Here is a 56,252-nt window from a genome sequence, read left to right on the forward strand (position 1 = left end):
TCCTCGCCGGTGACGGTCTTGATCACGTCGGGCCCGGTGACGAACATCTGGCTGGTCTTGTCGACCATGATCACGAAGTCGGTCAGGGCGGGTGAGTAGACCGCCCCTCCCGCGGCAGGGCCGCAGATGATCGAGATCTGGGGGATCACGCCGCTCGCCGCGGTGTTGCGGCGGAAGATCTCGCCGTACTTGCCGAGGGCGACCACGCCCTCCTGGATCCGTGCTCCGCCGGAGTCGAGGATGCCGATGATCGGGACGCCGGTCTTCAGGGCGAGGTCCATCACCTTGATGATCTTCTCGCCGGCCACCTCGCCGAGCGAGCCGCCGAAGATCGTGAAGTCCTGCGAGTACACGGCGACCTGGCGGCCGTGGATGGTGCCGGTCCCGGTGACGACGGCGTCGCCGTAGGGGCGCTTCTTCTCCATGCCGAAGGCGTGGGTGCGGTGGCGGACGAACTCGTCCAGCTCGACGAACGAACCCGGGTCGAGGAGGGTGTCGATCCGCTCCCGTGCGGTCATCTTGCCCTTGGCGTGCTGCTTCTCGATCGCCGCCTCGCCACTGGCCGTGACGGCCTCGTGGTAGCGGTTCCTGAGGTCCGCGATCTTCCCCGCGGTCGTGTACAGATCGGGCGCGGGACGTTCGGTGTTCGCGGTCACCCGCTCACCCTACCGGCGGGGCGGACGCCTCCTCTTGTCGTACTCGCACAGGGAGGGCCGCTCCCGACGGGAGGATCCGGACAAGGGCGGGCCGTCGCGCGCGGCGCTCGGAGCGGCCTCGCGGGAGCCGCCGCTACCGTGGCGGCATGCTCCTCCCGCTCTCCTTCGCCGTCTCCCCCCGCGTCCTCGCGCTCGAGTCGGCGGGGTCGACGAACGACGAGCTCCGCGAGCGGGCGGCCGCCGACCCCGCCGTGTGGCCGCACCTCTCCGTCGTCGCCACCGGCGACCAGCGCGCCGGGCGCGGCCGGCTGGGGCGCGTCTGGCAGGCGCCCGCGGGCCGCACGCTCGCGGCCTCGACTCTAGTCGACGCCTCCGCCCTCGGCGCCGAGGCCTCCGGCTGGCTGCCGCTCGTGGCCGGCGCCGCTCTCGCCCGGGCCCTCGCACCCCTCGTCGACGGGGACGTCGCCGTCAAGTGGCCCAACGACGTCCTGATCGACGGCCGGAAGGTCGCGGGGATCCTCGCCGAGCGTCTGCCGGACGGACGGGTCGTCGTCGGCACCGGTGTGAACCTGCTGCTGACGGAGGCGGAGCTGCCGGTCCCGACCGCCACCTCGCTCGCCCTCGCCGGAGCACGGACGACGAGCGCCGACGAGGTGCTCGCCGCGTTCCTGACCGAATTCCAGGGGCTGCTGGCTCCGCTGCTCGCCCAGGGCGACGCCGAGGCCTCCGGAGCGGCCGCCGCCGTCCGCGCCTCTTGCGGCACCCTCGGCACGCGCGTCCGTCTCGAACTGCCCGACGGCACGCAGGAGGAGGGGGCCGCCTCCGCACTCGCCCCGGACGGCTCGCTCCTGCTCGAGCAGGGCGGCGCGCTGCGCTCGTTCACGGCCGGCGACGTCACGCACCTGCGCTCCTGATGGCCAGGACCGACCCCGCCGACCGCGAGCTGGCGCGGCTGACCCCGCGCGCCCGCCGGGCGGTCGCACCGGTCGTCGGCCTCCTCCTGCTCACCTGGACGGGCTTCTACTTCGCCGCGCAGTTCGAGCTCGCCCTGCAGCGCTGGATCATCGGGCTCGGCACCGCACTTCTGGTGCTGCTCCTCTGCGCTCCCGGGATCGCGGGCTGGGCGAGCGTGCGCTACCGCGTCACCGCCTCCGGCCTCAGCGCGCGCCGGGGCGTGGCGTCGATCCGGCGGGCCGAGGTGGTCTTCGATCGGAGGATGGAGGTCGCGGTCGAGCGCTCCCTCGGCCAGCGCCTCGCCCGGTGCGGCGACGTCCGGATCCTGCAGGCGGGAGCCGAGGTGTTCGTGCTGCGGGACCTGCCGGATCCGGAGCTCACGGCCGACCTGCTGCGGGAGGCGATCGGCGCGGCTCCCGCTCTCGAGCCGGAGTGGCCGCCGCCCGCGTGAGCGCGTCGGGGCCTCGGTAGCATGGAGCCGCCCCGCGCCAGCGGGCGGAGACGGAGGAGCGCCATGCGCGTCGGCGTGATCGGGGGCGGCCAGCTCGCACGGATGATGATCCCCGCGGCGGTGGAGCTCGGCATCGAGATCGCCGTGCTCGCCGAGAGCGAGGGCGCCCCGGCGGGGCTCGCCGCGACACGGGTCGGCGACCACCGCGACGAGGCGACCGTGCTCGCCTTCGCCGAGACCGTGGACGTGGTGACGTTCGACCACGAGCACGTTCCCCAGCCGATCCTCCGCGAGCTCGTCGCCCGCGGCGTCGCCGTGCACCCCGGCCCCGACGCTCTGCTGTTCGCCCAGGACAAGCTGATGATGCGGCGCCGCCTGACCGAGCTCGGCGTGCCCGTGCCCGAGTGGGCCGAGGTCTCCTCCGCCGAGGAGCTGGGGGAGTTCCTGGCCGAGCACGGCGGCAGCGCCGTGGTGAAGACCGCGCGCGGCGGCTACGACGGCAAGGGCGTGCGCGTGGTGCGCGGCGCCCACGAGGCGGACGACTGGTTCACCGCCCTCGCCGAGGACGGCCGGGGCGGCTCGCTCCTGGTCGAGGAGCTGGTGGGCTTCCGCCGCGAGCTCGCGCAGCTCGTCGCCCGGCGTCCCTCCGGCGAGAGCATCCTCTGGCCGGTGGTGGAGTCGGTGCAGCGCGACGGCGTCTGCGCCGAGGTGATCGCTCCGGCCCCCGCGTCCGCCGGCCGGCTCGCATCAGCCGCGGCCGAGATCGCGCAGACGATCGCCGACAGCCTCGGGGTCACCGGCGTCCTGGCCGTCGAGCTGTTCGAGACGACGGACGACCGGATCCTGGTCAACGAGCTGGCCATGCGCCCGCACAACAGTGGCCACTGGACGATGGACGGATCGACCACGTCGCAGTTCGAGCAGCACCTGCGCGCGGTCCTCGACCTGCCGCTCGGCGCGACGGGCTGCCGCGATCCGTGGACCGTGATGGTCAACGTGCTCGGCGGCCCGGTGGGGGAGTCGCTGACCGACCGCTACCCGCGGGTGCTCGCCGATCACCCGGGCGTGAAGGTGCACAACTACGGCAAGGAGCCGCGACCGGGCCGCAAGGTCGGGCATGTGAACGCCACCGGCGACGACCTCGACCTCGTGGTCTACGAGGCTCGCGCGGCGGCGGCCGTTCTCACGGACTGACCCGTACGATGGTCGCCGTGACGAGCCTGCCGACCTCCCCGACCCCTGCCGGAGCCCTCTCGTGAGCGCGGACGCGCTCGTGAACGGGCCCGCGCCGCTCGTCGGCGTCGTGATGGGCTCGGACTCGGACTGGTCCGTCATGCAGGCGGCGTCCACCGTCCTCGCCGAGTTCGGCGTGGCGCACGAGGTCCGGGTCGTCTCCGCGCACCGCACCCCGGAGGCGATGATCGCGTACGGCCGCGAGGCCCGCGGCCGCGGCCTGAAGGTCGTCATCGCCGGAGCGGGCGGAGCCGCCCACCTCCCCGGCATGCTCGCCGCCGTGACCTCGCTCCCCGTCGTCGGAGTGCCGGTCCCGCTCGCCCGACTCGACGGGCTCGACTCCCTCCTCTCGATCGTGCAGATGCCGGCGGGCGTCCCCGTCGCCACCGTCTCCATCGGCGGAGCGCGGAACGCCGGACTGCTCGCGGTGAAGATCCTCGCGACGGCGGACGACGCCCTCTCCGCAGCGCTCGACGACTTCGCCGCCGACCTCGAGGTGCAGGTCGCCGCGAAGAACGACGCCCTGGTGGCGGGCCTGTGACGGCCGTCGCCCTGCCGCTGCGGCACCCGGACGTCGCCTCCCGCGCCTTCATGACGCGGCGGGCGTGGTGGCTGCTGATCGTCAACCTGCTGGTGCCCGGGTCCGCTCAGGTCCTCGCGGGCAACCGCCGGCTCGGGCGCCTGGGGCTCGGCTTCACCCTCGGGCTCTGGGTCGCCCTCCTGGTCGCGGTGCTCCTCTACTTCGTCTTCCCGACCGGCCTCTACACGCTCGCGACCTTCGACCTCTCGATGCTCGCGCTCCAGGCCGCGCTCGTCGTCTACGGGGTGGTCTGGGCCGTGCTGACGCTCGACACCCTCCGCCTGATCCGCGTCGTCCGGGTGCGCCCGCGGATGCGCGGAGTGCTCGCGTTCGCGACGATCGCGCTGATGGCGGTCTCGGTCGGCACCACCGCCTACGGCACCTACCTGCTCGGCGTGACCCGGGGGACGCTGTCGTCGATCTTCGGCGGTGGAGCGATCGAGCAGCCGATCGACGGCCGCTACAACGTGATGCTCCTCGGCGGCGACGCGGGAGAGGACCGCGACGGTCTGCGCCCCGACAGCATCTCGGTGGTCAGCATCGACGCGTCGAGCGGCAAGGCCTCGATCATCGGCGTCTCGCGCGAGTTCGTCGACTTCCCGTTCCCCGAGACCAGCCCGATGCACGAGCTCTACCCCGACGGCTACGACACCGACAACTGCGCCGTCGACGTCTGCAAGCTCAACTCGGTCTACACCGAGGTCGAGCTGAAGCACCCGGAGCTCTACCCCGACGCCGTCGACCACGGCAGCGAGCCCGGCATCGAGGCGATGCGCGACGCGGTCGAGGGCATCCTCGATCTGAGGATCCAGTACTACGCGCTGATCGACATGGAGGGCTTCGCCCAGCTGATCGATGCGCTCGGCGGCATCGACATCGACTACGTGGCCGACGAGCCGCTGCCCCTGGGCGGGCTGCCCGACTCCGACGGCGTGATGCAGGGCGTCAACCAGTGGATCGATCCCGGGCACTGGCACTTCAACGGCGAGCAGGCCCTCGCCTACGCCCGGTCTCGCTACACCACGAGCGACTACGACCGGATGGCGCGCCAGCGGCAGGTGCAGGAGGCGCTGCTCGCCCAGTTCGAGCCGGGCAACGTCCTCGCCAAGTTCCAGGACGTCGCGTCCGCCGGGTCCCAGGTCATCAAGACGGACGTCCCGCAGGGGATGCTCGGCTACTTCGTGCAGCTGGGGCTCAAGACGAAGTCGCAGCCGGTGGATCCGATCGAGCTGGTCCCGCCGGCCGTCGACCCGGAGGACCCGGACTACGACGTCGTGCACTCGCTGGTGAGCGCCGGACTGTCGGGCGACTCCGCGCCGTAGACGGCCGGGTGCCGCACGCCTCAGAGGTCGGCGTGCAGCGCCCAGACGCGCTCGGCGGAGTCGCGCCAGCTGAAGGCGCGGGAGCGGTCGCGGCCGGCCACCGACATCCGCTCGCGCAGCCCGGTGTCGGCGAGCACGCTGCTCATGGCGAGGGCGAGGCGGTCCGGGTAGTCCTTCGCGTCGCCGCGCTCGACGGCGACGCCGGCGTCCGCGGCGACCTCCATCAGCGCGGGGTCGTCGGAGTGCACCACCGGCACTCCGAAGTGCATCGCCTCGAGCACGGGCAGGCCGAAGCCCTCGGCGATGCTCGGGTAGACGAAGAGGGTGGCCCGGGAGAGGACGACGGCGAGGTCGGCGTCGCTGAGGACTCCCAGGGCGCGCACGCGCGTCTCGTCGAGGCCCTGCTCGTCGGCGACGGAGGCCACGTCGAGGTCGCCCCAGCCGGTCGGGCCGACCAGGAGCAGCGGGATCGCCGGCGCGGACGCTCCTCCGAAGGCCGCGATCAGCGAGACCAGGCCCTTGCGCGGCTCCAGCGTGCCGACGCTCAGCACGTACTCCGGGGGGAGGCCCAGCGCCGTGGCGCGCTCGTCGGCGTCCTCCGGGACGACCAGGCCGGAGCCGACGGCTCCGCCGATCACGCGCAGTCGATCGCCGAAGTCCATCAGCTGGGAGAGCTGGTGGGCGACCGCGTGAGTGGGGACGACGACGGCGTCCGCGTGCTTGCGGGCGCGCTTGGCCATCGCCCGGTGCCACTTCGCGCCGTGCGGGGTGAGGGTCTCGGGATGCGTCCACGGCACCGTGTCGTGGATCGTGACGGCGATCTGCTCGCCCTCGCTCCCGTCGTGGCTGCGCAGCGGGGCGAAGAGGCTCGGGGCGTGGATCATGCCGCCGCCGGCCGGGATGGCGATCCCGTACTGCCAGGCGCGCGAGAGCTCGCGGCGCCCGAGCGGCAGCCGGTGGATGCGCGCGAGGCCGGGCAGGCGCAGGCGCAGCTCCTCCTCCTTCTCGGGCGGGTGGGCGGAGACGACGGCCTCCACCTCGCAGTCGCGGGGAGCCGTCGCGATCAGCTCGCGGGTGAGCTCCTCGGTGTAGCGGCCGATGCCTCCGGGCACGCGGGCGAGCATCTGGTCGACGACGACGCGGAGAGTGGTGGTCACGGGGTCACCGCCTCGAGGGGTGCGGCGGCGAGCGCGTCCTGCCAGGAGCGCAGCGGCGGCAGGCCCGCCCGGCTCCAGCCGTCGTGTCCGAGGACCGAGTAGGCCGGACGCGGAGCGGGGCGGACGAACGAGCCGCTGTCGGTCGGGCGCAGGCGCTCGGGATCCAGGCCCGCCTTGGCGAAGACGGCACGGGCGAAGCCGAGCCAGGTCGTCTCGCCGGAGCTGGTGCCGTGGTAGACGCCGGCCGGGGCCTCCGCGTCGACCAGCTCGATCAGGCGCGCGGCGAGGTCGGCGGTCCAGGTGGGCTGGCCGTGCTGGTCGTTGACCACGGTCAGCGTCTCGTGCGCGCCCGCCAGTCGCACCATCGTCTTAGCGAAGTTGCCGCCGTGCTCGCCGTAGAGCCAGGCCGTGCGGACGACGTACCCGCGGTCCGGGTTGGCATCGAGCACCAGGCGCTCGCCCTCGGCCTTCGTGCGGCCGTAGGCCGAGATCGGGTTCCGGGGGTGGTCCTCGGAGTAGGGGGTCGTCGCGGAGCCGTCGAAGACGTAGTCGGTGGAGACCTGCACGAGTGCGGCTCCCGTCTCGGCGGTGGCGAGGGCGAGGTTGCGCGCTCCGACGGCGTTGACGCGGTGCGCCTCCTCCTCGTCGGTCTCGGCGTCGTCGACGCAGGTGTACGCGGCGCAGTTCACCACGGCGTCGTGTCCCGCGACGGCGGCGCGCACGGCGTCGAGGTCGGTCACGTCGAGGTCGGAGCGGCCGAGGGCGGTGCTGGGGCGGGAGCCGAGGGCCGCGCGCAGGTCGGTGCCGAGCATGCCGGAGGCGCCCGTGATGAGGAAGGTCACCTCCTCATCATGCCCGAGCGGTCCGTCGGCCGACGGTCGGCGCTCCGGCACGCCGCCGGGTGGCGCAGAGGGGCGTCGCGGGCCCGTGACACGCCGTCGTTAAACTGGCGACCGTGCAGATCCGAGAGCTCGACATCCCCGACGTCTACGAAGTGACTCCGCGCCAGTTCCCCGACGATCGCGGGGTCTTCTACGAGTTCTACCGCTTCGACCGCCTGGCCGAGAAGGTCGGGCACCCGCTCTCGCTGCGGCAGGGCAACACCTCCGTCTCGCGGCGCGGCACCGTCCGCGGCATCCACTTCGCGCAGATCCCGCCGTCGCAGGCCAAGTACGTCTCGTGCTTCTCCGGCGCGGTCCTCGACTACGTGATCGACGTGCGCGTCGGGTCGCCGACCTTCGGGCGCTGGGAGTCGATCCTGCTCGACGACGTCGACCGCCGCTCCGTCTACATCGCCGAGGGCGTCGCGCACGCCTTCGTGGCGCTGACCGAGGGCGCCGTGGTCTCGTACCTCGTGAACGCCACCTTCGACCCGGTGCGGGAGAAGGGGATCGACCCGCTCGACGAGCAGATCGGCCTGCGCTTCCCGGAGGAGGCCGGCGAGCTGCTCCTCTCACCGAAGGACACCGACGCACCGACGCTGACCGAGGCCGAGGCGCAGGGCCTGCTGCCGACCTGGGACGAGGCGCGGGCCTTCTACGCGGAGCTCGACTCCGCGTCCTGACCGCCGATCCGGCGGACGGGCCGCCCGGCGCCGGCCAGGCGGCACGCCCGACCGGACCGGATCAGCTCTTCGAGCGCAGGCGCATCAGCGCGACCCGGGCGCCCAGCCCGGCGCGCACCGCCGCACGGATCGGCGCCTGGTACCAGGCCCCGTACTTCTGCGCGAGGTAGAGGTAGGCGCTGCGGTGGTGGACCGCGAGCATCCGCGCCGAGGCCAGGCGGGTGGAGTGCCCGCCGAGGTGGGAGACGACCGCGTCGGCGAGGTAGACGTTGGTCCAGCCGCGCTGTCCGAGCGAGTCGCCCAGCTGGACGTCCTCGAAGTACATGAAGTAGCGGTCGTCGAACCCGCCGATCTCCTCGAAGGCCGTGCGGCGCACCATCACGCAGGCGCCGGAGAGCCAGCCCGCCTCCATCCGGCCGTGGCGGAGGGTCTCGACCGCGCGCGAGCGCCGGTAGGTCGCCGACCACGGGTTGCCGGGCCAGACGTGGGCGAAGACGGCGTGCCCGACGCCCGTGCCGAGCGAGGGCAGAGCGCGGGCGGAGGGGTAGATCGTGCCGTCGGAGTCGAGGATCCGGGGCCCGATCGAGCCGATCCGGTCGTCCGCCGTCGCGGCGGCGTAGAGGGCGTCGATCGAGCCGGGGAGGAAGACCGTGTCCGGGTTGGTCACCAGGATCCACTCCACTTCGGGCCCGAGGCGGTCGACCGCGTAGTTGACGGCCCGGCCGTAGCCGAGGTTCTGCCCGGTCTCGTGGAACTCGACGTGGGGCAGGCGCTCGACGACGCTGCGGACGGAGTCGTCCGTGGTCAGGTTGTCGACCACCACGATGCGCACGTCGTGCTCCGTCGCCTCCGGCACGGACTCGAGGCACGCGCGGAGGACCTCACCCGAGAAGTGGGTGACGACGACGACCGCGATGGGCAACGTCGAGCGGGCGATGGGAGCCTCCGGGTGGTGCGGCGTCGACGGGAGGAGTGCCCCGTCGGAAGAACTCGACGAGGCTAGCACGCGGCTCGAGCGGGGCCCGGGAGCCTGCGGCCCTCAGCGGACGATGTCGACGGGCTCGGTGCTGACGGCCACGGCGGCGGGGGAGACCGTCTCGATCGCGGGCAGCGCATCGTGCGCCGGACGGCGGAAGACGACGAACTTGTACATGCAGAAGTTCCACACCAGTCCCACGAGGACGGCGACGGCCTTGGCGATGTTGATCGCGAGGAAGGCGTTCTCGCCGGAGCTGGGGAGGAAGAGCAGCGAGTTGCCGAAGCGGGTGTCGAAGAAGACCTCGAAGCCGTAGATGATCGCCGACTGCAGGACCAGCGAGCTGAACCCGGTGACGAGGAAGAACTTCGCGAACGTGGCGACCGAGACCCTGCCCGGGTGGCGGAAGACGAAGAAGTGGTTCAGCGCGTACGAGATCGTGATGCCGACCAGGACGGAGAAGACGTTGGCGACGAGGGTCGGCAGACCGAGCAGGAGCACGAGCGTGTTGAGGATGAGGAAGTCGATCGCCGTGTTGGTGCAGCCCGCGATGAGGAAGCGGACCTTCTGCGATTCGAGGAGTCTCTTCATCTGCGGTGCTCTTTCCCGTCCCCCTCTGGCGTCGATGCCCGACCGTCGGGCTCCGACGGGCGTCCATCGGGGCAGGCGAACAAGGGGTGAACCGCCGTGCACTGTCGTCCATCGTAACCGTGGACCCCTGCCGGGCGGTCGAACAGCCGGTGCCATGTTCCTGAGAGAGTGCGCGGACGGGGCGGCGGGCCGCGGGGCGCGCTCGGAGGCTCGCGAGCACCGCCTCGTTATACTCGCAGGGCTCTCACCGGTCAGCCGGTGCACCGGAAGAACGGATCCTCCCCGCCTCATGCGCTCCCTCGCCGTCGTCGTCCCCACCTACAACGAAGTCGCGAACATCGCGACGGCGCTGCCGCGGGTCGCGCTCGCGGCGTCCCGCAACCCCGACTTCCACGTGACCGTCGCCGTCATCGACGACAGCTCCCCCGACGGCACCGCGGACCGCGCGCGCGAGCTCGCGGCCGAGCTCGGGTCCGACACCTTCGAGGTCCTCGTGCTCTCGCGCGAGAAGAAGGAGGGGCTCGGCGCGGCGTACATCTGGGCCTTCCAGCACCTCCTCGCGGCCGAGCGCCGCTACGACTACCTGCTGCAGATGGACGCCGACCTCTCGCACGACCCGGACTACATCGACGCCTTCCTCCGCGAGGTGCGCGCGGGCGCCGACTTCGTGGTCGCCTCCCGCTACATCGCCGGCGGGGGCACTCCCGACTGGACGCTCGACCGCAAGCTGCTGAGCGGTGGCGGCAACCTCTACACGCGCCTCTTCCTCGGCTCGAAGATCACCGACTGGACCGGCGGCTTCAACCTCTTCAGCGCGGACCTCCTGCGCACCCTCCACCTCGAGACGATCCGCGCAGCCGGCTACGGCTTCCAGATCGTGCTCAAGTACCGGGCGCTGCGCCGGGCCCGCGGAGTGAAGGAGATCCCGATCGTCTTCCTCGACCGCACGGTCGGCAACTCCAAGATCCCGAGCGACACCCTCCTGAAGAACCTCCTGCTCGTCCTGGCCATCCGGTTCGGCGGGAAGCACCGGTGACGGCGGGTCCGACGGGATCCCCTCGGACCCGGAGGGCCCTCCTCGAGCTCGCCGCCCTCGCCGTCGTCGTCAGCGGGACCCTGCTCGTGCTCGGATTCATGGTCGGCACGCCGTGGCGGCCGCTGCTCTTCCGCGACGGCGACTCGCTGGCGCTGCCGCTGATCCTGCAGTCCTTCGCCGAGGGCCGCCCCGCGGCGTGGGTGATGACGAGCCAGCTCTTCCTCTTCCCCGAGCTCCCCGTCTTCGGCGTCGCGTGGCTGCTGACCGGTGGCGATCCCGCGGCGGCGCTCGCGGTCAACGCCGTGCTCAACGTCGTCCTCCTCTACGGCGTGCTCCGGATGCTCGCGCGACGGCTCGTCGCGGACCGGCACCGCCGGCGGCGGCCCGCCGCCGCGCTCGCCGGCATCGCCGTGCTGCTGGTTCTCTGCCTGACGGAGGGCCGCGCGCTCAACAACGAGGGGGCCCTGGCGACCACCTTCCTCCTCACGACCTACTACTACGGCGCGGTGCTCACAGGCCTCGCCGGGCTCGCCGTCGCCCTGGGCGCGCTGCGCGAGCGCCGTCCGGCGGCGCGTCCGCTGCTCCTGGTCGGAGCGGCCGTCGCCGCGACGACCCTCTCCGATCCGCTCCTCCTCGTGCAGTTCGTCGGCCCCCTGCTGGTGGTCCTCGTCGTGCTGCTGGTGCTCGCTCTCGCTGCTCCCCGAGCGGTGCTGATCGTCGCGGGAACGGTCCTCGGGGCCGCCGCGCTCGGGGCCGCGCTGCGGATACCGCTCGGCTTCCTGATCGGGACCGACGCCGGCGGGTACCTCCGGCTGCCGCTCGCCGGGACGGCCCTGGACGACCTGATCGTGCAGTTCCTGGTGCTGAAGGCGCCGCTGATCGGCAAGCTCGAGGTGGCGCTGCTGGGTCTGCTGCTGCTGGCGGCCCTCGCCGTCGTCGTGGCCGGTGTCGCCCGACTGGCGCGGGGAGCCGCCCTCGACGAGGCGGCCCGTGCGCGCTTCGCGGTGTGCGCGTTCCTGCCGGCGCAGACGGCGGTGCTCCTGGTGGTGCAGGTCTTCACCGGCAGCTCGGTCAGCCGCTACCTGATGCCGATCCCGGTGACCGCGACCGTGGTCGTGATCGCCCTGATCGGCCCCGCGGCGGCGCACCGGCGTGCTGCGGGCGCGCGGCTGGCACCGGTCGTCCGCGTCGTCGCTCCGCTGGCCGCCGCAGGCCTCGTCGTCGCCGCCGTGCCGGCCACAACGGCGGTCGCCTCCGCGGCGGCCGAGGCGCGATCGGACCCGGACGCCGACTGCCTGGAGCGCTGGATCGACGGCCGCGAGCTCGCGGGCGTCGGCTCGTTCTGGTCCACGCGGCCGCTGGACCTCTACGGGCCGGCCTCGCTGCACGTCCAGCAGGTCAACTTCGACTTCACGGTGCAGCTGTGGATGAACAACCTGAGCGACTACCGCGACCGGCAGTACAGCTTCGTCCTGGCCGACCGCTCGCCCGACTGGGCGGGGCTCGCGCGCGGGACGCTCGGCGCTCCCTCCGATATCGTCGCCTGCGGGGGGTTCGACATCTACGACTACGCGGGCACCGACGGCGAGACCGAGCTGAACCGGATCGTCCAGACCAGCGTGGAGGAGCAGCGCCGTGAGCGCGGCTACTGACGTGCGCGGCCCGCGGACGGCGAGTCGGCGGCGCCGGACGCTCGTCGAGCTCGGATGGGCCCTCGTCGCCGCCCTCGTCTCGGTCGTCGCCGCCGTGCTCGCGCTCGGGATCGGGCCGCAGGACCTGACGGCCCGCTGGACCGTGGGCGGCGACGACCAGATCCTGCACTACACGCTCTTCACCAGCGCCACGCAGGCGTTCCCGTTCGACGGCAACGCAGCGCTCGGCTTCCCCGACGGGTTCAACGCCTTCTTCAGCGCGCAGTTCGACGTCGCCTCCGCCCTCGCCGTGTCGGTCCTGGCCCTCGTGGTGCGCGACGGGACGACGCTCCTGAACGTCTTCTACCTGGGCACGTTCGCGACGGTCGCCGTCACCGGCTACGTGTTCTTCCGCGCCCTCCGCACGCGGCCCTGGGTCGCGGCGTTCTCCGCGGTCCTGCTGTCGCTGCTGCCGTACCACTTCCTCCGGATCGGATTCGGCCACGCGTTCCTCGCCAACTACTGGGCGATCCCGCTCCTGGGCGTGATGGTGCTGATGGTCGCCGGACCGCGCACCGATCCTCTCCGAGCCTGGGCCGAGCGGGGCGCGACGCGGAGGAGCCGCGTACTGCGCTCCGTCGTCCCGGGAGTCGTGCTCGGGCTCCTGGTGGCGAGCACGGGCGGCTACTACTACGTCTTCGCGGTCCTGGTCCTCGGAGCGACCTGGGCGGTGAGCACGGCCGCCGGGCTCCTCTCCCGCGAGCGGCTGCGCGTGCTCGCGGTCTCGTCGGTGCCGATCCTCGCGCTCGGCGTGTTCGTCGGGCTCTCGCTGCTGCTGCTCTCGCTCGACTTCGGGGAGCGCTACAGCCCGTACTTCACGTCGCGGACCGTGGGGGAGTCGGAGGCCTACGCCGGCAAGCTCGTGCTGCTGGGCCTGCCCTGGTCGGGGACCGGGCTGCCGCAGGGGTACGGCCTGCTCAACACCTACGCGGGCCAGTCCGGCGTGGCGCCGACGACGGAGCCGCCCGGGTTCTCGATCCTCGCCAGCGTCGCGCTCCTGATCACGCTCGTGGCGCTCCCGATCACCGCGCTCGGCGGCGGACGGGCGCTCCGTGCGACCGCGGTCGGCCGGTTCTTCTCGGACGCCCGCGTGCGCGTCCTCGCCGTGGCGACACTGGCCGCGCTCCTCTTCTACACGGTGACGGGCCTGGGCGTCGTGGTCTCGCTGGTGGCGGGGCCGACGATCCGTGCGTGGGCGCGGATGTCGATCGTCATCGCGGTCCTCGTCCTCGGCGTGCTCGCACTCCTGCTCGATCGGATCACGGCCCGTGGCGGTGTCCGGATCCTCGTGGCGGCGCTGCTCGCCGCCGTCGCCGTGGTCGATCAGCTGGCCGGAGTATCGGCCGCGGTGCCGATCGCTCCGACCGACGACTCCGAGATGCGCTCGTTCGTGTCGGAGGCCGACGCGCAGCTGGACGACGGGTGCGGAGTGGTGGAGCTCCCCCTGAAGAGCTTCCCCGACAGCGGGCGGGTCGGAGCGCTCTCCGACTACGACGAGGCACTGCCCTACCTCGCGACCGAGGAGGGACGCCTCCGCTGGAGCTACGGGGCTGTGGAGGGCACCTACGGCTGGGACGTCTGGGGCGACGTCGACGCCCCCGCGGAGTTCGCCGACGCGGTGGCGGGCAGCGGCGCCTGCGCCGTCTACGTGGACACCGCCGGCTACACCGACGACCCCGACGGCTGGCGGGCCTACGTCGAGGCGGCGACGGGGGACGTCGAGCCCGAGGTCGCCTCCGCCTCCGGGCGCTGGCTGCTGTTCACGACCCGGCGCTGATCAGCGGTCGTCGAAGGCCAGCTCGAGCAGGCGCCGGGCGGTGCGGTCCCACCCCGGGATGGGCTCCGGTGCGAGTCGCCGGGGACGGCGCAGCGCCTCTCCGATCGCGGCCGACCACCCGGTGCGGTCCGCCGGGTCGATGAAGACGGCGGCGGACTCCCGCCCGGCGAGCGCGTCGCGGAGGCCGGGGATGTCTGCCGCGAGCACCGGAGTGCCGCAGGCGACGGCCTCGAGGGCGGGCAGGCCGAAGCCCTCGTGCCAGGAGGGCATGGCGACGGCGTCGGCGCCCGTGAGCAGGGCCGGCAGATCCTCGTCGGCGACGTAGGAGGAGGCGAAGCGCACGTCGGCTCCTGCGGCGACCGCGCGGGCGACGGCGGAGTGGACGTCCTCGTTGTCCCAGCCGTCCCCGCCGACCAGGAGCAGGGTGTGGTTCTCCGGCCGCTCGGCCTGCCGGTACGCGTCCACCAGGGTGACGAGGTTCTTGCGGCGCTCGATCGATCCGACGAAGAGCAGGTAGGACCCGAGCCCGTGCTCCGCGCGGACCCGGGCCACCTCCTCCTCGCCGCGGGCATGGAAGAGGTCGGCGTCGATCGTGGTCGGCAGCACGCGGACGCGCGCCGGATCGACGCCCAGAGCGCTCTCGACCTCGGCCGCGGAGGACGGGGTGCCGGTCAGGACCAGGTCGCTGCGCCGGATCCACCGGGGCACGGACCGCGACAGCAGCTCTCGGCGCTCGCGCGGAACGAGCTCGGGCATCACAGCGAAGCAGACGTCGTGCACGAAGGTGAGCGAGCGGGAGCGGGCGAGCGGCCAGCTCCGGAAGTTCGGGAAGAAGTAGGCGCCGCGGCCGAGCAGGAGGTCGATCCCCGGCGCGGGCACTCGGGTCAGTGCGCTCCACACCGGCCGGGGCAGCGGCACCGGTCGGACGCGCAGCGTACGGAAGCCGAAGCGCCCGAGCGAGCCCGCCTCGCTCGCCGGGACGACGAGGAGCACCTCGACCTCTGCGGCGGTCGCGTCGGTGTCCAGCGCGTGCAGCAGGCCGAGCAGGACGCGGCCGACCCCGGTCAGGCGCGGCGCCGCGAGGGCGGTCGCGTCGACCAGGAGGCGGCGGCGCCGCGCGGTCACGGCCTGCTGAGGCGGACGGTGGAGTCGATGTCGACGACGCCGTCGTGCACGGAGGCCCGCTCGACCGTGAAGGTCGCGGCGACCGGGATCCGCATGGTCTCGCCCTGCGAGAAGGTGGCCGAGGAGGCGTGCACGGCGTAGTTGCCGGCGCCGAGGTGCAGGTCGGGGAGGGTGAACGTGACCGTCATCTCTCCGTCGACCGCGCTCAGCGGCGTGCCGATGCGCTCGGTGTTCGTCCCGAAGACGCGCTGGCCGAGGGGGGTGTCGATGCCCATGCCGATGTTCCAGTCGTCGACCGGGCGGCTGGTGCGCACCGTGACGTCGAACTCGAGGGTCTCGCCGCTGCGGACGACCGTGCCGCCGTGCTCGATGGATCCGCCGCGCAGTCGGCAGCCCAGGATCTCGATGAGCTGGGGGGCGGGCTCGTCCGCGGCCTCGGCGGCCTCGGCCTCGCGCTCCTGGCGGGCGGCCCGACGGTCCTCGAAGCTCTCGCGGAGGACCTGGAGTCCCTCGGAGGTCTCGCCGTCGAAGACGACGGTGCCCTTCTCGAGGACGATGGTGCGGTCGCAGAGCTCGCCGACCTGCTCGAGCGAGTGGGTGACCAGCACGATGGTCTTCCCGGCGCGCTGGAAGGCGCGGATGCGGTCCATGCACTTGCGCTGGAACGGCTCGTCGCCGACGGCGAGCACCTCGTCGACCAGCAGCAGGTCGGGATCGGTGTGGATCGCGATAGCGAAGGCGAGCCGCACGTACATGCCCGACGAGTAGAACTTGACCTGGGTGTCGATGAACTCGGCGATCTCGGAGAAGTCGACGATCGAGTCGAACTTGCTGTCCAGCTCGCTGCGCGAGAGTCCGAGGATCGCGCCGTTGAGGTAGACGTTCTCGCGCCCGGTGAGGTCGGGGTGGAAGCCCGCTCCGAGCTCGAGGAGCGCGGCGAGGCGTCCGCGGCGCTCCACGGTGCCGGTCGTCGGCTGCACGATGCCGCCGATGAGCTTGAGGAGCGTGCTCTTGCCCGATCCGTTCGCGCCGATGAGGCCGACGGTCGAGCCCAGTGGGATCTCGAGGTCGACGTCACGGAGTGCCCAGAACTCGTCGCGGTGCTTGCGCCCGCGGCCGAAGTTGACGATCCGCTCCTTGAACGACTTGTCCTTGCGGATGACGAAGCGCTTGGAGGCGTTGCGCACCCGGACGACGGTCGGGGTGCCGGAGGAGGCGGGCACGGACTCCTGCTTGCTGGTGAGGGTCACGATCAGATCTCCTGGGCGAAGTTGCCCTCGAGGCGGCGGAAGATCCGGTGGCCGATCCACACGAACACCAGCCCGACGACGAGGACGATGAGAAGGCGCAGCTCCATGTCCGGCGGCCACACCTGGGGGGCGATCTCGTTGCCGTCGATGATGCTGACGCGCGAGCCGTCTCCCCAGATCGCGCGCTGGAAGGCGAGGATCGCGTTCGAGATCGGGTTGATCAGGTAGAGCTGCTCGGCCCAGCCGTGGCCCGCTCCGGTGGAGGCGGCGACGACGAAGTTCCACGCGTAGACGATGGGGGAGAGCCAGAAGAAGATCTGCAGCCCGACCTCGACGAGGAACTGGACGTCGCGGAGGTAGACGTTGAGGGCCGAGAGGGCCAGGGCCAGCGCGAGGCCGTACACGAGCACGATCGCCAGCGCGGGCACGATGTAGAGGAGCTGGACGCCGAAGATCAGCGAGCCCGTGAGGACGGCTCCCGCGATCAGGACGACGAACTGCACACCGAAGTTGAAGAGGGCCGAGCCGATGGCCGCCACCGGGAAGATCTCCCGCGGCAGGTACACCTTCTTGATCAGTCCGCCGTTGCCGAGGATCGACGTGGTGCCCGCGGTCACGATCTCGCTGAACAGGCCCCAGAGGGTGAGCCCCGAGAAGACGAAGATCGCGAAGTTCGGGACGCCGCGAGAGGCCCCGAGGATCTGGCCGATCGCCACGTAGTAGATGAGGAGCATGATCAGCGGCCGGACGAGGCTCCAGACGAAGCCCAGGCTGCTGTCCTTGTAGCGCGACTTCAGCTCGCGCCCCACGAGCAGGCGAAGCAGCTCGCGGTGCCGCAGGATCTCGGCGAGGGAGGCGACGAAGCCGCCCGAGCCGCCGCCGACGGCCGACGTGGTGCCGGCGATCTGGAACGGCTCGTCGGCGATCGCGCGCGCGCGATCCACAGCTTTGCTGGGCATGGAACTCCAAGCTCTCGGCCTCCGCCGGGCGACGGACCGCATCATTATACGTGCGGCCCACCCTGGAGCCCCCTGGCTGGCGTGCCGGTGCGCGGCGCATGGCGGGTAGTCTTGCTCCCGCTCGCCGACTGAACGACACGAACGAGGTGTTCGCCATGCCCACGCAGCCTTCCGACGTCCCCCTGGACCCGGCGCCGCAGAGCGCTGGGGACCCCGCCCCCGTCCTCGGCGGCACGGGCGAGGACGCTCCTCCCGCTCCCGACCCGAGCCTCGAGTCGGCCGTCGGCGACGCCGCTCCCGCAGCCGTCCCGGCCGAGCCCGCTCGCACATCCGGGGTTCCCGTGGAGCCCCGTCTCGCCGAGCCCGAGTCCCCGGACGAGGAGCTCGCCCGCCTGCGCGCGCAGGTCGACTCCCTCCTCAACGACCCCTTCGACGAGTGGGTCGAGCGGATCCAGGTGGGCGGAGTGACCGCCTCCGGCTTCGAGCGCACCCTCTCCTGGCGGGTGACGAAGCCGCTCCGCCTGGTGCGCACCTTCCAGATCCGCGTCGAGCAGCTCGGGCTGTCGGGCGCCGTCGGCCACAGCGCGCGCTTCGTGAAGCGCCGCCTGTCCGGTCGGGCGCGATGAGCGACCGGTCGCAGGTCTCGGCCGCCGGCGCGGCCGCCGCGCGCGCCCACCGCACGGAGGCGATGCTGCAGCGCCTGGAGCAGATCGGCGCGCTCCTCTTCGACGAGGAGCGCCGCGCCTCGCTGCGCACCCGCGGGCCCGGCCCGTACCTCGACGAGGTGGCCCGCGAGATCCGCTCGCGCCAGGACGACGAGCTGACCTGGGTCGCGCTGGTGTCGTTCACGGCCGCGTACCCGACGAGCGAGCTGTTCGACTGGTTCCGCCGCGCCCTCGAGCTCGCCCCCGAGGAGGCGGCGCTGCGCATCTTCCTCGAGGCGGGCTCCCGCACCGCGACCGGGTTCGCCGATCTGGACGCCCGCGTCGAGGTCGTCACCGGGGCCGTCCTGATCGACGTCGACTTCCCCGCCCGCCACGGGCACAACACCGGCGTCCAGCGGGTCGTGCGCCAGACCGTGTCCCGCTGGGACGCCGAGCACGAGATCGTCCCGGTCGCCTGGGTCCACGGATCGATGTCCTTCCGGCGCCTGAGCGCGATCGAGCACGAGCGCGTCGTCGACTGGTCCTCCGCCGGGCGGCGCGACTGGGAGCACGGCGATCCGGAGCGCATCGAGTTCGTCGTGCCCTACCGCAGCGTCGTCGTCATCCCCTCGGTGCCCGACTACAACCAGTGCGGGCCGCTCGCGGCCCTCGCCGAGTACTCCGGCAACGAGGTCGTCGTCCTCGGCCACGACGCGATCCCCGTCGTCAGCGCCGACACGGTGCCGCCGGAGGAGACGGTGCGCTTCGTCAACTTCCTCTCCGTGGTCAAGCACGCCGAGCGCGTCGCCACGGTGAGCGCCGCGGCCGCGCTGGAGTTCGAGGGCTTCGTGCGCGCGCTCCCCGCTCAGGGCCTCACCGGCCCGACCGTCGTCCCGGTCCCGCTGCCCGTGGAGCTCCCGGACGGCCTGCGCTCCGAGGGCCGGAGCGCGTCCGGCCTGCCGCTCGTGCTCTGCGTCGGCAGCCAGGAGCCCCGCAAGAACCATCTCGCGGTGCTGCACGCCGCCGAGGTCCTCTGGCGCGAGGGCCTGCGCTTCCGCGTCCGCTTCATCGGCGGGGCCAACCCCTGGGCGCACCAGGTCTTCGATCCCCGCGTGCGCGAGCTGGTCGCCGCCGGACGCCCGGTCGAGGTGCTCCGCGGAGCCGACGACGACGTCCTGATCGCGAGCTACCGGGAGGCGCTGTTCCTGGCGTTCCCGTCGCTGCACGAGGGGTACGGCCTGCCGGTCGCCGAGGCGCTGTCGATCGGGCTCCCCGTGCTGACCTCGCGCTACGGCAGCACGGCGCAGATCGCCGAGCACGGCGGATGCGTCCTGATCGACCCGGAGTCCGACGAGGAGATCACCGACGGCATGCGCCGCCTGCTGACGTCGCCGGAGCTCGTCGACGAGCTCCGCCTCGAGGCGGCAGAGCGGCCCGAGCGCACCTGGGACGACTACGCCCGGGAGCTGTGGGCCGCCCTGATCGGCCCCTCGGCCCTCATCGAGCACGAGGAGGCGCCCCGTGCGCTCTAAGCAGTACCTGGTCGACCGTCTCGCCACCCTGGTGCGCACCCTGGCCCCCACTGTGGAGCCGCTGGGCAGCGTCGACGCCCTCACCGGACAGCTGAGCGTTCTGCTGCCCGCCCCCACCGACCGCGAGGTCTGGCTGGTGCTCGCCGTCCTCCGCGGCACGCTCCCGCGCCGGGAGGACGTCGTCGACGGCCGTCGCCGGGCCCGGCTGGACGGCACCGCCGGTCTGCTCACCCACGCCGCGTCCACCATCGCCTCGAACCGGGTCTTCGCCCGCTTCCACCACCCCGAGGTCGAGGTGGTCGTCGGCGCGGTCGTCGTCGACGTGCACCACACCGCGCGCACGGGGCTGGCCACGGGCATTCAGCGCGTGGTGCGCCAGAGCCTCGTCCGCTGGACGCGCGACCACGAGATCCTGCTCGCCGGCTGGGACTCGACCCACGAGTCGCTCGTCATGCTCACCCCGGAGCAGAGCCGGAACGCCGTCTCGGGCGACGTGCCCGACGCCGCCGAGGACCGCTCCCGCGTGATCGTCCCGTGGCAGGGCACCTACCTCCTGCCCGAGCTCGCCGTGGAGGACGAGCGGACGTCGCGCGTCTCCGCCCTGGCCGAGTTCAGCGGCAACCGCACGGGCACCATCGGCTTCGACTGCGTGCCGGTCACCACCGCCGAGACGGCGAGCACCGGCATCAGCGCCGCCTTCTCGCGCACGCTCGTCGCCGTGTCGCACATGGACCGCATCGCGACCATCTCCGAGGCGGCCGCGACCGAGTACTCCGGCTGGCGCCACATGCTCGGCAGCGTCGGGATGCAGGGGCCGGACATCCGGCCGATCCTGCTGCCCTCGCAGCCGGAGAGGGTCTCGGACGAGGAGCTGGCCACCGCCGCGCGCTCGCTGGTGACCGGTGACCTCCCGCTCGTCGTCTGCGTCGGCAGCCACGAGCCGCGGAAGAACCACCTGGCGGTGCTCCAGGCCGCCGAGCTGCTCTGGCGCCGGGGCGTGCGCTTCAGCCTGGTCTTCATCGGCGGCAACGCCTGGAGCAGCGCCGAGTTCGAGTACCGACTCGAGGTCCTCGAGGGCCAGGGCCGTCCGGTCCGCTCGCTCTCCAAGATCACCGACGCGTTGCTCTGGAGCGCTTACCGCCTGGCCCGGTGCACCGTGTTCCCCTCGATCAACGAGGGCTACGGTCTCCCGATCGTGGAGTCGATCTCGGTCGGCACCCCGGTCGTGACCTCCGGATTCGGCAGCATGCACGAGGTCTCCGCCTCGGGCGGCGCACTGTTCGTCGATCCGCACGACGACCACGACATCGCCGCGGCCCTCGAGCGGCTGCTGACCGACGACGAGCTGCACGCGCGGCTCTCGGCGGAGGCGCTCGCGATCGACGGCGGCACCTGGGACGAGTACGCCGCCCGCGTCTGGTCGTACCTCGTCGAGGGCGAGGGCGTCGACGAGCGGGCCCGGGCCGAGCAGTCGGACGCGACCGCCTAGGCGTCCTCGATCCACCGCGTGCAGAAGGCCCCCGCTCCAGGAGCGGGGGCCTTCTACACGCGGTGCGCGCGGCTCAGCGGGAGCGGAGCGCCAGCTCGAGGTCGTTCTCGACCATGCGGGCGACGATCTCCTCGAAGCCGACGGTCGGCGCCCAGCCGAGCACTTCGCGGGCCCGGGAGGCGTCCCCGCGCATCTCGGGGGCGTCTACGGGGCGCGCGAACCGCGGGTCGATCGTGACCCGCTGCTCCCAGTCGTCGATGCCGGCCGCGGTGAAGGCGGCACGGACGAAGTCGCGGACCGAGTGCGCGACTCCGGTCGCCACGACGTAGTCGCCCGCCTCCTCGGCGCGCGAGGCGCGCACGAGGGCGTCCACGTAGTCGGGAGCCCAGCCCCAGTCGCGGCGCGCGTCGAGATTGCCGAGCGAGAGCTCCGACTCGGCGCCCGTCGCGATCGCCGCGACTCCGGCGGTGATCTTGCGGGTGACGAAGCCGAGCGGCCGACGCGGCGACTCGTGGTTGTAGAGGATGCCGGACGAGGCGTGGAGCCCTCGGCCGCGGTAGACCGCGACGAGGTGGTGCGCGAACGCCTTCGCGGCTCCGTAAGGGGAGACGGGGCGGATCGGGGTCCGCTCGGTCTGCGGGTTCTCGGTCGCGGCCCCGAAGATCTCGGAGGAGGAGGCCTGGACGAAGCGGACCTCCCGGCCCGCCGACTCCTGGAGCGCCAGCGAGGCCTCCAGGAGCGCGGCGACCGCGGTGCCGGTCACCTCGGCCGTGAGCACGGGCTCCTTCCACGAGAGCGCGACGGAGGAGAGGCCGGCGAGGTGGAAGACCGTGTCCGGCTGCGCCTCCGCGACGATACGGCCGAGGCCGGAGGCGTCGCGGAGATCGCCCTCGAAGGCGCGGACGGCGGCGGGAAGAGCGGCGTCGTCGGTCCCGCGCACGAGCGCGGAGACCTCCCAGCCGTCGGCGAGCAGGCGCTCGACGAGGTAGCCCCCGTCCTGACCGCTCGCTCCGGTGACGAGAGCGGCAGGCATGACTACTTGATCAGCGCGGACTGCTCGGCGAGGTCGTTCTCGACCATCATCGCCACGAGCTCGGGGAACGAGACCTTCGGCTCCCAGCCGAGGACGTCGCGCGCCTTCGCCGGGTCGCCGATCAGCAGGTCCACCTCGGCGGGACGCATGAACGCGGGGTTCTGGGTCACGTACGGGGTCCAGTCCTCGATGCCGACGTGGTTGAAGGCGATGTCGAGGTACTCGCGGATCTCGTGGGTCTCGCCGGTCGCGACCACGTAGTCGTCGCCCTCGGGCTGCTGCAGCATGCGCCACATCGCGTCGACGTAGTCGCCGGCGAAGCCCCAGTCGCGCTTCGCGTCGAGGTTGCCGAGCTCCAGCGTCTCCTGGAGGCCGAGCTTGATGCGGGCGACCGCGAGGCTGATCTTGCGGGTGACGAACTCCGGGCCGCGGCGGGGCGACTCGTGGTTGAAGAGGATGCCGGAGGAGGCGTGCATGCCGTACGACTCGCGGTAGTTGATGGTCATGTAGTGGCCGAAGACCTTGGCCACTCCGTAGGGCGAGCGCGGCCAGAGCAGCGTCTCCTCGCTCTGCGGGACCTGCTGGACCTTGCCGAACATCTCGGAGGAGGAGGCCTGGTAGAACTTCACGCGCGACATGTCGGAGCCGGCGTAGAGGCGGGTCGCCTCGAGGATGTTGAGCACGCCCTTGCCGGTCACATCGGTGGTGAGCGACGCGTTCTCCCACGAGTAGGCGACGAACGAGATCGCACCGAGGTTGTAGACCTCGTCGGGCTGGGCGGCGGCGAGCACGCGCACCAGGCTCGACACGTCGGTCAGGTCGCCGGTGAGCAGGGTCACCTCGGGCACGGTGCGGCGGACCAGCTCGTACTTGGGGTTGTTCTGCCCGCGGACGAGCCCGAAGACCTCGTAGCCCTTCGAGAGGAGGAGCTCGGCGAGGTAGAGGCCGTCCTGGCCGGTGATTCCGGTGATCAAAGCGCGGGGCACGTGGTGGTCCAATTCGTCGGGGTCGATGACAGCGGGACACATACTACCCACGGGCACGGCCGGGCGCCGGGAGCGATGCGGCCCGCCGGTATCCTGGCCGGGCTTCGGACCGATTGGACGCCATGCCGGAACTCCGCCCCGTCACGCTCGCCGTGCTCACCGTCGACCCGGGCGGGATGGGCGGCGGCGAGACCTACGCGCGCGCGCTCACGCGCCTCCTTGCGCCGCGGCCGGGGGAGGAGGGGCCCGCCGTGCAGGTGCTCGTCCCCGAGAACGCCCGCGGCTTCAGCGAGGGCGTGCCCGAGGTCGTGGCCGAGGGGGTCGTCAGCGGGGCGGGCCACCGCCGCCGGGCCGTGGGGATGCTCCAGGCGCTCCTGCGCACGCCGCGCCTGCGCCGGCGCCTCGGCCGGGACGCGGTGCTCTACTTCCCGTTCACGGTCCCGCTCCCGTGGCCGTCGCGGCGGCAGGGGCACGTGCAGATGCTGTTCGACCTGCAGCACCGCGACCTCCCGCACCTCTTCCCCCGCGTCGAGCGCGTCTTCCGCCGGCTCGCCTACGAGGCGACCGCTCGCCGCGCCGACGCGGTCATCACCATCAGCGCCTTCACCAAGGGGCGGATGGTCGAGCTGCTGGGCATCCCGGAGGAGCGGATCCACGTGTCGCATCTCGGCGTGGACACCCGGCGCTTCGTCGCGAATCTGGGCACACGCGAGGACTTCGTCTTCTACCCGGCGCGCGCCTGGCCGCACAAGAACCACGCCCGCCTGTTCGAGGCGGTGCGCCTCCTGCGGGAGCAGGGGCACGCCCTCCGGCTCGTGCTGACCGGAGGGGATCTGGACCGCCTCGGCCCGCTGCCGGACTTCGTCGAGTGGCGCGGCCACGTCACTCCGGAGGAGCTCGCCGACCTCTACCGCCGAGCCGCGGTGCTGGCGTTCCCGAGCCTCTACGAGGGCTTCGGCCTCCCTCCCATCGAGGCGATGGCGTCGGGATGCCCGGTCGCCGCGTCCGACGCGGGCTCGCTCCCGGAGATCTGCGGGGACGCCGCGGTCTACGTCGATCCGCTCGAGCCGCGCTCGATCGCGGACGGGATCCTCGAGGCGATCGAGCGGACAGGCGAGCTCGGCCCGCTCGGCGTCGAGCGCGCCCGGTCCTTCAGCTGGGAGCGCTGCCGGGAGGAGCACCTCGCCGTGCTCCGCCAGGTGGCGCGGCGGCGCGGGCGCTGAGGAGTCCGGTCAGTCCCGCCGGTGCAGGAGCCGGCGCCAGCTCAGTCCCTGAGCCGCGCGCATCGCGCAGAGCACCACGAGCAGCCAGCCGGCGTCGAGCAGGATCGAGCTCTCGGCCAGCGCGGTGACCATCAGCACGGTCAGCACCAGCACCGGCCAGACGTGCACGACCGCCTTGCGCTCGGAGGCGATCAGCCAGGAGCGCCAGAGCGCGAGGCCGATCAGCACGACGAAGAGGACCACCCCGACCGCGCCGACCTGCAGGGCCACGTCGAAGAGCGCGTTGAGGCTCGACGAGTGCGGGCGGCCCGAGAGGTAGTCGATGGCGGTGAAGGGGTAGAGGTCGGGCCGCCAGTAGCCCACCCAGCCCCAGCCGACGATCGGAGCGAGGTCCGTGAAGCGCCAGACCTGCTGCCAGAGCCGCAGCCGGAACTCGAACTCGCTGCCCGCGTTCAGCAGCTCGATCACCCGGTAGCGCAGGAGCCACACGGTGAGGGCGGCCGCTGCGGCGACGCCGAGCACCGCGACCTGCCGCCGCCGACGGTGGGTGCCGTCGCCGTGGCGCACCCAGCGCAGAGCGAGGGCGACGACGACGGCCACGGCGAGCACGCCCGCGCTCACGGCCGAGCGCGTGAAGAGGAGGGTGACCGCGGCGAGGGCGATCGAGGCGACGGCCGGCCCGCGGGCGACGGAGCGGGTCATCAGCTCCACCGAGAACGTCACGATCGCCAGCAGGCAGACCAGCCCGAGCTGGTTGCGCGTGCCGACCAGTCCCTGGATCGGCCCGCCGACCGCGAGCAGTCCCTCCACGCCGAGGAAGCGCAGCGGCTGGTCGATCAGCACCCCCGAGAGCACCTCCACGGCGAGCGAGGCGATCAGCACGACCCGCAGCACGTCGCCGACCGAGCGGATGATCTGGATGATGTCGCGCGTGAGGCCGATCGCGATCGCCAGGAACGCCAGGGCGAACTGGTAGACGACGCTCGAGACCGTGGCCCAGGTGTAGTCGCTCCACAGCACGCTGAGCGCGATCCAGCCGAGGAACACCAGGATGCTCGTGGGCAGCAGGCCCTCCCAGTCGAGCCGCCCGCGCCGCAGGACGAGCATGACCGCGGCGAGGGCGGTGAGCGTGGCGACGGCGGCGATGTAGCCGGGCCAGCCGATGAGCCCGCGGACCGCCGGGGCGCAGAGGACGGTGACGAGAGTGGTCTGCGCGAGGGCCGCCGCGAACTGCGGGGACGCCGTCGCGTCGGCGACGGAGGCGGGGAGCGAGGGGCGGCGGGGCCTCATCGCCTCGGGGAGGCGTCGGCGAGGGGGAGCGGGGTCGCGGCGAGGACCTCGGGCGTCTCGGTCGCCGGTCGCTTGGTCTGCACCGCGAAGAGGACGAGGAGCAGCCAGCCTCCCTCGATCAGGATCCGGCTCTCGAACAGCGACTGCGCCAGGAGGGCGACCACGATCAGCAGCGGAGCGAGGCTGACGGCCGTGTAGGGGAGGGTCGAGGTCGCGTCGCGCCGCGGGCGGTCGACCGCGCGGAACCAGGAGCGCCACAGCGTCGAGACGGCGAGCGCCGCGAAGAGGACGAGGCCGACCGCTCCCAGCTGGAGGGCGACGTCGAGCCAGGCGTCGTGGGCCTGCAGGTAGAGCACGCCCTTGCGCTCGGCGAGGGTGTCGAACGGGGCGGCCCAGGGAGCCCAGTAGCTGACCCAGCCCCAGCCGAGGACCGGACGCTGCAGCGTGAGCGCGATCACCGAGTCCCAGATGTCGAGGCGGCCCGTGGCGTCCTCGCTCTTGCCGAGCAGGCCGAGGAGGGCGCCCCAGCCCGCGGCGCCCGCGGCGACGGCCGCCACCGCCAGCCCCGCGGCGGTCAGGTAGACGGGACGCCGGCGGGACTCGCCCCTCCGGCGAGCCCAGAGCGCGAACGCGGCCGCGAGGACGACGGCGACGAGGCAGAGGAGAACGGTCGCCGAGCGGGTGAGCAGGAGGGTCGCGACGAACAGGGCGACCCAGACCGCTCCCCACCGGCGCCGGATCGAGTGGGCCGCCAGCTCGATCGCGATCACGATCAGGCCGAGCAGGGCGAGGAAGCCGAGGAGGTTGCGGTTGCCGACGATCCCCTGGACGGGCTCGCCGGTGAAGAGGGCTGCCTGCGACCAGTAGAAGGCGTCGGGCGTCGGTCCGTCGGCGGGAGGCTCGACGCCGAACGGCAGGACGGGCTGCCGCACGACGACCGCGATCACGAGCTCGAAGAGGAGCGACAGGCCGACGGAGAGGCGCAGGGCCCGTCCGAGAGCCGTGAGCAGCTCCCGGCTGCTCAGCGTGACGGCGAGGACGACGCCGCCGAGCGTCGTCGCGAGCTGCGCCGTGACTCCGATCGCGCTCGCTCCCGGATAGGCGGACCACAGCAGCGAGAGCACCGCGAGCCCGAGGAAGAGGACCAGCGACTTCGGCGTGCGGGCCCAGCGCGGGCGGGGGCGGGCGCGGACGAGCACGGCGATCGAGGCGCCCAGGAGCACCGCGACGACGACGCCCCAGCCCCACCATCCGGCGAGGTTCCGCAGCGACTGGCCGGCCAGCAGCACGGCCAGCACCGCCACCGCGAGCGCTCGGGGAGCGGCGGGGGCGGCGCGTCGGATCATGGCGACCAGTCTAGGGAGCGTGGGCGGCACGGCGGCGTGCCGGGCGCGCCGCCGCACCCTCCCCGGCCGGGGCGCCCCCTCGGGGAAGACGGCTTGGACGGGAGGCTCAGACGAACGCGGCGGTGCCGGTGATCGAGCGGCCGACGATCAGCGTGTTCATCTCGCGGGTGCCCTCGTAGGAGTAGAGGGCCTCCGCGTCGGCGAAGAAGCGGGCGACGCCGTAGTCGAGGACGATGCCGTTGCCGCCCATCACCTCGCGGCACCAGGCGACGGTCTCGCGCATCCGGGCCGTCGCGTAGGCCTTCGCGAGGGCGGAGTGCTCGTCGCGCTGCTCGCCGGCGTCGAGCATCTCGGACACGCGGGTCGCCAGGGCGATGCTGGCCGTGATGTTGCCGATGCTCTTGACCAGGAGGTCCTGCACCAGCTGGTGCCCGACGAGCGGCTTGCCGAACTGCACGCGCTCCTTCGCGTAGCGCAGCGCCGCGTCGTAGGCGCCGATCGCGACGCCGATGGCCTGCCAGGCGACCTCGGCGCGGGTGAGCCGGAGCACCTTCGCGGTGTCGCGGAACGAGTTCGCGCCCTGCAGGCGCAGCGACTCCGGGACGCGGACGCCCTCGAGCACGATGTCGGCGTTCTGCACCGTGCGCAGGCTCTGCTTGCGCGCGATGGCGGTGGCGCGGTAGCCCGGCGTCGAGGTGGGGACGAGGAAGCCCTTCACCTGGCAGTCCTCCGCGTCCTTCGCCCAGATCACGGTCACGTCGCTGAAGGTCGCGTTGCCGATCCAGCGCTTCTCGCCGTCGAGGATCCAGTCGTCGCCGTCCCGGCGGGCGGTGGTGCGCAGGCCCTGGGCGGAGTCGGAGCCGGAGTGCGGCTCGGTGAGCCCGAAGGCGCCGACGACCTCGCCCGAGGCGAGCTTCGGCAGCCACTCGGCGCGCTGCTCCTCGGAGCCGGCGACGCCGACCGTTCCCATCACCAGGCCGTTCTGCACGCCCACGTAGGTCGCGATGCCCGCGTCCACCCGGCCCAGCTCGAGCGCCACCCAGCCGCGGAACACGGCGGAGTTCTCGATCGCGCGGGTCTCGGGCCAGGAGAGGCCGATGACGCCGGTGGCGTGGATCGCGGGGATCAGCTGCCGCGGGAACTCCGCGCGCTCCCAGTACTCGTCGGCGATCGGCCGCACCTGCTCCTCGAGGAACGCGCGGACGCCGACCAGCAGCTCCTTCTCGGCGGGCGTGAGCGCCGCCTCGAACCCGTAGAAGTCGGCCCCCAGGGTCTCGAAGGTCGTGCTGTCCATGCTCTGTGCTCCCTCGCTCGTCGGATGCGGCACGGCGACCGCTCCGACGGCGACAGTGCTGCGAGTCCCAGCGTACGAAGCGCGCCTGCGAGTGCCGCGTCCTCTGGCGGAGAGCACCAACAGGCGGGCCCTCCTCCCGGGCCCGCGTTGTGGATCCTGCTAGCGTCGCAGCGGAGCGGCCCCGGCGCGTCCGGCTGAGCGGCTCGGACCCACCCCTCGGACGGAAGGCCAGCGCTCCCGTGTTCATCCCGATCGGCAACACCCCCCGCGACTACGCCTGGGGCTCGCTCACCGGCATCTCGGAGGCCCTCGGCACCGCGCCCTCCGGCGCCCCCGAGGCCGAGCTCTGGCTCGGCGCGCACCCGGGCTCGCCCGCGCGCATCCTCGACCCCGCCTCGGTCGGCGCCGGCACGCTCGCCGAGTGGATCGCCGAGCACCCCGAGGCGGCGCTCGCCGGAGTGGAGGGGTCGGTCGATCCGGTATCGGGCGCTCCCCGTCTGCCGTTCCTGCTCAAGATCCTCGCGGCGGGCGGGCCGCTGTCGCTCCAGGCCCACCCCTCGTCCGAGCGGGCCCGGCGCCGGTTCGTCGAGGAGGAGGAGGCCGGCATCCCGCGGGACGCCGCCGATCGCAACTACAAGGACCCGTTCCACAAGCCCGAGCTGATCTACGCGCTCAGCGAGACCTTCGACGCGCTCTGCGGCTTCCGTGAGCCGGCGGACGCCCGGGCGCTGCTCGCCGAGCTGGCCGGGCGCGCCCCGGCGGAGGAGGCGGCCGCGATCGCGCGGTTCGCCCGGACGCTCGAGGGCGAGCCCTCGGAGGTCCTCCGCGGCGCCGTGTCGTGGCTGCTCGCCGACGGCGACCGTGCCGAGGTCGCCGCGCTGGTGTCCGCGGTCGTCGCGGCGTCCGCGGGCGACGACCGCCTCGAGACGACCACGGTCCGGGACCTGGCCGAGAGCTACCCGGGCGACCCCGGAATCGTGCTCTCGCTCCTGCTCAACCGCGTCCGCCTCGCCCGCGGCGAGGTGCTCTACCTGCCCGCAGGCAACATCCACGCCTACCTCGCGGGCACGGGCGTGGAGCTGATGGCCGCCTCCGACAACGTGCTGCGCGGGGGCCTCACGCCCAAGCACATCGACGTGCCCGAGCTGGTGAGCGTGCTCGAGTTCTCGCCGCTGCCCGTGCCCTACCTCCCGGCCGAGCAGGCCGGACCGGGCGTGCGCGTCTACCGTCCGGACGTCCCCGACTTCGTGCTCGCCGTCGTGGAGCCGGAGTCGGAGACGCCGGCCCGCGTCGCCCTGCACGGACCCGCCATCGCGATCGCGACCGAGGGCTCGTTCTCGCTCGAGGGCGCCGAGGGCTCGGTCCGCGTCGAGCGCGGCGGCAGCGTGTTCGTGACCCCGTCGGAGGGCACTCTCGCCGTCACCGGACGGGGCACGCTCTTCGTCGCGACGGTCTGATCCCTCCAGCGATCCCGGTGCCGGCCGCTCAGGCGGCGAACGTGCGGCGGTAGGCCGCCGGCGTGGTCCGCAGGACGCGCGTGAAGTGGTGGCGCATCACCGCAGCCGTGCCGAAGCCGACCCGCGCGGCGACCGCCTCGAGGGTCAGCTCCGTCTCCTCCAGCAGCACCTGCGCCCGGAGGAGGCGCTGGCGGGTGAGCCAGGCGAGCGGAGTCGTGCCGAGGTCGGCCCGGAAGCGGCGCGCGAAGGTGCGGGGGGCCATCAGGGCGCGACGGGCCAGCGCCTCGATCGAGAGGTCCTCGTCGAGGTGCTCCAGCATCCACTCGGTGACCTCGGCCAGCGAGTCCGCGCGCGCCTCGGGAACGGGGGTCCGCAGGTACTGCGCCTGCCCGCCGTGGCGCTGCGGGGGTACGACCATCCGCCGGGCGACGACGCTCGCCGCCGTCGCGCCCAGCTCCTCGCGCACCACGTGCAGCGCCGCGTCGATGCCGGCCGCGGTGCCCGCGCTCGTCACGATGCGCCCCTCCTGCACGTAGAGGACCTCGGGGTCCACCGTGACGGAGGGGAAGCGCCGGGTGAGCTCCGCGGCGTGCATCCAGTGGGTGGTCGCGCGCCGGCCGTCGAGCAGGCCCGCCTGCGCCAGGGTGAAGGCCCCGCTGCAGACGCTGAGGATCCACGCGCCGCGCTCGTGAGCCTCGCGGAGGAGGTCGAGGACCCGCTCGTCGGCGGGCCCGCGGCCGTGGGCGGGGACGGCGATCAGGTCCGCGTCCCGGGCCGCGTGGAGACCATCGGCGATCGGCAGGTCGAATCCGAGGCTCGTGCGGACGGGGCCCGGATCGGGAGTGGCGATCCGGAAGTCGAGGGCGGGACCTCCGTCGGCGCCGCGGTCGATCCCGAACACCTCGCAGACGACCCCGAACTCGAACGGCGCGAGGCCGGGCAGGGCGAGGAGGGCGACGGAGCGGAGCGCGACGGCAGGATATCGCCACCCGTCGTCATCCGGCCGATCCGCGCCGTCGATCCCCGCCGCTAGGGTGTCTTCCGGCGCGCGGAGTCGCGGGCCCGCACCGAGGAGGATCCACATGGCATGGCTGGTCACCGGGGGAGCCGGGTACATCGGGGCGCACGTGGTGCGCGCGTTCTCGGAGCAGGGCATCGACCCCGTCGTCCTCGACGACCTCTCCTCGGGGCACGCGTCGTTCGTGCCCGAGGGCGTCCCGTTCCACCAGGGCTCGATCCTCGACGAGGCCCTGCTCGACCGCGTGCTCGCCGAGCACGACATCGAGGGCGTCGTCCACGTCGCCGGGTTCAAGTACGCCGGAGTCTCGGTGCAGCGCCCCCTGCACACGTACGAGCAGAACGTCACCGGCACCATGCGCGTGCTGGCGGCGATGGAGCGCGCCGGGGTCTCCTCGATCGTCTTCTCCTCGAGCGCTGCCGTCTACGGCGCGGTCGACGTCGAGATCGTCACCGAGGACACCCCCAAGAGCCCGGAGTCGCCCTACGGCGAGTCGAAGCTGATCGGCGAGTGGCTGCTCGCGGACGCGGGGCGGGCGCACGGCGTCCGGCACGCCTCCCTGCGCTACTTCAACGTCGTCGGGTCCGGCTACCCGGACGTCTACGACACCAGCCCCCACAACCTCTTCCCCCTCGTCTTCGAGGCTCTGCTGGACGGCCGCACGCCCCGGATCAACGGCGACGACTACCCGACGCCGGACGGCACCTGCGTCCGCGACTACATCCACGTCGCCGACCTGGCGCTCGCGCACGTCGCCGCGGCGCGCCGCCTGGCCGCCGGCGAGCCGATCGATCCGGTCTACAACCTGGGCAGCGGATCCGGGGCCTCCGTCGGGGAGATCATGCGCGCGATCGCCGACAGCACCGGCATCGCCTTCACGCCCGAGGTCGCCCCGCGGCGGCCGGGCGATCCGCCCCGCATCGTCGCCTCCGGCGAGACGGCGGCCCGCGACCTGGGCTGGGAGATGCGGCACACGGTCGCCGAGATGGTGGAGAGCGCCTGGCGCGCACGGAGCGCCGCGACCGCCTGATCGGATCTCACGTTCGCGACACGCCGGTGTGTCGTGAACCCTCCACGGCGGGTTGAGGGTTTATGGTCCGCGACTTGACCTGAGCGAATGACACCGCTGTAATTACCTAGGCAGCGGCTCCGGGAGGAGCGGCCGCCGATCATCGGTTCGCAGGCGGGGTAGGAGACGGCATGACGCTTCCGGAACAGCACTCCGGAGTCCCCGAGGACTGGTTCGTCGATCCGGTCCGTCTGGGCGTGCCCGGGGTCCGACCCGGTATCGACACCGCGACCGAGGCGCCGGGGGGCGCGCTCTCCTGGCAGGTCGACTCGCTGTGCGCGCAGACCGACCCCGAGGCCTTCTTCCCCGAGAAGGGCGGCTCGACCCGCGACGCCAAGAAGATCTGCACCTCGTGCGAGGTCCGGGCGCAGTGCCTCGAGTACGCGCTCGAGAACGACGAGCGCTTCGGCATCTGGGGCGGCCTCTCCGAGCGCGAGCGCCGGAAGCTGCGCCGCCGGGCCTAGTCCCCTCCTCACCGCGACCCGACCGACGGGGCGGCGAGCCGCAGGCGGGCGGCGCGGCGGCATCGCTTAGGGTGGTCCGCGATGTATCCACGAGTCACCGCCGTCCTCGTCGCGCGCAACGGCGCGGCCTATCTGGAACGAACCCTCGCGGCCCTGCGGGCGCAGACCCGTCAGCCCGACGCGACGGTGTTCGTCGACGGAGGCTCGAAGGACACGACCGACGAGCTCCTCGCGTCCTGGGGTCCGACGCAGCTCGTGCAGGTCGCCGAGCACCTCCCCTTCGGCCAGGCCGTGGCCCGCGCTGTCCGCGTGATGCAGCCGCCGGCCGGAGAGGACGAGTGGCTGTGGCTGCTCGCGCAGGACTCCGCCCCCGAGCCCGGCGCCCTCGCGGCGCTGCTGGGAGCCGTCGAGGTCGCCCCCTCCGTCGCGGTAGCCGGCCCCAAGATCATGGACTGGACGCGCTCCGGCTACATCCGCAGCTACGGCGAGTCGATCACCAAGCACGGCACGACCGTCCACCTCGTCGAGGACGAGCTCGACCAGGGCCAGCACGACTCCACGCCCGACGTCCTGGCCGTCGCCGCCGGCGGCATGCTCGTGCGCCACTCCCTCTGGGAGGAGCTCGGCGGATTCGACCCCGGCCTGCCGGTCGTCGACGACGCGCTCGACTTCTCGATCCGCACCCGGCTCGCCGGACACCGGGTCAGCCGCGTGCCGGACGCCCGCGTCACCACCGCCCGCATCGGGCTGCAGCGCCCCGACGGCCGCCGCATCGACAGCGGCGAGCGGCGCCGGGCGCGCCAGCACCGCACCGCGCAGCTGCACCGCCGGCTCGCCTACGCGCCCGTCGCGCTCCTCCTCCTGCACTGGCTCTCGCTCGTCCCGCTGGCGATCGGCCGCGCGGTCGTGCGCCTGCTGCGCAAGCAGCCCGGGCTGGTCGGAGGGGAGCTGCTGGCGGCCCTCGTCGTCGCCTTCGGGGGGACGAAGGTGCTGCGGGCCCGCACCGTTCTCCGCTCGTCGAAGAACGTGGGTTGGAAGGCGATCGCGCCGCTCCGCATCCCGCTGGACGTGGTGCGGCAGCTGCGCTCGGTGCGCCACGACGCCGTGCGCGTGCAGGCCGGGCGGGACCGCCATCCGCTGCACTTCTTCCAGGGCGGGGGAGTGTGGGTCGTCCTCGTCGCCGCGCTCGCCGGCCTGGTGATCTACACGCCGCTCCTCGCTGCTCCCGCGCTCAGCGGCGGCGGTCTGCTGACGCTCTCGCCGACCGTCGGCGAGCTGTGGCGCAACGCGGCCTACGGCTGGCGCGACCTCGGTTCGGGGTTCATCGGCGCGGCGGACCCGTTCGCCGCCGTCCTCGCCGTGCTCGGCTCGCTGACCTTCTGGTCGCCCAGCTACTCGATGGTGCTGCTCTACCTCGTCGCGCTCCCCGCTGCCGCCCTCGGCGCCTGGCTGATGATCGCCCGGCTCACCCCGCGCGCGACCGCCCGCGCCGCCGGAGCCCTCGTCTACATCCTCGCTCCCGCCTTCTTCGCCGCGCAGGCCGACGGGCGCCCCGCCCCGCTGCTGGTGCACGTGCTGCTTCCCTGGCTCTTCTTCGCCGGGTTCGGCGCGTACCGCTCCTGGTCCGCCTCCGCGAGCGCCTCGATCCTGGCTGCGGCCGTCGTCGCGTGCGCGCCGGTGCTGGCCGTGCCGCTCCTGGTGATCTGGCTCGTCGTCGTCGCCACCTCGGGGCGGCGGATCGGCCGCTTCCTCGGCCTGCCGATCCCCGCGGCCGTCCTGCTCTTCCCGCTGGTGGTCGCCCGCGCACCGCGGGGCGACTGGCTCGGCGGCCTCGCGGATCCGGGCGTCCCGCTGCCCTCCGCGCAGTCGGACCTCGTCGCGCTGCTCGCCGGCTTCCCGGCCGGTCTGCCCGACGGATGGCTCGCGTTCCTCGGCGGTCTGGGGATCGGCGCCTCCGCCGCCCCGCTGGTCACGGCCGTGCTCGTCGTGCCGCTGATCGTCGCGGCGCTGGCCGCCCTCCTCCTCCCGAACAACCTCTCGGCCCTCGGCGGAGTCGGCGTGGCGGCGGCGGGTCTCGTGACCGCCTCGCTCGCCCAGGGCGTGCAGGTCGCGACCACCGGCTCCGAGGCGGTCTCCGTCTGGAGCGGCACCGGTCTCAGCCTCTACTGGCTCGGCCTGGTGATCGGCGCGTCGCTCTCGCTCGCCGCCGTGCGCTCCGTGCGCGTGGTGCCGGCGCTCGTCGTCACGGCCGCGGCGGCAGCACTGGTCGGTCCGCTCGCGGTGGCCTTCCCGACCGGCGCCGGCACGTCGGTGTCGACCACGTCGGACCGCTCGCTCCCCGCCTACGTGGCGGCCGAGGCCCGGAACGACCCGCGGGTGGGCACGATCGTGCTCGTCCCGCAGGCGGACGGCGGCGTCCTCGCCCGGCTGGAGCGCGGAGCGGGCGCGACCCTCGACCAGCAGTCGACCCTCGCGAACACCGGCGCCGAGAGCACGGACGCGATCGACGAGCTGGCGGGCAACCTCGTCTCGCGGACGGGCTACGACGTCCCCTCCGCGCTCGAGAGCCTCGGCGTGCGCTTCGTCGTGCTGACCGAGCCGGCCGGCACCCAGGTCGGCGACGCGGCCGCCGCCGTGCGCGCGCGGGCGGCCGTCTCCCTCGACGGCAACGCGGCGTTCTCGGCCGTCGGCGACACCCGCTACGGGCTCCTCTGGACGGCCGTCGACACCGAGGGGACCCGCACCGAGGCCGCTCCGTCCGGCGTGGTCGGGCCCTTCGGGATCGCCTACACGATCGCCCTCCTCCTCGTCTTCGTCGTCGCCCTCCTGCTGGCGGTGCCCACCGGGCTCTCGCTCGAGCGGGGCCGCTCCAGCGGCGCGGTCGCCGGGATCGACGACGAGCCGGGCGAGGCCACCGGCCAGTTCGACGACGGGAACGACGATGTCTGACCCCGCCGACCAGGAGAAGCAGATGCCCGAGTCCTCCGCCCGCCGCTCCCGCGCGGAGCGCCGCGCCGATCGCGCCGCGGCCTCGACGCCCGATCGCGCACCCTCGGCCGCCCGTCGGCGCCGGACGGCCCTGCGCGGTGCGGTGGGCGCGGCCGGAGTCGTGATCGCCGCGGCCGCCGTGGTCGTGCCCCAGCTCCTCCCGTCCCCCCTGGTCTCGAGCGCCGCGGAGGGCGTCGTCGTGACGCCCGTCGCGGCCGACAGCTCGCTGGTCTGCGGCGGCGATCTGATCGACGCCGGAGAGCCGGAGCAGCTGCGTGCCCTCGACGGCGCGGCGACCGCGGTCCGGCCCGAGGGCTCCACCTCGGACCCCACGGTCCTCGACGAGGACGACGTCGCCGCACCGGGCACCGGCATCACCGGTCTGAGCGTGCCCGCGGGCTCCGACCCCGCTCCCGGCGGAGCCACCGTCCAGGGCATCGGCACGGACACCCTCTCCGGACTGTCGGCCCGCGCCTGCGCCGAGCCCTCGGCCGACAGCTGGCTCGTGGCCGGCTCGACCGACGTCGGGCGCACCTCCGTGCTGATCCTGGCGAACCCGAGCGAGGTCGCCTCCACCGTCGACCTCACGCTCTTCTCCGAGACCGGCACCGTCCAGGCCACCGGCGCCACGGGCATCGTCGTTCCGGCCGGAGCGGCCCGCGCGCTCCCGCTCGCGGGGCTCGCCCCCGGGGTCGTCCAGCCCGTCGTGCACGTGACCGCCCGGGGCGGCGAGGTCGCCGCGAGCATGCAGAGCAGCGCCATCTCCGGCCTCACCCCGGAGGGCGTCGAGACCACCGGCCCCTCCGCCGGCCCGGACACGCTCGCCGTGATCGCCGGCTTCACCGTCACGTCGCCTCCGGCCGAGACCGCGAGCGACGACGGCAGCGGCGGCGCGGGCAGCCCCGTGCTGCGCATCCTCACCCCCGGCGACGCCGACAGCACGGTCTCGGTCGAGGTCACCAACGAGGACCCGAGCGGGTCGGGCGCCTCCACCCAGGTCGTCGTCCCCGCCGGCCTCGTCGGCGAGGTCCCGCTCACGGGCCTGGCGGACGGCTCCTACCGCATCGTCCTGCGGGCCGATCAGCCGATCGTCGCGGCGGGGCGGACGACCTCGACCGGCTCGGCCGGCACGGACTTCGCCTGGTTCGCCTCCGGCACCGCGACCACGACGCCCTTCGGCGTCGCCGGCACGGGCGAGGGCGACGCGCGGCTGCACCTGGTCAACGGCAGCGACTCGACCGCCTCGGTCGAGATCGAGGCCCCGGGCGGCACCCGCACGCTCGAGCTCGGCCCGTTCGCGGCTCTCGCGACCCCGCTGGACGGCGACGGCGCTGTCGTCAGCAGCACCCAGCCCGTGCAGGCCTCGGTCTCGATCGCGCGCGACGGGCGGATCGCCTCGTACACGATCGTCCCGCCGGGACCGCTCTCCTCGCCGATCACGGTCTACTCGCACTGAGACGCGGGGCGGCGGCGCCTCGGCGGTGCCGGCGCCTCAGAGCTGCCGGCGCCTCAGGGGTGCCGGTAGCGGTCCGGGGAGATGTCCCACGGGTCGCGGCCGAGCAGCTCCGCGACGGCGCGGAACACGTAGCTCTCGATCAGCATGCGCTGGTGCCACTCGTCGCGGCGGTGCAGCTTCGCCAGGCGCTCGATCGGCACACGGTAGAGCGTGATGCGGCGCGCGGCGTGGTCGACGCGCCACCGCGCGATGCCCGTGCCCTGCAGCCGGTCGGGGTCGACGTCGGGAGTCGCCGCGACGTCGACGCGGATGCCGGCTAGCTCCTCCGGCCAGGTGCCGCGGAGGTAGTCGAAGGCCGAGCCGATCGTCGCCTCGAAGAAGTCGGAGCGGGTCTGCAGCAGGGGGAGGTGCGGACCGGTGATCGGCCCTCGTGCGCCGCGGCCGTGCCGGTCGCGGGAGCCTCCGCGCGACCCGCTCGTCGGGCGAGCGGCGGAACGACGAGCACGGGGCATGGCTCCAGCCTATTGCTACTGTGGGCGGCGATGACCGGACGGCACTGCTCGCGGACGGGCTGCCGTGCGCAGGCCGTCGTCACGCTGACCTACGACTACCGCGACTCGCTGGTGGCGGTCGGGCCGCTGAGTCCTGCGCCGGATCCGCACGGCTACGACCTCTGCGCCGAGCACGACCGGCGGCTCCTCGTCCCGCGCGGCTGGGAGACCGTCCGCTACGGTGCGGGGCCCGCCTAGGCCGCTGCCGCGCGCGTCAGGGCCGCTCGGGGAAGCCGCGCGGCGTGCTCGAGAGCACGGGGGCCAGCCGCTCGAGGCGCTGGTCGGACAGGAGCAGGGCGCGCTCCTCCCGCGCCCGGCGGAGTGCGGCCACGGCGAGGAGGAAGTCCTCCGCGGGCGCGGCGGGCAGCGGGGAGACGTGGACCGCGGTCTCGTCGGCCAGCGCGGCGGCGAGCTGCGAGCGCGACGGCTCCGTCATGCCGTGGCGCTGACGGAGGAACTGCGCCAGTCGGCGCGCCAGGGCGTCGGGGAGGCGCGCGGTGTCCGCCGTGACGGCCCAGCCCCGCAGCGGCTCCGGGATCTCGACGACCAGCGGCTCCGCGCGGGGAACGCGCTCGAGCTGGCTGTGCGTGCCCGCGAGGACGTCGCCGAGACGGCGCGATCGGCGCGAGAGGAGGCCGACGACCGCGGCGAGCCCGCCGAAGGTCATCAGGATCTCGAGGACGCCGGTGAGGCCGCGCACGAGGGCGTGCCGGAAGCCGATGGAACCGCCGTCGTCGCGGACGACGCGAGCGCCGACGGTGAGCTTCCCGAGCGAGCGGCCGCGACTGGCCGTCTCGACGGTGACCGGCACGATCACCACGGCGATGACGAGGGCCGCGATCGCCACGGCGGCCGAGGCGGCGGGGTCCAGGCCGCCGTCCCCGGAGAGGGAGGAGACCAGCAGGAATAGGCCCAGCGCGAGCAGGAGCTCCGCGATCAGGTCGATGATCGCGCCGACCGCGCGGAGCACGAAGGAGGTGACGGGCACCTCGAGCGCGATCGCCTCGCCGGTGATCAGGTCGGCGTCGTCGAACTCGGTGCGCTGCTCCTCCACGGTGCTCCTCCCGGATGCTCGGCCTCGGCGGCGTGCCTGGCTATCCTGTCAGGAGATGGACATCGACGCTCTCTCGGCCGCCCGCACTGCGCAGTGGACCCGCCTCGACGAGCTCTCGCGCAGGCGCCGCCTGACCGGAGCCGAGGCGGACGAGCTGATCGAGCGCTACCAGGCGGCATCCGCGGACCTCGCCACGATCTCCTCCACCGCCGGATCGACGGCCGTCGGCACGCGGCTCGCCGTCTCGCTCTCGCGGGCTCGGGGACGCCTGACCGGCACGCGAGACGAGCCGCTCGCCGCGGTCTCCCGCTTCGTCGTCCTCTCGCTCCCGGCCGCTCTGCACCGGCTGCGCTGGCTGACGCTCGCCGTCGCCCTCGCGACCGCGGTGGTGGCGACGCTCTACGCGCTCTGGATCCTCGGCGACCCGCGCCTGCTCGCCGCGCTGGGCGACGACGAGGAGCTGCGGCGCTTCGCCCGGGGCGACTTCATCGACTACTACTCCGAGAACCCCGCCGCCTCGTTCGCCGGGCAGGTCTGGACCAACAACGCCTGGATCGCGGCGCAGTGCGTGGCCTTCGGGATCGTCGGCGTCTACGTGCCGTACATCCTGCTGCAGAACGCGCAGAACCTCGGCACGTCGATCGCGGTGATGTTCCATGTGGGGGAGGGCGACACGTTCTTCCTCTACATCGCGCCGCACGGACAGCTCGAGCTGACGGCCGTGTTCGTCGCCGCGGCCGCGGGCCTGCGGATCTTCTGGGCCTGGATCGCTCCCGGCGCGCGCACCCGCGGCCAGGCGCTCGCCGAGGACGCGCGGAGCCTGTTCACGGTGGCGATCGGCCTGGTCTTCGTGCTGCTCGTCTCGGGCGTGATCGAGGGGTTCGTCACTCCGGCACCCTGGCCCTGGTGGCTCAAGATCGGGATCGGGGCGCTCGCCCTCGGCGCGTTCCTCTTCTACATGATCGTCGTCGGCGGGCGCGCGGTGCGGGCGGGGGAGACGGGCGACCTCGACCGGTTCGAGGCCGGGTCGCGGAGCATCGCGGCCGGCTGAGCCGAGCCGGACGAGCGCGGCCGTCGGAGCGGGGCCGACGATCAGCGCTCCCGGGACCGACGACGGCCCCTCTCGCAGGTCAGAGCCGTCCGGCCGCCTTGAGCGCGAGGTAGCGGTCCGCGAGCGCCGGCGGGAGCGCGGAGGGGCTGCCGAGCACGACGTCCCCGCCGAGACGGCGGACGGCGGCCGAGAGCCGGTCGACGTCCGCGAGCGAGCGCTCCGCGGCGGCGGCGGAGTAGACCGCGGCCCGGTCGCTCCGGTCCTCCGCCATCCGCTGCAGCTCGGGGTCGAGCGCGCAGGCGACCACGACCGTGTGCACGCGGGTGAGCTGCGGGAGCACCGCGAGGAGCCCCTCCGCCGAGCCGACCGAGTCGAGCGCGGTGAGGAGCACCACCAGCGAGCGCTGGGAGGCCAGGGTGCGCACCTGCGCGGGCACCGCCGCCCAGTCGGTCTCGATGAGCTGGGGCTGCACGGGGGCGAGGGCGTCCACGACGCGGGTCAGCACCTCCGTGCCGGTGGCGCCGTGCACGCGGGCTCGCCGGGTGCGGTCGAACGCGAGCACGTCGACCCGGTCGCCGGCCGAGGCCGCGAGGGCCGCCAGGAGGAGTGACGCCTCGATCGCCGTGTCCAGGCGCGGCTCGTCCTCGATCCGGGCGGCGGACGTGCGGCCCGTGTCGAGCACGACGATCACGCGCCGGTCGCGCTCCGGGCGCCAGGTGCGGACGACCGGCTCCCGGCGCCGCGCGGTCGCCCGCCAGTCGAGCGAGCGGACGTCGTCGCCGCGGACGTACTCGCGCAGGCTGTCGAACTCCGTTCCCTGCCCGCGGATCATCACGCTGGTCCGCCCCTCCAGCTCGCGCAGCCGCGCCAGGCGCGAGGGCAGGTGGCGACGGGAGCGGAAGGCGGGCAGCACCCGGACGACGGCCGGCGCGGCCCGCGTCGCCTGGCGGCCGGCCAGCCCGAGCGGCCCGCGGGAGCGGATGGTGACGTGGAGTGCCCGGCGCTCGCCGCGGCGGAGCGGCTCCAGGACCGTGGTCACCGCGCGGCGCTCGCCCGGCGGCAGACGCAGGGACGACCGGGTCTCGAGGGCGCCGGCCGAGGGCTCCCAGGCGTCGCGGAGGACCCCCGTGATCCTCCTGCGGCCGGTGCTCGTGACCAGGAGGGTCGCCTCGGCCCGCTCGCCGAGCCGCACCCGGTCCGGCACCCGCCGCTCGAGCACGACGGCCCGGGGCGAGCCCGCGACCGCGACGTCGATCCCGACGAGGACCGCCCAGGCCAGGAGCCAGAGGCCGAGCACGGCGAAGGCGACCTCGGGGCGGCCGCCCAGGAGGACGACCGGCACCAGGCCGACGAGGAGGACGAGGACGCTGCGTCCGGTGAGGTGCACGGCTCAGACCGGGACGCGGACCTGCTGCAGGATCCCGCCCAGGACGGCCTCGGTGCGGACGCCCTCGAGCTCCGCCTCCGGCTCCAGCTGGATGCGGTGGCGCAGCACGGGCAGGACCATCGCCTGCACATGGTCGGGGGTGATCGAGCCGTAGCCGTTGAGCCAGGCCCAGGCGCGGGACGCCGCGAGCAGGGCGGTCGAGCCGCGGGGGCTGGTGCCGAGCTTGACGCTCGGGCTCTCGCGGGTGGCGCGGGCGAGGTCGACGATGTAGCCGAGGACGTCGGGGCCGGCTCCGACGCGCCGGGCCGACGCCTGGGCGGCGCGCAGACGAGCGGCGTCGAGCACGGGGCGCACGCCCGCGGCGTCGAGATCGCGCGGGTCGAAGCCGGCGGCGTGGCGCGAGAGCACCTCCACCTCGACGTCGCGCGGCGGGATGTCGAGCACGAGCTTGAGCAGGAACCGGTCCAGCTGGGCCTCCGGGAGCACGTAGGTCCCCTCGTACTCCACCGGGTTCTGGGTGGCGGCGACGAGGAACGGGTCCGGCAGAGGCAGGGTGCGCCCGTCGACGCTGACCTGGCGCTCCTCCATCGCCTCGAGGAGCGCGGCCTGGGTCTTCGGCGGCGTGCGGTTGATCTCGTCCGCCAGCAGGAGGTTCGTGAAGACCGGGCCCTCGCGGAAGGCGAAGCCGGAGGTGGAGGCGTCGTAGACGAGGGAGCCGGTGATGTCGCCGGGCATCAGGTCCGGCGTGAACTGCACCCGGCGGGTGTCGAGGCCGAGCGAGACGGACAGAACGCGCACGAGCAGCGTCTTCGCGACTCCGGGGACGCCCTCGAGCAGGACGTGGCCGCCCGCGAGGAGGGCGATTAGGAGCCCGGAGACGGCGCCGTCCTGGCCGACGACCGCGCGGCCGACCTCGGAGCGGACCCGGTCGAGCTCGGCGCGCAGGTCGTCGTCGGAGACCGGCGCTCCGTCGCGGGCGGAGGGGGTGGTGTCGCTCATCGGGAGGGGCCTTCCGGTCGTCGGGCGGTCGTCGGGGAGAGGGCGGCGCGGAGCGCGCTCTCGAAGCGGAGGAGCTCGTCAGAGGCGGCGACGAGGGCGGCGTCGTCGCCCGGCAGGTCGTCGACGAGCAGATGGCGCAGCGCGGCCTGATCGCGGCCGAGGCGCTCGGCGGCGACGGCGACGATCTCGTCGACCCCGGTCGCCGGAGCGAGTCCCAGGAGCGCGGCCGTCCGCCGGAGGGTGCCGATGCGCAGTGCGTCGAGGGCGCGGGGCCGCAGGGCTCCGCGCGCGTAGAGCCGCGCGCGGCCGCGGGCTGTCTCGCTCGCATGCACGACGACCGGCAGCGGCTCGACCGCGAGCGGGCCGAGCCGGCGGCCGCGCCAGACGGCGGAGGCGACGAACACGGCCACCAGCAGCAGGAGAGCCGGGGTCACCCAGCCGGGCGCGAGGTCGGCGGGTGCAGGGGTGGTGCTCGCCGAGTCGGCAGCTCCGGCGCGGTACCAGACCAGCCGGTCCTCACCGCCGAGCAGTCCGAGCGCGAGAGCGGCGCGGCCGTCCTGGCCGATGGTGCCGTTGCGGAGGAGGTCGGCGTCGCCGATCGCGGTGACGTCGGCGCCCTGCGGGAACCCGGTGCTCACGAGCAGGAAGCCGTCGTCGCCCGAGGGGAAGCAGCCGACCGCGTCGCCGTCGTCGAGGATCCGGTACGTGCTCCCTCCGGCGGGGAGCGTCCCGGCGCGCTCGGCCGCCGGGAGCGGGCACTCGGCGCGGAAGGGGCCGTCGCCGGCCGGGGAGCCGGCGAAGCGGACGTCCGGCAGCAGTGCGTCGAGCGCGGCTCCTCCCGGGGTCACCAGGACGAGCGAGGCCGAGGCGCGGGCGAGCCGGCGGTACTGGGCCTCGTCGAGGGCCACGTCCGGGTCGTCGACGAGCAGTGTCGCGTCCGGGGAGGAGGCGGCGAGAGCGGAGTCCAGGTCGTCGGCGCGGACGACCTCGACGCCCTGATCGCGCAGCACCTGGGCGAGCGCGCGGGCGCCGTCCGGGGTCGCGCTGTCGACGTCGAGGTCCAGGGCGGCCACCCGGGTCCCGGTCGCGACGGTGAGCAGCAGAGTGCCGACCGCGACGATCACGAGCAGGAGCACCCACACCCGTCCGCGGCGCAGCAGCGCGCCGAGGGTCGGGCTGGAGACCGTGTCGGCGCTCACCGGGGCGCCGCCAGGGCGTCCAGGACCGGCGAGGCCGCGGCGAGCTCGCGGTCCAGAGCCGCGACCCGCTCGTACTCGGCCGGGCCGCAGGGCTGCCCGAGGTAGCGCACGCGGTCGAAGTCGTCGGCCGTGCGGCGCAGCGCGGCGGCGGAGGAGGGGAAGGCCGCAGAGGCGCGCGACGCCAGGCCGAGCGCGGTCGTGCCGGGCGAGACCCGCAGGACGGTCCGCTCGTCGAGGGAGCGCACCAGGGCGCGGAAGCGCTCGACGAGCGCCTCGTCCCAGTCCCCGCGGGCGGCCGCGGCCTCGGCGAGCGAGCGGAGGATCGCGGCCGAGCGGGTGTCGTCGTCGGCGAGCACCGCTCCCGTGACGGTGCTGCGGCGACCGGCGCGGGGCCGTCCCGCGATGACGAGCGCGGCGACCACGAGCGCCACCAGCACCAGCACGCCGATCACGGCGGCGATCGGCACCGGCGGGCCGTCGCCCTGCAGCGTGAGGGAGGCGAACCAGTCGCGCACCGCCTGCACCACCCGGTCGAAGAGGGTCGGCTCGGCCGCCCGGTAGCGCGGGTCGGCGAGCTCCTCGAGGAGGAGTCGGCGCGCCTGCTCCGCGTCGGGCTCGAGAGGGGCCGCGGCGAGGATCACGGGCGCTCCGGCACGGGGAAGGGATCGGGGGAGGGGCGGCCCGCCGCGCGCTCCTCGACGTGGCGCATCAGCACCAGGTCGAAGCCCTCGCGGCGCATCCGTCGGTCGAGGTAGACCAGGCCCGTCACGGCCGACTGGAGCACGGTGCCGACGGCGCCGATCACGAAGCCCACGGCGACGGAGGCGATCGTCACCACGAGCGAGGTGACGAGCTGCGCGTCCGGGTCGGTCGGGGCGATCAGGGCGCCGGCGATCGGGATGAGCAGGCTGAACGGCGTGGCCACGATCTGGCCGGCGACCTGGATGATCACGGTCATCAGCGCGAGCGCGCCGAAGGTGCGCCAGAAGCCGCCCGCCACCAGCCGCCAGGAGCGCGCCACCGCACGGCGCAGCGGCAGCCGCTCGACGACGATCAGGCTCGGAACCAGGGCGAGCTTCGTCGACAGCCAGACCCCCAGCGCGAGGGCGACCAGGCCGGAGCCGACGAGTACCAGGATCCCGCCGACGATCGCGCTCGACGTCCCGTCCATCGCTCCGATGACGAACAGCGGCACGGCGAGCGCCACGGCGAGGAGCACCAGGAGGAGGTAGCCGACGCCCTGCAGGACCGTCCAGCCGATCAGCGCCCAGAAGCGGCCCCGCAGCCGGGCGAGCAGCTGTCGGAAGGTCGCCCGCTCGCCGAGGACGCCGCGGGTGACCTCGAGCACGACCACGCCCTGCACGAGGGCACCGCTGGCGAGCGAGACGGCGAGGGGGATGAAGGCGGCCAGGACCACGACCGCGAGGGAGCCCGCGCCGACGGCGTCGCGGTCGGCGGACTCCGCCTGCGCGATGCGCCCGACGGCGAGCACCGCGATCAAGCCGTAGACCGCCAGGGCGAGCACCGACCCGAGGCCCTGCACCAGCAGGGCGACGCCCAGGGTCGTGCGGGGGCTGCGGCGGAGGACCTGGAACGGGGCGCCGAGCAGGGTGCCGAAGCCGAGCGGGCGCAGCGGCACGAGACCGGGCTTGGGCGGGGGAGTCCAGCCGGGCGCTGGGCGTCCGGGCGACCAGGGGCCGGCGCCGGCGGGCGACCAGGAGCCCCCGGCGGGACCGGGTGGTACGGGGCCTTCGCTCGGCGGCGCGGGCGACCAGGCCGGGGCGACGGGAGCGGGCAGCGGCCTGCGCCGGTCGCCGTCCTGCGCCGGGACGGCCGCGTCGTCCGGACGCCCTGCGGGCGGGGGCCACTGAGCTGCGTCGGTCATCCCCTCCATGCTGTCACAGGCGTGCGGGCGGGGTCCTCCCCCGAGCGGACCCCCTTAGCCCGCAGAGCCCGCTCCCCGCCCACGGAGAGGTGCGTCGGTTAGCCTGGGTCGGGTCACCGTGCGCGCCGTGGGCGGGCGCGACCCGAGACGAGGAAGAGCAGACCGATGAGCGCGCGCATTCTGGTGGTCGACGACGACGCCGCCCTGGCCGAGATGATCGGCATCGTCCTGCGCGCCGACGGGTACGACGTCTCCTTCTGCGCGGACGGCTCAGGCGCCCTCGAGGCCTTCCGGCGGGCCCGGCCGGACCTGGTCCTGCTCGACCTGATGCTGCCCGGGATCGACGGGATCGAGGTGTGCCGCGCGATCCGCGCCGAGTCCGGCGTCCCCGTCATCATGCTGACGGCCAAGTCCGACACCTCCGACGTCGTGCAGGGCCTCGAGTCCGGCGCCGACGACTACATGGTCAAGCCGTTCGACCCCAAGGAGCTCGTCGCGCGGATCAGGACGCGCCTGCGTCCCGCCACCGCCGCCGCGAACGCGGTGCTGCAGGTCGGGGACCTGAGCCTCGACGTCGCCGGCCACGAGGTCCGCCGCGGCGAGACGCGCATCGGCCTGACCCCGCTCGAGTTCGACCTCCTCCTCGCCCTCGCCTCCAAGCCCCAGCAGGTCTTCACCCGCGAGATGCTGCTCGAGCAGGTCTGGGGCTACCACTACAAGGCCGACACCCGCCTCGTGAACGTGCACGTCCAGCGCCTGCGCGCCAAGGTCGAGAAGGACCCGGACGACCCCCGCATCGTGATGACCGTGCGCGGCGTCGGCTACCGCGCCGGCGCCGTCCTCCCGGGCTGACCGTGCCCCGCCTCGCCGCTCCCGACGTGCGCCGGTGGCCCCGCCGCGTGCTCGGGGTGTGGCGCACGTCGCTGCAGTTCCGCGCGGTCGCAATCACGGTCCTGCTCAGCGGCATCGCCATCGGCTCGACCGGCGTCTACCTCTCGTACAGCATCAGCGACAACCTGTTCCAGTCACGGCTGACGCAGGTCACGGGCGACACGTCGCGCGCGACCCGGGCCGCGCAGGGATACCTCGACGCCGCCACCGTCTCCACCCGCCAGGACATGGAGGAGGTGATGAGCTCGGTGCGCACCGCCGTCCGGGACGCCTCCTCTTCCGCGCTGATCGCCGTCGTGCGCTCGCCCGACCAGGAGGCGTCCTCGCTGGCGCCTCAGGACATCTACAACCGCGAGCTGCAGAACGGCGTGATCAGCGACGCGCTGCGCGAGCGGGTGCAGGCGGGCTCCGACGGGCAGTACTGGCAGTCGGTGACGCTCGACGCCTCCGGTCAGCAGCAGCCAGGCATCCTCGTCGGCTCGACCCTCGAGCTGCCGAGCTCGGCCGGGCGCTACGAGCTGTACATCGGCTACTCCCTCGCGGACGCGGAGCGCACGCTCCAGTTCGTGCAGCAGGTGCTCAACGTGGCGGGGATCCTGCTCATCCTGCTGATCGGAGCGGTCAGCTGGGTCGTCGTGCGGATCGTCGTCGCCCCGGTCCGGGTCGCGGCCGAGACGAGCCAGCGCCTCGCCGCCGGCGACTTCGACGTGCGGATCCCCGAGCGGGGCCAGGACGTGATCGCGACCCTCGCCCGGTCCTTCAACGGCATGGCCGACAGCCTGCAGGACCGGATCAGCGAGCTCGCGACGCTCAGCCAGGTCCAGCAGCGCTTCGTCTCGGACGTCTCGCACGAGCTCCGGACGCCGCTGACGACGATGAAGCTGGCCGGGGACGTGCTGTACGACCAGCGCGAGGACTTCGCCCCGGTCGCCGAGCGCACGGTCGAGCTGCTGCACAGCCAGATCGACCGCTTCGAGAGCCTCCTCGCCGACCTGCTCGAGATCTCCCGCCACGACGCGGGATCGGCCGAGCTCGAGCTCGAGCCGGTCAACCTGGTGAAGCTGGCCGGCGACGAGATCGAGGCGATGCGCGGGATCGCGGAGGCGAACGGTTCCCGGCTCACTCTCTCCGCCCCGGGCGGCTACTTCGACGCCGACCTCGATCCGCGCCGCATCCGCCGGATCGTCCGCAACCTGCTGGGCAACGCGATCGAGCACGGCGACGGCCGCGAGGTCGTCGTCACCGTCGACAGCAACGCCAGCGCGGTCGCCCTCGCGGTGCGCGACTACGGGCACGGCATGAGCAGCGAGGAGGTGGTGCGCGTCTTCGACCGCTTCTGGCGCGCCGACCCGTCCCGCCGCCGCACGCTCGGCGGCACCGGCCTCGGCCTTTCCATCGCGCAGGAGGACACCGCCCTGCACCACGGCTGGCTGCAGGTCTGGTCCGTGCCCGATCGCGGCGCCTGCTTCCGCCTGACCGTGCCCCGGCACCGCGGCGAGCGGATCGAGGCCTCGCCGCTCCCGCTGCCCCCGGTCGACGCGGGCGAGCAGGCCTACAGCGGCCCGATCGTCCTCCCTCCGCTGCAGGCTCCTCCGGTCGGGGCCGCGGGGGTGCTCCCGTGAGGCGCGGCGTCCTCCGCGCCGTCGCGGCCGCCGCGCTGCTCGCGTTCGGGCTGGCCGGGTGCGCCGGCATCCCGCGGGACGGCGACGTCGGAGTCGGACGGCCCGACACCGCGCCGCAGGACCTCCAGTACGACTTCCTCCCGTCGGGACCCGCCGTCGGTGCGTCGCAGCGCGACATCCTGACCGGCTTCATCGACGCCGCGTCGAGCCCGCAGAACAACTACAAGATCGCCCGCGAGTTCCTCTCCACCGGAGCCGACTGGACGCCGGGCGAGCACGTGACGGTCGACGAGGGCCAGCGCTCCGCCTCGCCGCAGTCGGGATCCACGCTCTCGCTGACGATCACGCCCGTCGCCGAGGTCGACGCGACCGGCGTCTACACCGACGTCGCCACCACGGCCGGCCTGACCCTCGACTACGGCTTCGTCCAGGAGAACGGCGAGTGGCGCATCAGCGCGCCGCCGAGCGGCGTGGTGATCGACCGCACCACCTTCGAGCAGGTCTTCTCGACGCACGCGCTCTACTTCTTCGACCCCGGATACCAGTACCTCGTGCCGGACCTGCGCTGGTTCGCCTCGCGCGCCGACAGCTCCACCAGCACCACGATCGTCACCGAGCTGCTGCGCGGCCCCACGCCGTGGCTGCGGGACTCCGCCGCCGTCGTGTCGGCCTTCCCGACCGGGACGACGCTGGCGGCCGAGACCGTCCCGGTCGAGTCGCAGCGCGCCGTGGTCGACCTGAACCCGGCCGCTCTCGAGGCCGATCCGGCGCAGTGGCGGCTGATGGCCCTGCAGCTGAACCGGAGCCTCGCGAACGTCTCGAACGTCACCGGAGTCGCGCTCTCGGTCGAGCAGAACCCGATCGACGTCCCCTCCGAGGTCACCGGCCTGCCGACCTCGCCCCGCGTCGACACCCGGCCGCTCGTGCTGACCGACGACGCCTTCGGATTCCTCGGCTCCTCCGGGCTGGCCGGCCTCGGGATCTCGGATCGGATCGAGGCGCTGCAGCCGCGGGCCGCGGTCCTCGGCGAGCAGCGCGGGGCCGACTCGGACGCATCGGCCGCCGTGCTCACCGCCGCGGGCGTGAGCCTCGTGGAGCCCGACGGTGCCGACGTCCTCCTCGACGCGCGGTCGGGCCTCGTCGCGCCGTCCATCGATCCGCTCGGGTACGTCTGGTCGGTGCCGTCGGCCTCGCCCGGGCAGCTGGTGGCGTACTCCGCGGACGGCTCGCGCTCGATGCAGGTCGCGACGGCCTGGAGCGAGGTCGAGTCGCTCGCCTCGATCGCCGTGTCGCGCGACGGCACCCGGATGCTGGCGCTCGCCCAGGACGGGCAGCAGGCCACGGTGCTGGTGGCCGGCATCACCCGCTCACGGGACGGCGACCCGGTGGCGGTCGGCGAGCCGGTCGTCCTCCGCTCGACCCTGGGGACCGCGGTCGCCGCGGCCTGGACGGACGAGCTCGACGTGGTGTCGGTCGTGCGCGGCTCGACGGGGGAGGACGCCGTCACGATGAACCTGCTCGGCGGAGGCGCCACGGCGCTCGGCACGACGACAGGCACGGTCCAGATCGCCGCGGGCAACACCTCGACCCAGGTCCGCATCCTCGCCGAGGGCGGGGAGCTCCGGCAGCAACGGGGCTCGGCCTGGCAGACGACCGCGACGGACATCCGGCTGCTCGCGACGCAGACCGGCATGGGGTCCTGACGGGTCCTGTCGGCGACGACGAGCCCTGTCGACGACGGCGCTCCCCGGATGCTCCTCCCCAGGCGCGTCGGGCGGGCGGATCGTCCCGATCCGACGGATCCACCCACCGCGCCGCGGCCCGGACGGCGAACGTGGAGGCATGCTCTCCGATCACCTGCTCGACGCCCTCGCCGTCCTCCTCCCGCTGGAGTGCCCCGCCTGCGGAGAGCCGACGAGCCGGGCGCCCTGTCCGGACTGCTCGGCCGACGCGGCCGCCTCGGCCTGCCTGCTGACCCGCGTCGTCGGACCGCCGGACGATCCGCTCCTCGTCGTCACCGGTGCCCCGTACGAGGGCACGGTGCGCCGCCTCGTCGTCGCGCTGAAGGAGGAGGGCCGCACGGCCAGCCTCGCCCCGCTCGGCGCGCTGCTGCGTCCCGCTCTCGGCGCGGCGCTCGCCGGCAGCCCCGCGATCCTGGTCGTCCCGCCCGGCTCCTGGCTCGGCCGCGTGCGGCGGGGCGCCGATCCCGTCGCGCAGCTGGTCGCCGCGGCGGGAGGGCGGGCGGCGCGTCCTCTCCGGCGGTCGCGGATGGTCCGCGACCAGGTCGGGCTCGGCCGCGTCGAGCGGCGCGGCAACCTCGACGGGGCGTTCCGCGCCCGCCGTCCGCTCTCGTCGTGGCCGCCGGTGGTCCTCGTCGACGACGTGGTCACCTCCGGCGCGACCCTGCTCGAGCTCCGGCGCGCCGTGCGTGCGGCCGGCGGGACGGTCCGGGCCGCGGCGGCCCTGGCCGGCACCTCGCAACGAGGAGGGAACGTAGCAGCAGAATCCGGATGAACTCCCGGTGACGATCCGGTGGCCGGGGTCTACGGTGGGGGCACGGCGTGAACGGTCCGCCCCGGAGAAAGGCGGCACGCCGTACTCGACTGGGAGGTTGTCATGGACATCGACATCACAGGACGCAACATCGACATCACCGATCGCTTCCGCGCGTACGCGACGGAGAAGTCGGACAAGGTGGCGCACCTCGCCGATCGTGCTCTCGCACTCGAGATCAAGGCGAGCAGGCACGCCGAGGGCAAGGGCTCGGCCGGCGGCGACCGCGTGGAGCTGACGCTGATCGGCAAGGGGCCCGTGGTCCGGGCCGAGGCGAGCGGAGCCGACAAGTACGCGGCGTTCGACGTCGCCATCGGCCGGCTGCTCGAACGGGTGAGACGCGCCAAGGACCGGAAGAAGGTCCATCGGGGCCAGCATCGGCCGACCTCGCTCCGCGACGCGGCCGCCGACGACTTCAGCGTCGTCGCCATCCAGCCGGCCGACGCGGCGGTGCTGGAGCAGCTGAGCACGGGCGTCATCCCCGTGCAGGAGGCGCCGGAGCCGGTGGAGGACGAGGTCGAGGAGCCGTACTGCCCCGTCGTCATCCGCAAGAAGGTCTTCGCCTCCGTCTCGATGACCGTCGACGACGCCGTCGACTACATGGAGCTGGTCGGACACGACTTCTACCTCTTCATCGACTCCGACACGAACCGCCCGAGCGTGGTCTACCGCCGCAAGGGCTGGGACTACGGCGTCATCGGCCTCGGCGACGAGGCCGACGAGCTCGCCGAGCAGGCCGCCGGCTGAGATCCGACCCCGGGCCCCGGAGCATCCGCTCCGGGGCCCTCCCCGTGCCCAGGCAGGGAGTCCGCCCAGGGCGGACGCGTCGCCCCGACCGCTCGCCGCCCGCCCCGGCTAGGCTGGTCGCGGTCCGCGCTCCGGCGCGCGACTCCTGTCTTCTACTTTTTTGGAGTACCCCGTGGCCTCTGTCCTCGAAAAGGTCCTTCGCGTCGGGGAGGGGCGGGTCATCCGCCGCCTCGAGAACTACGCGAAGGCCGTCAACGCCCTCGAAGAGGACTTCACGCACCTCAGCGACGAGGAGCTGAAGAACGAGACCGTCGAGCTGCGCGAGCGCTACTCGAACGGCGAGTCCCTCGACGACCTGCTGCCGGAGGCGTTCGCCGCCGTCCGCGAGGCCTCGCGCCGGACGCTCGGCCTCCGCCACTTCGACGTGCAGCTCATGGGCGGCGCCGCCCTGCACCTGGGCAACATCGCCGAGATGAAGACCGGAGAGGGCAAGACGCTGGTCGCGACCCTCCCGGCCTACCTCAACGCGATCGCCAGCCGCGGCGTGCACATCGTCACGGTCAACGACTTCCTCGCGTCGTACCAGTCCGAGCTGATGGGGCGCGTGTTCCGCGCCCTCGGCATGACGACCGGAGTGATCCTCTCGGGCCAGACCCCGGAGCAGCGCCGCGAGCAGTACTCGGCCGACATCACCTACGGCACGAACAACGAGTTCGGCTTCGACTACCTCCGCGACAACATGGCGTGGCAGGCGCAGGACATGGTCCAGCGCGGCCACTTCTACGCCATCGTCGACGAGGTCGACTCGATCCTCATCGACGAGGCCCGCACCCCGCTGATCATCTCCGGACCGGCGTCGGGCGAGGCGAACCGCTGGTTCGCGGAGTTCGCCAACCTCGCCAAGCGCCTCGACGAGGGCGAGGACTTCGAGGTCGACGAGAAGAAGCGCACCGTCGGCGTCCTCGAGCCCGGCATCGAGAAGGTCGAGGACTACCTCGGCATCGACAACCTCTACGAGTCGGCGAACACCCCGCTGATCTCGTTCCTCAACAACGCCATCAAGGCGCGCGCGCTGTTCAAGAAGGACAAGGACTACGTCGTGCTGAACGGCGAGGTCCTGATCGTCGACGAGCACACCGGCCGCATCCTGGCCGGACGCCGCTACAACGAGGGCATCCACCAGGCCATCGAGGCGAAGGAGGGCGTGCAGGTCAAGGCCGAGAACCAGACACTGGCCACCGTCACGCTCCAGAACTACTTCCGCCTCTACGCGAAGCTCTCCGGCATGACCGGAACGGCCGAGACCGAGGCCGCCGAGTTCATGTCGACCTACAAGCTCGGCGTCGTCCCGATCCCGACGAACCGCAAGATGCAGCGGATCGACAACGCCGACCTCGTCTACAAGAACGAGCAGGTCAAGTTCGCCCAGGTCGTCGAGGACATCGCGGAGCGCCACGCGGCCGGGCAGCCGGTCCTCGTCGGCACGACCAGCGTCGAGAAGAGCGAGTACCTCTCGCGCCTGCTCGCCAAGAAGGGCGTGCGCCACGAGGTCCTGAACGCCAAGAACCACGCGCGGGAGGCGGCCATCGTCGCCCAGGCCGGCCGCCTCGGCGCCGTGACCGTCGCGACCAACATGGCCGGTCGAGGCACCGACATCATGCTCGGCGGCAACGCCGAGTTCCTCGCGGTCTCCGAGATGACGGCCAAGGGCCTGAACCCCTCCGAGACCCCGGAGGAGTACGAGGCCGCGTGGGACGAGGTCTTCGCCGCCGTCAAGGAGAAGGTGGGCGAGGAGGCCGAGAAGGTCCAGGCCGCCGGCGGCCTCTACGTGCTCGGCACCGAGCGCCACGAGTCGCGCCGCATCGACAACCAGCTCCGCGGACGCTCGGGCCGCCAGGGCGACCCGGGGGAGAGCCGCTTCTACCTCTCGCTCACCGACGACCTCATGCGCCTGTTCAACTCCGGCGCCGCCGAGGCGCTCATGGGCCGCGGCAACGTCCCGGACGACATCGCCATCGAGTCGAAGGTCGTCTCGCGCGCCATCCGCAGCGCCCAGTCGCAGGTCGAGGCCCGCAACGCCGAGATCCGCAAGAACGTCCTCAAGTACGACGACGTCCTCAACCGCCAGCGCGAGGCGATCTACTCGGACCGCCGCCACATCCTCGAGGGCGACGACCTGCACGAGCGCACCCAGAAGTTCCTCGTCGACGTGATCGACGAGATCCTCGAGGTGCACACCGGCGACGGCAACGGCGACGACTGGGACTTCGACGCCCTCTGGACCGAGCTGAAGACGCTGTACCCGATCAGCCTCACCATCGACGAGGTGGTGCAGGAGGCGGGCAGCCGCGGCCGCATCAACAAGGAGTTCATGCGCCGCGAGATCCTCTCGGACGCGCAGCTCGCCTACCAGCGCCGCGAGGAGCAGCTGGGCTCTCCCGCCATGCGCGAGCTCGAGCGCCGTGTCGTGCTCTCGGTGATCGACCGCCGCTGGCGCGACCACCTCTACGAGATGGACTACCTCAAGGACGGCATCGGCCTGCGCGCGATGGCCCAGCGCGATCCGTTGGTCGAGTACCAGCGCGAGGGCTTCGCCCTGTTCCAGCAGATGATGGGGCAGATCCGCGAGGAGACCGTCGGCTTCCTCTTCAACCTCGAGGTCGAGGTGACCCAGAAGCAGGGCGAGGTCGCCGGAGTCGCGGCCAAGGGCCTCGCTCAGCCGGTCGCTCCGGCCGAGAAGCTCAGCTACTCGGCCCCGAGCGACACCGGCGGCGTCGAGGTCCGCGACCAGCGCGGAAAGGTGCAGCAGGCGGCCACCGCGAAGGCCCGCGCCGAGGAGGCCCGCAAGGCGCTTCCCGAGGGCGAGGCGGAGGAGACTCCGACGACCGGCGCCTTCGGCCAGAAGCCGGGCGGCTCGGACGCCCCCGCCAACCGCGAGGAGCGGCGCGCGCAGTCCAAGCGCCGCTGAGTCCTCCCCGGACGACGCCGACGGCCCCGGTCCCGCAGCAGCGGGTGTCCGGGGCCGTCGGCGTTCCTGCGGAGGCTCGGAGCCCGCCTCGCCCGCCGTCAGGACTCGCCGCGCGCGAGGGCCGAGACGAAGCCGCCGGCGAAGGTGTCGCCGAGGCCGATCGTCGTCGGCCGGTCCGTCTCGAGGACGAGCCCGGGGACGCAGCAGGCCTCGAGCGCCGACTCCACCGCTGCGCACACCGCTTGCGAGCCGGGCTGGGGAGGGAGTCCGCCGATGTGGTCGTAGTCGGCGGCGGTGAAGCCGTCCCTGAGGAGGTCGCGGAGCTCGATCGCGCGGATCATCTCGTCACCGCCGCCCCCGGAGCTCGAGGAGGCCCTGCGCGACAGGGGAGTGGAGATCGTGCTCCCGGCCGGTGCGGCCGTCCGGGAGCGCTGACCCGCTCCTCACAGCACGTTGATCGCGGTGGCACGCCAGCGCGCGTCCGTGCCCTCGAGCCGGATCGCGACGGCCCGGCTCCGTGCGCGGTGATGCACCAGCACGACTCCCTCGACGACACCGTCCCGCGGCTCCGTGACGATCACCCGTCCGACCGTGAACGGGACGCGCTGCGCCGTCCGCTTCCGCAGGCTGCGGGCGCGGGCCGCGAGCACGACCCGCTTCTGCAGGTGGTGGTAGACCTCGTCGCTCAGCCACCGCGCGATCTGGTCGATCTCGCGCGAGCCCTCCAGGATCTCGATCACGAGGTGCGTGAGCCGGGCGAGCAGGGGCTCCGGTTCGGGCAGCTCCGCGCGGGTCGCAGGCTGCGGGGCGAAGAACTCCGCGAGGGTGAGCCGCTCCACGGCCGCCTCGGGATCGAGGGGGAGGGTGCGGTAGTCGAAGGCGTGGAGGGGAAGGCTCATGCGGCGATCTCCTGGGGCAGGACGAGCTGTTCACGGGTCCGGGTCACCTCTCTGCTCGACGGGCGGGGCGCGCTGGGTCGGCACGCGAGGACGACCTCATCGAAGCAGTCGAGGGATGCTCATGGAAGGCAGGGGCGCAGACTGTGGATAATCGTCGGCCGTCCCGAGCTGTGGACAGCGAGCCCGGCGTGCGCCGCCCGGCCGCGCCCTAGGCTTGTCGGGTGTCGACCCTCAGTGACCTCGTCCTCTCCCACGGCCGATCCGACGAAGCGGACGTCGAATGGCTGCACCTGCTCGTCGGCGACCTGCAGCTGCTCGCCGACCTGGCCTTCGCCGACATCGTGCTCTGGGTGCCCACGGCCGACGACAGCTTCGTCGCCGTCGCCCACGCGCGCCCCAGCAGCGCGGCGACGCTCTTCTACCGCGACTTCGTCGGGCAGAGGATCAAGTCGGAGTGGCGCGCCCAGGTCGTCGAGGCGTTCGAGACCGCGCGGATCGTCGACACCTCCGCCCCGGACTGGTTCGAGGAGACGCCCACCCGCGTGCGCGCGGTGCCCGTCCTGCGCCGCCTGGGGGCCTCCGACGGCGGGACGACGGACCGCCCCATCGCGGTCGTCACGCGCCACACCAACCTCAGCGAGACGCGCACGCCGAGCCGGCAGGAGCTGACGTTCAACGACTGCGCGAACGACCTCTTCTCGATGATCGCCTCGGGCGACTTCCCGGACCTGGGCGCGCCGACCGGTCCTCGTCGCGGGGCGCCGCGCGCGTCCGACGGACTGATCCGCTTGGACGTCGACGGCGTCACCACGTTCGCGAGCCCCAACGCCCTCTCGGCGTTCAACCGCATCGGCTTCGCCGACGAGCTCGAGGGGGAGTCGCTCGCCGAGGTCACCACGAAGCTGATCGCGGGGAAGGTCGTCATCGACGAGTCGCTCCCGCTGGTCGTGACCGGCCGGGCGCCGTGGCGCACCGACATCGAGGCCCGCGGAGTGACGGTGTCGCTGCGCGCGATCCCGATCCGCGACCGCGGCGAGCGGGTCGGCGCCGTCGTCCTGTGCCGCGACGTGACGGAGCTGCGCCACCAGGAGCGGGAGCTCATCACCAAGGACGCGACGATCCGCGAGATCCACCACCGCGTGAAGAACAACCTGCAGACCGTGGCCTCGCTGCTGCGGATCCAGGCCAGGCGCACCCACTCCGACCTCGCCCGGGAGGCGCTCACGCAGGCGATGCGCCGCGTCGCCGCCATCGCGGTCGTGCACGACACGCTCTCGGAGGGGCTGAACCAGAACGTCGACTTCGACGCGGTCTTCGACCGGGTGCTGCTGCTGATCGCCGAGGTCGCCTCGACCCACAACACCACGGTGCACCCGAAGCTGACGGGGAGCTTCGGCAATCTGCCCAGCGAGTACGCGACTCCGCTCGCCCTCGCCCTGACCGAGCTGGTCACCAACGCCGTCGAGCACGGCCTGGCCGGACGGGAGGGCGACGTGGAGATCGTCGCCTCGCGCAGCGATGACGAGCTCACGGTGAAGGTGCGCGACACGGGCGTCGGGCTGCCGGAGGGCAAGGTCGGATCGGGCCTGGGCACGCAGATCGTGCGCACGCTCATCCAGGGCGAGCTCGGCGGCACCATCGACTGGCACACGCTGGTCGGGCGCGGCACCGAGGTCACCATCGAGGTGCCGCTGCGATGGCTGGAGCGCGCCCGCTCCTGAAGCCGGAGACGACGCGACCCCCGCTGCCGAGAGGCGACGGGGGTCGGGGTCGTTCGTGCCGCCGAGCGGCTCGTGCGCCTAGGAGGCGCGGCGTGCGCGGGCGGCGCGGCGCTT

The 56,252-nt window shown here is 73.4% G+C and carries 51 protein-coding genes (2 of these 51 only partly in view); 27 read left to right on the plus strand and 24 right to left on the minus strand.

The genetic code is table 11. The features are described 5' to 3' along the window. Positions 1 to 656: the beginning of an acyl-CoA carboxylase subunit beta gene (locus C5C74_RS00565; RefSeq protein ID WP_104262424.1), read on the minus strand. 949 nt of this gene lie to the left of the window's left edge; only the first 656 of its 1,605 coding nucleotides appear in the window; its start codon is at positions 654 to 656; the stop codon falls past the left edge of the window. A gap of 146 nt (positions 657 to 802) precedes the next feature. On the opposite strand from C5C74_RS00565, the gene C5C74_RS00570 reads away from it, so the two are divergent. The 5 genes from C5C74_RS00570 to C5C74_RS00590 all read left to right on the plus strand — a co-directional run bounded on the left by C5C74_RS00570 (position 803) and on the right by C5C74_RS00590 (position 5,196). Further along, entirely contained in the window at positions 803 to 1,570 is a 768-nt protein-coding gene (locus C5C74_RS00570) for a biotin--[acetyl-CoA-carboxylase] ligase (RefSeq protein WP_104350782.1), read from the plus strand. Then, positions 1,570 to 2,061 carry a PH domain-containing protein gene (locus C5C74_RS00575; protein WP_104272571.1) on the plus strand — a complete coding sequence of 164 codons (492 nt, stop codon included), beginning with the start codon at positions 1,570 to 1,572 and terminating at the stop codon, positions 2,059 to 2,061. The genes C5C74_RS00570 and C5C74_RS00575 overlap by 1 nt, the downstream gene beginning before the upstream one ends. 63 nt (positions 2,062 to 2,124) lie before the next feature. Continuing rightward, positions 2,125 to 3,255: a 5-(carboxyamino)imidazole ribonucleotide synthase gene (locus C5C74_RS00580; protein WP_104246679.1), complete on the plus strand. Its 1,131-nt coding sequence runs from the start codon at positions 2,125 to 2,127 to the stop codon at positions 3,253 to 3,255. A 112-nt stretch (positions 3,256 to 3,367) separates the two neighbouring features. Next, complete coding sequence (gene purE / locus C5C74_RS00585; RefSeq protein WP_104246749.1) at positions 3,368 to 3,835, plus strand: 5-(carboxyamino)imidazole ribonucleotide mutase; 468 nt, start codon at positions 3,368 to 3,370, stop codon at positions 3,833 to 3,835. Then, positions 3,832 to 5,196, plus strand: a complete 1,365-nt coding sequence (locus C5C74_RS00590) for an LCP family protein (RefSeq protein WP_258062765.1) — start codon at positions 3,832 to 3,834, stop codon at positions 5,194 to 5,196. Before purE ends, C5C74_RS00590 begins: the two co-directional genes overlap by 4 nt. 20 nt (positions 5,197 to 5,216) lie before the next feature. Here the strand turns inward: C5C74_RS00590 and C5C74_RS00595 are convergent, their stop codons facing one another. Both C5C74_RS00595 and rfbD read right to left on the minus strand, forming a co-directional pair. After that, on the minus strand, positions 5,217 to 6,353 hold the full coding sequence (locus C5C74_RS00595) for a glycosyltransferase family 1 protein (RefSeq protein ID WP_244229467.1): 1,137 nt from the start codon (positions 6,351 to 6,353) through the stop codon (positions 5,217 to 5,219). After that, positions 6,350 to 7,195: a dTDP-4-dehydrorhamnose reductase gene (gene rfbD / locus C5C74_RS00600; RefSeq protein ID WP_104350783.1), complete on the minus strand. Its 846-nt coding sequence runs from the start codon at positions 7,193 to 7,195 to the stop codon at positions 6,350 to 6,352. Before rfbD ends, C5C74_RS00595 begins: the two co-directional genes overlap by 4 nt. A 113-nt stretch (positions 7,196 to 7,308) precedes the next feature. Between rfbD and C5C74_RS00605 the strand changes: the two genes are divergently transcribed. Then, positions 7,309 to 7,917, plus strand: coding sequence for a dTDP-4-dehydrorhamnose 3,5-epimerase family protein (locus C5C74_RS00605; protein WP_104350784.1), 609 nt, complete (start codon positions 7,309 to 7,311; stop codon positions 7,915 to 7,917). A 61-nt stretch (positions 7,918 to 7,978) separates the two neighbouring features. Here C5C74_RS00605 and C5C74_RS00610 read toward each other — a convergent pair whose 3' ends face one another. Beyond that, the gene (locus C5C74_RS00610; protein ID WP_258061235.1) at positions 7,979 to 8,839 is read right to left on the minus strand and encodes a glycosyltransferase family 2 protein; all 861 of its coding nucleotides are present in this window, start codon (positions 8,837 to 8,839) and stop codon (positions 7,979 to 7,981) included. Positions 8,840 to 8,956: 117 nt separating this feature from the next. Further along, positions 8,957 to 9,484 (minus strand): GtrA family protein, encoded by a 528-nt coding sequence (locus tag C5C74_RS00615; RefSeq protein ID WP_104223158.1) that lies wholly within the window; start codon positions 9,482 to 9,484, stop codon positions 8,957 to 8,959. Between the two features lie 289 nt (positions 9,485 to 9,773). Here C5C74_RS00615 and C5C74_RS00620 point away from each other — a divergent pair, with 289 nt between their 5' ends. From C5C74_RS00620 to C5C74_RS00630, 3 genes are read left to right on the plus strand one after another with little or no spacing between them, the layout of a single operon-like run. Continuing rightward, on the plus strand, positions 9,774 to 10,520 hold the full coding sequence (locus tag C5C74_RS00620; RefSeq protein WP_104223157.1) for a polyprenol monophosphomannose synthase: 747 nt from the start codon (positions 9,774 to 9,776) through the stop codon (positions 10,518 to 10,520). Then, positions 10,517 to 12,172 (plus strand): hypothetical protein, encoded by a 1,656-nt coding sequence (locus C5C74_RS00625; protein ID WP_104350785.1) that lies wholly within the window; start codon positions 10,517 to 10,519, stop codon positions 12,170 to 12,172. The genes C5C74_RS00620 and C5C74_RS00625 overlap by 4 nt, the downstream gene beginning before the upstream one ends. After that, positions 12,156 to 13,988, plus strand: a complete 1,833-nt coding sequence (locus C5C74_RS00630; protein WP_146082992.1) for a hypothetical protein — start codon at positions 12,156 to 12,158, stop codon at positions 13,986 to 13,988. Before C5C74_RS00625 ends, C5C74_RS00630 begins: the two co-directional genes overlap by 17 nt. Here the strand turns inward: C5C74_RS00630 and C5C74_RS00635 are convergent, their stop codons facing one another. From C5C74_RS00635 to C5C74_RS00645, 3 genes are read right to left on the minus strand one after another with little or no spacing between them, the layout of a single operon-like run. Beyond that, entirely contained in the window at positions 13,989 to 15,113 is a 1,125-nt protein-coding gene (locus C5C74_RS00635; RefSeq protein WP_104238037.1) for a glycosyltransferase family 1 protein, read from the minus strand. It abuts the gene before it with no gap. Next, positions 15,110 to 16,363, minus strand: coding sequence for an ABC transporter ATP-binding protein (locus C5C74_RS00640; protein WP_244229465.1), 1,254 nt, complete (start codon positions 16,361 to 16,363; stop codon positions 15,110 to 15,112). Before C5C74_RS00640 ends, C5C74_RS00635 begins: the two co-directional genes overlap by 4 nt. A 2-nt stretch (positions 16,364 to 16,365) precedes the next feature. Beyond that, positions 16,366 to 17,322 (minus strand): ABC transporter permease, encoded by a 957-nt coding sequence (locus tag C5C74_RS00645; protein WP_104223153.1) that lies wholly within the window; start codon positions 17,320 to 17,322, stop codon positions 16,366 to 16,368. 155 nt (positions 17,323 to 17,477) lie between these two features. Between C5C74_RS00645 and C5C74_RS00650 the strand changes: the two genes are divergently transcribed. From C5C74_RS00650 to C5C74_RS00660, 3 genes are read left to right on the plus strand one after another with little or no spacing between them, the layout of a single operon-like run. Beyond that, the gene (locus C5C74_RS00650; RefSeq protein ID WP_104283350.1) at positions 17,478 to 17,948 is read left to right on the plus strand and encodes a hypothetical protein; all 471 of its coding nucleotides are present in this window, start codon (positions 17,478 to 17,480) and stop codon (positions 17,946 to 17,948) included. After that, on the plus strand, positions 17,945 to 19,498 hold the full coding sequence (locus C5C74_RS00655) for a glycosyltransferase (RefSeq protein ID WP_104232816.1): 1,554 nt from the start codon (positions 17,945 to 17,947) through the stop codon (positions 19,496 to 19,498). Before C5C74_RS00650 ends, C5C74_RS00655 begins: the two co-directional genes overlap by 4 nt. After that, on the plus strand, positions 19,488 to 20,987 hold the full coding sequence (locus tag C5C74_RS00660) for a glycosyltransferase family 1 protein (RefSeq protein WP_104335165.1): 1,500 nt from the start codon (positions 19,488 to 19,490) through the stop codon (positions 20,985 to 20,987). Before C5C74_RS00655 ends, C5C74_RS00660 begins: the two co-directional genes overlap by 11 nt. A 73-nt stretch (positions 20,988 to 21,060) precedes the next feature. Here the strand turns inward: C5C74_RS00660 and C5C74_RS00665 are convergent, their stop codons facing one another. Beyond that, a complete protein-coding gene (locus tag C5C74_RS00665; RefSeq protein WP_104350787.1) occupies positions 21,061 to 22,020 on the minus strand; it encodes a GDP-mannose 4,6-dehydratase in 960 nt (319 codons plus the stop codon). A 2-nt stretch (positions 22,021 to 22,022) separates the two neighbouring features. Then, positions 22,023 to 23,006, minus strand: a complete 984-nt coding sequence (locus C5C74_RS00670; RefSeq protein WP_104275317.1) for a GDP-mannose 4,6-dehydratase — start codon at positions 23,004 to 23,006, stop codon at positions 22,023 to 22,025. A 122-nt stretch (positions 23,007 to 23,128) separates the two neighbouring features. Here C5C74_RS00670 and C5C74_RS00675 point away from each other — a divergent pair, with 122 nt between their 5' ends. Then, positions 23,129 to 24,229, plus strand: a complete 1,101-nt coding sequence (locus C5C74_RS00675) for a glycosyltransferase family 1 protein (RefSeq protein WP_104350788.1) — start codon at positions 23,129 to 23,131, stop codon at positions 24,227 to 24,229. A 9-nt stretch (positions 24,230 to 24,238) separates the two neighbouring features. Here C5C74_RS00675 and C5C74_RS00680 read toward each other — a convergent pair whose 3' ends face one another. The 3 genes from C5C74_RS00680 to C5C74_RS00690 form a co-directional block, all read right to left on the minus strand. Continuing rightward, complete coding sequence (locus C5C74_RS00680; RefSeq protein WP_104350789.1) at positions 24,239 to 25,519, minus strand: O-antigen ligase; 1,281 nt, start codon at positions 25,517 to 25,519, stop codon at positions 24,239 to 24,241. Beyond that, positions 25,516 to 26,865, minus strand: coding sequence for an O-antigen ligase (locus tag C5C74_RS00685; protein ID WP_104350790.1), 1,350 nt, complete (start codon positions 26,863 to 26,865; stop codon positions 25,516 to 25,518). The genes C5C74_RS00680 and C5C74_RS00685 overlap by 4 nt, the downstream gene beginning before the upstream one ends. A gap of 106 nt (positions 26,866 to 26,971) precedes the next feature. Continuing rightward, a complete protein-coding gene (locus C5C74_RS00690; RefSeq protein ID WP_104350791.1) occupies positions 26,972 to 28,159 on the minus strand; it encodes an acyl-CoA dehydrogenase family protein in 1,188 nt (395 codons plus the stop codon). 239 nt (positions 28,160 to 28,398) lie between these two features. Between C5C74_RS00690 and manA the strand changes: the two genes are divergently transcribed. Further along, the gene (gene manA, locus C5C74_RS00695) at positions 28,399 to 29,616 is read left to right on the plus strand and encodes a mannose-6-phosphate isomerase, class I (protein WP_104347153.1); all 1,218 of its coding nucleotides are present in this window, start codon (positions 28,399 to 28,401) and stop codon (positions 29,614 to 29,616) included. Positions 29,617 to 29,644: 28 nt separating this feature from the next. Here the strand turns inward: manA and C5C74_RS00700 are convergent, their stop codons facing one another. Then, positions 29,645 to 30,715, minus strand: coding sequence for a GlxA family transcriptional regulator (locus tag C5C74_RS00700; protein WP_258064066.1), 1,071 nt, complete (start codon positions 30,713 to 30,715; stop codon positions 29,645 to 29,647). Here C5C74_RS00700 and galE point away from each other — a divergent pair. The 4 genes from galE (at position 30,699) to C5C74_RS00720 (ending at position 36,611) form a co-directional block, all read left to right on the plus strand. Continuing rightward, positions 30,699 to 31,664, plus strand: coding sequence for a UDP-glucose 4-epimerase GalE (galE, locus tag C5C74_RS00705; RefSeq protein WP_104255247.1), 966 nt, complete (start codon positions 30,699 to 30,701; stop codon positions 31,662 to 31,664). The genes C5C74_RS00700 and galE overlap by 17 nt on opposite strands. A gap of 170 nt (positions 31,665 to 31,834) precedes the next feature. Then, a complete protein-coding gene (locus tag C5C74_RS00710; RefSeq protein WP_104224145.1) occupies positions 31,835 to 32,167 on the plus strand; it encodes a WhiB family transcriptional regulator in 333 nt (110 codons plus the stop codon). A gap of 81 nt (positions 32,168 to 32,248) precedes the next feature. Beyond that, entirely contained in the window at positions 32,249 to 35,116 is a 2,868-nt protein-coding gene (locus tag C5C74_RS00715; RefSeq protein ID WP_104350793.1) for a glycosyltransferase family 2 protein, read from the plus strand. Continuing rightward, positions 35,109 to 36,611, plus strand: coding sequence for a DUF5719 family protein (locus tag C5C74_RS00720; protein ID WP_146082993.1), 1,503 nt, complete (start codon positions 35,109 to 35,111; stop codon positions 36,609 to 36,611). Before C5C74_RS00715 ends, C5C74_RS00720 begins: the two co-directional genes overlap by 8 nt. Before the next feature lie 53 nt (positions 36,612 to 36,664). On the opposite strand, the gene C5C74_RS00725 is transcribed toward C5C74_RS00720, so the two are convergent. After that, positions 36,665 to 37,123: a metallopeptidase family protein gene (locus C5C74_RS00725; RefSeq protein ID WP_104224142.1), complete on the minus strand. Its 459-nt coding sequence runs from the start codon at positions 37,121 to 37,123 to the stop codon at positions 36,665 to 36,667. Between the two features lie 30 nt (positions 37,124 to 37,153). Between C5C74_RS00725 and C5C74_RS00730 the strand changes: the two genes are divergently transcribed. Then, the gene (locus tag C5C74_RS00730) at positions 37,154 to 37,360 is read left to right on the plus strand and encodes a DUF3499 family protein (RefSeq protein WP_104224141.1); all 207 of its coding nucleotides are present in this window, start codon (positions 37,154 to 37,156) and stop codon (positions 37,358 to 37,360) included. 16 nt (positions 37,361 to 37,376) lie between these two features. Here C5C74_RS00730 and C5C74_RS00735 read toward each other — a convergent pair whose 3' ends face one another. Continuing rightward, the gene (locus tag C5C74_RS00735) at positions 37,377 to 38,216 is read right to left on the minus strand and encodes an RDD family protein (protein WP_244230605.1); all 840 of its coding nucleotides are present in this window, start codon (positions 38,214 to 38,216) and stop codon (positions 37,377 to 37,379) included. Between the two features lie 55 nt (positions 38,217 to 38,271). On the opposite strand from C5C74_RS00735, the gene C5C74_RS00740 reads away from it, so the two are divergent. Then, complete coding sequence (locus C5C74_RS00740; protein ID WP_104224139.1) at positions 38,272 to 39,267, plus strand: stage II sporulation protein M; 996 nt, start codon at positions 38,272 to 38,274, stop codon at positions 39,265 to 39,267. 79 nt (positions 39,268 to 39,346) lie between these two features. On the opposite strand, the gene C5C74_RS00745 is transcribed toward C5C74_RS00740, so the two are convergent. The 5 genes from C5C74_RS00745 to C5C74_RS00765 are packed head-to-tail and all read right to left on the minus strand — an operon-like array spanning position 39,347 to position 44,737. Next, the gene (locus C5C74_RS00745) at positions 39,347 to 40,654 is read right to left on the minus strand and encodes a DUF58 domain-containing protein (protein WP_104232802.1); all 1,308 of its coding nucleotides are present in this window, start codon (positions 40,652 to 40,654) and stop codon (positions 39,347 to 39,349) included. Positions 40,655 to 40,657: 3 nt separating this feature from the next. After that, complete coding sequence (locus C5C74_RS00750) at positions 40,658 to 41,653, minus strand: MoxR family ATPase (protein WP_104350795.1); 996 nt, start codon at positions 41,651 to 41,653, stop codon at positions 40,658 to 40,660. Continuing rightward, a complete protein-coding gene (locus tag C5C74_RS00755) occupies positions 41,650 to 42,852 on the minus strand; it encodes a DUF4350 domain-containing protein (RefSeq protein ID WP_104350796.1) in 1,203 nt (400 codons plus the stop codon). The genes C5C74_RS00750 and C5C74_RS00755 overlap by 4 nt, the downstream gene beginning before the upstream one ends. Then, positions 42,849 to 43,493: a DUF4129 domain-containing protein gene (locus C5C74_RS00760; protein ID WP_104232800.1), complete on the minus strand. Its 645-nt coding sequence runs from the start codon at positions 43,491 to 43,493 to the stop codon at positions 42,849 to 42,851. The genes C5C74_RS00755 and C5C74_RS00760 overlap by 4 nt, the downstream gene beginning before the upstream one ends. Next, positions 43,490 to 44,737, minus strand: coding sequence for a hypothetical protein (locus C5C74_RS00765; RefSeq protein WP_146082994.1), 1,248 nt, complete (start codon positions 44,735 to 44,737; stop codon positions 43,490 to 43,492). The genes C5C74_RS00760 and C5C74_RS00765 overlap by 4 nt, the downstream gene beginning before the upstream one ends. Before the next feature lie 165 nt (positions 44,738 to 44,902). On the opposite strand from C5C74_RS00765, the gene mtrA reads away from it, so the two are divergent. The 6 genes from mtrA to secA all read left to right on the plus strand — a co-directional run bounded on the left by mtrA (position 44,903) and on the right by secA (position 53,518). Next, positions 44,903 to 45,589, plus strand: a complete 687-nt coding sequence (gene mtrA, locus C5C74_RS00770; RefSeq protein ID WP_104224133.1) for an MtrAB system response regulator MtrA — start codon at positions 44,903 to 44,905, stop codon at positions 45,587 to 45,589. Between the two features lie 2 nt (positions 45,590 to 45,591). Beyond that, positions 45,592 to 47,250, plus strand: a complete 1,659-nt coding sequence (gene mtrB, locus C5C74_RS00775; RefSeq protein WP_244229464.1) for an MtrAB system histidine kinase MtrB — start codon at positions 45,592 to 45,594, stop codon at positions 47,248 to 47,250. Beyond that, positions 47,247 to 48,953, plus strand: coding sequence for an LpqB family beta-propeller domain-containing protein (locus C5C74_RS17200; RefSeq protein ID WP_181065417.1), 1,707 nt, complete (start codon positions 47,247 to 47,249; stop codon positions 48,951 to 48,953). Before mtrB ends, C5C74_RS17200 begins: the two co-directional genes overlap by 4 nt. A 139-nt stretch (positions 48,954 to 49,092) precedes the next feature. Next, a complete protein-coding gene (locus tag C5C74_RS00790) occupies positions 49,093 to 49,764 on the plus strand; it encodes a ComF family protein (protein ID WP_104350798.1) in 672 nt (223 codons plus the stop codon). A gap of 102 nt (positions 49,765 to 49,866) precedes the next feature. Beyond that, complete coding sequence (gene hpf, locus C5C74_RS00795; RefSeq protein WP_104224131.1) at positions 49,867 to 50,550, plus strand: ribosome hibernation-promoting factor, HPF/YfiA family; 684 nt, start codon at positions 49,867 to 49,869, stop codon at positions 50,548 to 50,550. A 172-nt stretch (positions 50,551 to 50,722) separates the two neighbouring features. Beyond that, positions 50,723 to 53,518, plus strand: a complete 2,796-nt coding sequence (gene secA, locus C5C74_RS00800; protein ID WP_104350799.1) for a preprotein translocase subunit SecA — start codon at positions 50,723 to 50,725, stop codon at positions 53,516 to 53,518. Between the two features lie 98 nt (positions 53,519 to 53,616). Here secA and C5C74_RS00805 read toward each other — a convergent pair whose 3' ends face one another. Then, on the minus strand, positions 53,617 to 53,859 hold the full coding sequence (locus C5C74_RS00805; RefSeq protein WP_104246660.1) for a hypothetical protein: 243 nt from the start codon (positions 53,857 to 53,859) through the stop codon (positions 53,617 to 53,619). A gap of 102 nt (positions 53,860 to 53,961) precedes the next feature. After that, positions 53,962 to 54,417, minus strand: coding sequence for an Rv3235 family protein (locus tag C5C74_RS00810; protein WP_219812255.1), 456 nt, complete (start codon positions 54,415 to 54,417; stop codon positions 53,962 to 53,964). Between the two features lie 221 nt (positions 54,418 to 54,638). On the opposite strand from C5C74_RS00810, the gene C5C74_RS00815 reads away from it, so the two are divergent. Beyond that, entirely contained in the window at positions 54,639 to 56,138 is a 1,500-nt protein-coding gene (locus tag C5C74_RS00815; RefSeq protein WP_104224128.1) for a sensor histidine kinase, read from the plus strand. Positions 56,139 to 56,216: 78 nt separating this feature from the next. Here the strand turns inward: C5C74_RS00815 and C5C74_RS00820 are convergent, their stop codons facing one another. Next, positions 56,217 to 56,252, minus strand: partial view of a WhiB family transcriptional regulator gene (locus C5C74_RS00820; RefSeq protein WP_055788231.1) — the 3' end only. 213 nt of this gene lie beyond the right edge of the window; only the last 36 of its 249 coding nucleotides appear in the window; its start codon lies off the right edge, out of view; the stop codon is at positions 56,217 to 56,219.

The sequence above is a fragment of the Rathayibacter sp. AY1E8 genome, from assembly GCF_002931415.1.
In the GTDB taxonomy this organism is placed as follows: Bacteria; Actinomycetota; Actinomycetes; order Actinomycetales; family Microbacteriaceae; genus Rathayibacter.

What these genes read in the sequence shown, in the direction of transcription:
- C5C74_RS00790 (WP_104350798.1), top strand. Translation starts at nt 49,093, where the DNA reads ATGCTCTCCGATCACCTGCTCGACGCCCTCGCCGTCCTCCTCCCGCTG.
- C5C74_RS00715 (WP_104350793.1), top strand. Translation starts at nt 32,249, where the DNA reads ATGTATCCACGAGTCACCGCCGTCCTCGTCGCGCGCAACGGCGCGGCC.
- C5C74_RS00810 (WP_219812255.1), bottom strand. Translation starts at nt 54,417, where the DNA reads ATGAGCCTTCCCCTCCACGCCTTCGACTACCGCACCCTCCCCCTCGAT.
- purE (WP_104246749.1), top strand. Translation starts at nt 3,368, where the DNA reads ATGGGCTCGGACTCGGACTGGTCCGTCATGCAGGCGGCGTCCACCGTC.
- C5C74_RS00730 (WP_104224141.1), top strand. Translation starts at nt 37,154, where the DNA reads ATGACCGGACGGCACTGCTCGCGGACGGGCTGCCGTGCGCAGGCCGTC.
- galE (WP_104255247.1), top strand. Translation starts at nt 30,699, where the DNA reads ATGGCATGGCTGGTCACCGGGGGAGCCGGGTACATCGGGGCGCACGTG.
- C5C74_RS00675 (WP_104350788.1), top strand. Translation starts at nt 23,129, where the DNA reads ATGCCGGAACTCCGCCCCGTCACGCTCGCCGTGCTCACCGTCGACCCG.
- C5C74_RS00710 (WP_104224145.1), top strand. Translation starts at nt 31,835, where the DNA reads ATGACGCTTCCGGAACAGCACTCCGGAGTCCCCGAGGACTGGTTCGTC.
- C5C74_RS00570 (WP_104350782.1), top strand. Translation starts at nt 803, where the DNA reads ATGCTCCTCCCGCTCTCCTTCGCCGTCTCCCCCCGCGTCCTCGCGCTC.
- C5C74_RS00765 (WP_146082994.1), bottom strand. Translation starts at nt 44,737, where the DNA reads ATGACCGACGCAGCTCAGTGGCCCCCGCCCGCAGGGCGTCCGGACGAC.
- C5C74_RS00665 (WP_104350787.1), bottom strand. Translation starts at nt 22,020, where the DNA reads ATGCCTGCCGCTCTCGTCACCGGAGCGAGCGGTCAGGACGGGGGCTAC.
- C5C74_RS00650 (WP_104283350.1), top strand. Translation starts at nt 17,478, where the DNA reads ATGCCCACGCAGCCTTCCGACGTCCCCCTGGACCCGGCGCCGCAGAGC.
- C5C74_RS00725 (WP_104224142.1), bottom strand. Translation starts at nt 37,123, where the DNA reads ATGCCCCGTGCTCGTCGTTCCGCCGCTCGCCCGACGAGCGGGTCGCGC.
- C5C74_RS00720 (WP_146082993.1), top strand. Translation starts at nt 35,109, where the DNA reads ATGTCTGACCCCGCCGACCAGGAGAAGCAGATGCCCGAGTCCTCCGCC.
- C5C74_RS00620 (WP_104223157.1), top strand. Translation starts at nt 9,774, where the DNA reads ATGCGCTCCCTCGCCGTCGTCGTCCCCACCTACAACGAAGTCGCGAAC.
- C5C74_RS00575 (WP_104272571.1), top strand. Translation starts at nt 1,570, where the DNA reads ATGGCCAGGACCGACCCCGCCGACCGCGAGCTGGCGCGGCTGACCCCG.
- C5C74_RS00740 (WP_104224139.1), top strand. Translation starts at nt 38,272, where the DNA reads ATGGACATCGACGCTCTCTCGGCCGCCCGCACTGCGCAGTGGACCCGC.
- mtrA (WP_104224133.1), top strand. Translation starts at nt 44,903, where the DNA reads ATGAGCGCGCGCATTCTGGTGGTCGACGACGACGCCGCCCTGGCCGAG.
- C5C74_RS00655 (WP_104232816.1), top strand. Translation starts at nt 17,945, where the DNA reads ATGAGCGACCGGTCGCAGGTCTCGGCCGCCGGCGCGGCCGCCGCGCGC.
- C5C74_RS00685 (WP_104350790.1), bottom strand. Translation starts at nt 26,865, where the DNA reads ATGATCCGACGCGCCGCCCCCGCCGCTCCCCGAGCGCTCGCGGTGGCG.
- C5C74_RS00615 (WP_104223158.1), bottom strand. Translation starts at nt 9,484, where the DNA reads ATGAAGAGACTCCTCGAATCGCAGAAGGTCCGCTTCCTCATCGCGGGC.
- C5C74_RS00645 (WP_104223153.1), bottom strand. Translation starts at nt 17,322, where the DNA reads ATGCCCAGCAAAGCTGTGGATCGCGCGCGCGCGATCGCCGACGAGCCG.
- C5C74_RS00805 (WP_104246660.1), bottom strand. Translation starts at nt 53,859, where the DNA reads ATGATCCGCGCGATCGAGCTCCGCGACCTCCTCAGGGACGGCTTCACC.
- C5C74_RS00580 (WP_104246679.1), top strand. Translation starts at nt 2,125, where the DNA reads ATGCGCGTCGGCGTGATCGGGGGCGGCCAGCTCGCACGGATGATGATC.
- C5C74_RS00750 (WP_104350795.1), bottom strand. Translation starts at nt 41,653, where the DNA reads ATGAGCGACACCACCCCCTCCGCCCGCGACGGAGCGCCGGTCTCCGAC.
- C5C74_RS00680 (WP_104350789.1), bottom strand. Translation starts at nt 25,519, where the DNA reads ATGAGGCCCCGCCGCCCCTCGCTCCCCGCCTCCGTCGCCGACGCGACG.
- hpf (WP_104224131.1), top strand. Translation starts at nt 49,867, where the DNA reads ATGGACATCGACATCACAGGACGCAACATCGACATCACCGATCGCTTC.
- C5C74_RS00690 (WP_104350791.1), bottom strand. Translation starts at nt 28,159, where the DNA reads ATGGACAGCACGACCTTCGAGACCCTGGGGGCCGACTTCTACGGGTTC.